Annotated in this window: 50 protein-coding genes, 1 tRNA gene and 1 pseudogene (2 of these 52 cut by a window edge); 34 read left to right on the top strand and 18 right to left on the bottom strand. The window is 57.8% G+C overall.

What is annotated here, in order from left to right; all coding sequences use genetic code 11:
• The 5 genes from R3E82_17050 to R3E82_17070 form a co-directional block, all read right to left on the bottom strand.
• Positions 1-219, bottom strand: the beginning of a protein-coding gene (locus R3E82_17050) for an Rne/Rng family ribonuclease (protein ID MEZ5552593.1). Its footprint begins 1287 nt before the window's first position; 219 of the gene's 1506 nt are visible here — the first part of the coding sequence; the start codon lies at positions 217-219; its stop codon lies off the left edge, out of view.
• Complete coding sequence (locus tag R3E82_17055) at positions 212-802, bottom strand: nucleoside triphosphate pyrophosphatase (GenBank protein ID MEZ5552594.1); 591 nt, start codon at positions 800-802, stop codon at positions 212-214. Before R3E82_17055 ends, R3E82_17050 begins: the two co-directional genes overlap by 8 nt.
• 8 nt (positions 803-810) lie before the next feature.
• Positions 811-1305, bottom strand: a complete 495-nt coding sequence (gene mreD, locus R3E82_17060) for a rod shape-determining protein MreD (protein ID MEZ5552595.1) — start codon at positions 1303-1305, stop codon at positions 811-813.
• Positions 1302-2150 (bottom strand): rod shape-determining protein MreC, encoded by an 849-nt coding sequence (gene mreC, locus R3E82_17065; GenBank protein MEZ5552596.1) that lies wholly within the window; start codon positions 2148-2150, stop codon positions 1302-1304. Before mreC ends, mreD begins: the two co-directional genes overlap by 4 nt.
• Before the next feature lie 135 nt (positions 2151-2285).
• A complete protein-coding gene (locus R3E82_17070; GenBank protein ID MEZ5552597.1) occupies positions 2286-3326 on the bottom strand; it encodes a rod shape-determining protein in 1041 nt (346 codons plus the stop codon).
• Between the two features lie 278 nt (positions 3327-3604).
• Here R3E82_17070 and gatC point away from each other — a divergent pair, with 278 nt between their 5' ends.
• Genes gatC through gatB form a run of 3 tightly spaced genes read left to right on the top strand, consistent with a single transcriptional unit; the run spans position 3605 to position 6812 of the window.
• The gene (gene gatC / locus R3E82_17075; protein MEZ5552598.1) at positions 3605-3886 is read left to right on the top strand and encodes an Asp-tRNA(Asn)/Glu-tRNA(Gln) amidotransferase subunit GatC; all 282 of its coding nucleotides are present in this window, start codon (positions 3605-3607) and stop codon (positions 3884-3886) included.
• A 5-nt stretch (positions 3887-3891) separates the two neighbouring features.
• A complete protein-coding gene (gene gatA, locus R3E82_17080; GenBank protein ID MEZ5552599.1) occupies positions 3892-5364 on the top strand; it encodes an Asp-tRNA(Asn)/Glu-tRNA(Gln) amidotransferase subunit GatA in 1473 nt (490 codons plus the stop codon).
• Complete coding sequence (gene gatB / locus R3E82_17085; GenBank protein MEZ5552600.1) at positions 5361-6812, top strand: Asp-tRNA(Asn)/Glu-tRNA(Gln) amidotransferase subunit GatB; 1452 nt, start codon at positions 5361-5363, stop codon at positions 6810-6812. The genes gatA and gatB overlap by 4 nt, the downstream gene beginning before the upstream one ends.
• An 82-nt stretch (positions 6813-6894) precedes the next feature.
• On the opposite strand, the gene R3E82_17090 is transcribed toward gatB, so the two are convergent.
• Complete coding sequence (locus R3E82_17090) at positions 6895-7314, bottom strand: CBS domain-containing protein (GenBank protein MEZ5552601.1); 420 nt, start codon at positions 7312-7314, stop codon at positions 6895-6897.
• 189 nt (positions 7315-7503) lie between these two features.
• Between R3E82_17090 and R3E82_17095 the strand changes: the two genes are divergently transcribed.
• The 3 genes from R3E82_17095 (at position 7504) to R3E82_17105 (ending at position 9742) form a co-directional block, all read left to right on the top strand.
• Positions 7504-7920 carry an OB-fold domain-containing protein gene (locus tag R3E82_17095; protein ID MEZ5552602.1) on the top strand — a complete coding sequence of 139 codons (417 nt, stop codon included), beginning with the start codon at positions 7504-7506 and terminating at the stop codon, positions 7918-7920.
• Positions 7921-7930: 10 nt separating this feature from the next.
• Positions 7931-9073: a thiolase family protein gene (locus R3E82_17100; protein ID MEZ5552603.1), complete on the top strand. Its 1143-nt coding sequence runs from the start codon at positions 7931-7933 to the stop codon at positions 9071-9073.
• A gap of 180 nt (positions 9074-9253) precedes the next feature.
• Positions 9254-9742 (top strand): YfcE family phosphodiesterase, encoded by a 489-nt coding sequence (locus R3E82_17105; GenBank protein MEZ5552604.1) that lies wholly within the window; start codon positions 9254-9256, stop codon positions 9740-9742.
• A gap of 75 nt (positions 9743-9817) precedes the next feature.
• Here the strand turns inward: R3E82_17105 and R3E82_17110 are convergent, their stop codons facing one another.
• The 3 genes and pseudogenes from R3E82_17110 to R3E82_17120 form a co-directional block, all read right to left on the bottom strand.
• Positions 9818-10561 (bottom strand): DUF1499 domain-containing protein, encoded by a 744-nt coding sequence (locus tag R3E82_17110; protein MEZ5552605.1) that lies wholly within the window; start codon positions 10559-10561, stop codon positions 9818-9820.
• Positions 10562-10590: 29 nt separating this feature from the next.
• Positions 10591-11373: a glucose 1-dehydrogenase gene (locus tag R3E82_17115; protein ID MEZ5552606.1), complete on the bottom strand. Its 783-nt coding sequence runs from the start codon at positions 11371-11373 to the stop codon at positions 10591-10593.
• 421 nt (positions 11374-11794) lie between these two features.
• A pseudogene (locus R3E82_17120) lies at positions 11795-11995 on the bottom strand (DUF6316 family protein).
• Between the two features lie 254 nt (positions 11996-12249).
• Here R3E82_17120 and R3E82_17125 point away from each other — a divergent pair.
• Both R3E82_17125 and R3E82_17130 read left to right on the top strand, forming a co-directional pair.
• The gene (locus tag R3E82_17125) at positions 12250-13596 is read left to right on the top strand and encodes a glycine--tRNA ligase (GenBank protein MEZ5552607.1); all 1347 of its coding nucleotides are present in this window, start codon (positions 12250-12252) and stop codon (positions 13594-13596) included.
• Entirely contained in the window at positions 13596-14120 is a 525-nt protein-coding gene (locus R3E82_17130) for an ACT domain-containing protein (GenBank protein ID MEZ5552608.1), read from the top strand. Before R3E82_17125 ends, R3E82_17130 begins: the two co-directional genes overlap by 1 nt.
• 36 nt (positions 14121-14156) lie before the next feature.
• Here the strand turns inward: R3E82_17130 and R3E82_17135 are convergent, their stop codons facing one another.
• Together R3E82_17135 and R3E82_17140 are read right to left on the bottom strand one after the other, a co-directional pair.
• The gene (locus tag R3E82_17135) at positions 14157-15326 is read right to left on the bottom strand and encodes an NAD-dependent epimerase/dehydratase family protein (GenBank protein MEZ5552609.1); all 1170 of its coding nucleotides are present in this window, start codon (positions 15324-15326) and stop codon (positions 14157-14159) included.
• 302 nt (positions 15327-15628) lie between these two features.
• Entirely contained in the window at positions 15629-16306 is a 678-nt protein-coding gene (locus R3E82_17140; protein ID MEZ5552610.1) for an OmpA family protein, read from the bottom strand.
• A gap of 299 nt (positions 16307-16605) precedes the next feature.
• Here R3E82_17140 and R3E82_17145 point away from each other — a divergent pair, with 299 nt between their 5' ends.
• From R3E82_17145 to R3E82_17215, 15 genes are all read left to right on the top strand, one after another.
• Positions 16606-17667, top strand: coding sequence for a Gfo/Idh/MocA family oxidoreductase (locus R3E82_17145; protein MEZ5552611.1), 1062 nt, complete (start codon positions 16606-16608; stop codon positions 17665-17667).
• 8 nt (positions 17668-17675) lie between these two features.
• A complete protein-coding gene (locus tag R3E82_17150; GenBank protein MEZ5552612.1) occupies positions 17676-18230 on the top strand; it encodes an acyltransferase in 555 nt (184 codons plus the stop codon).
• A complete protein-coding gene (locus tag R3E82_17155) occupies positions 18227-19339 on the top strand; it encodes a DegT/DnrJ/EryC1/StrS family aminotransferase (GenBank protein ID MEZ5552613.1) in 1113 nt (370 codons plus the stop codon). The genes R3E82_17150 and R3E82_17155 overlap by 4 nt, the downstream gene beginning before the upstream one ends.
• Positions 19336-20454 (top strand): UDP-N-acetylglucosamine 2-epimerase (non-hydrolyzing), encoded by a 1119-nt coding sequence (wecB, locus tag R3E82_17160; GenBank protein MEZ5552614.1) that lies wholly within the window; start codon positions 19336-19338, stop codon positions 20452-20454. Before R3E82_17155 ends, wecB begins: the two co-directional genes overlap by 4 nt.
• A complete protein-coding gene (locus R3E82_17165) occupies positions 20417-21202 on the top strand; it encodes an ABC transporter permease (protein ID MEZ5552615.1) in 786 nt (261 codons plus the stop codon). The genes wecB and R3E82_17165 overlap by 38 nt, the downstream gene beginning before the upstream one ends.
• Complete coding sequence (locus R3E82_17170) at positions 21189-22961, top strand: ABC transporter ATP-binding protein (protein ID MEZ5552616.1); 1773 nt, start codon at positions 21189-21191, stop codon at positions 22959-22961. Before R3E82_17165 ends, R3E82_17170 begins: the two co-directional genes overlap by 14 nt.
• Positions 22943-24787 (top strand): methyltransferase domain-containing protein, encoded by a 1845-nt coding sequence (locus tag R3E82_17175; protein ID MEZ5552617.1) that lies wholly within the window; start codon positions 22943-22945, stop codon positions 24785-24787. The genes R3E82_17170 and R3E82_17175 overlap by 19 nt, the downstream gene beginning before the upstream one ends.
• Complete coding sequence (locus R3E82_17180) at positions 24787-26154, top strand: glycosyltransferase (protein ID MEZ5552618.1); 1368 nt, start codon at positions 24787-24789, stop codon at positions 26152-26154. The genes R3E82_17175 and R3E82_17180 overlap by 1 nt, the downstream gene beginning before the upstream one ends.
• 52 nt (positions 26155-26206) lie before the next feature.
• Complete coding sequence (locus tag R3E82_17185) at positions 26207-29410, top strand: D-glucuronyl C5-epimerase family protein (GenBank protein ID MEZ5552619.1); 3204 nt, start codon at positions 26207-26209, stop codon at positions 29408-29410.
• Complete coding sequence (locus tag R3E82_17190) at positions 29407-30615, top strand: transglutaminase domain-containing protein (GenBank protein ID MEZ5552620.1); 1209 nt, start codon at positions 29407-29409, stop codon at positions 30613-30615. Before R3E82_17185 ends, R3E82_17190 begins: the two co-directional genes overlap by 4 nt.
• A gap of 167 nt (positions 30616-30782) precedes the next feature.
• Positions 30783-31970 (top strand): transglutaminase domain-containing protein, encoded by a 1188-nt coding sequence (locus tag R3E82_17195; GenBank protein ID MEZ5552621.1) that lies wholly within the window; start codon positions 30783-30785, stop codon positions 31968-31970.
• 90 nt (positions 31971-32060) lie between these two features.
• Positions 32061-33977: an asparagine synthase (glutamine-hydrolyzing) gene (gene asnB, locus R3E82_17200; GenBank protein ID MEZ5552622.1), complete on the top strand. Its 1917-nt coding sequence runs from the start codon at positions 32061-32063 to the stop codon at positions 33975-33977.
• The gene (locus R3E82_17205) at positions 33970-35199 is read left to right on the top strand and encodes a glycosyltransferase (GenBank protein ID MEZ5552623.1); all 1230 of its coding nucleotides are present in this window, start codon (positions 33970-33972) and stop codon (positions 35197-35199) included. The genes asnB (R3E82_17200) and R3E82_17205 overlap by 8 nt, the downstream gene beginning before the upstream one ends.
• Positions 35196-36452, top strand: coding sequence for a glycosyltransferase family 4 protein (locus R3E82_17210; protein ID MEZ5552624.1), 1257 nt, complete (start codon positions 35196-35198; stop codon positions 36450-36452). Before R3E82_17205 ends, R3E82_17210 begins: the two co-directional genes overlap by 4 nt.
• A gap of 26 nt (positions 36453-36478) precedes the next feature.
• Positions 36479-37333 carry an NAD-dependent epimerase/dehydratase family protein gene (locus R3E82_17215; protein MEZ5552625.1) on the top strand — a complete coding sequence of 285 codons (855 nt, stop codon included), beginning with the start codon at positions 36479-36481 and terminating at the stop codon, positions 37331-37333.
• 114 nt (positions 37334-37447) lie between these two features.
• On the opposite strand, the gene R3E82_17220 is transcribed toward R3E82_17215, so the two are convergent.
• From R3E82_17220 to asnB (R3E82_17235), 4 genes are all read right to left on the bottom strand, one after another.
• Positions 37448-38644 carry an O-antigen ligase family protein gene (locus R3E82_17220; GenBank protein MEZ5552626.1) on the bottom strand — a complete coding sequence of 399 codons (1197 nt, stop codon included), beginning with the start codon at positions 38642-38644 and terminating at the stop codon, positions 37448-37450.
• 34 nt (positions 38645-38678) lie between these two features.
• Positions 38679-40712 (bottom strand): nucleoside-diphosphate sugar epimerase/dehydratase, encoded by a 2034-nt coding sequence (locus R3E82_17225; GenBank protein ID MEZ5552627.1) that lies wholly within the window; start codon positions 40710-40712, stop codon positions 38679-38681.
• Between the two features lie 159 nt (positions 40713-40871).
• Entirely contained in the window at positions 40872-42014 is a 1143-nt protein-coding gene (locus R3E82_17230; protein ID MEZ5552628.1) for a glycosyltransferase, read from the bottom strand.
• On the bottom strand, positions 42011-43945 hold the full coding sequence (gene asnB, locus R3E82_17235; protein ID MEZ5552629.1) for an asparagine synthase (glutamine-hydrolyzing): 1935 nt from the start codon (positions 43943-43945) through the stop codon (positions 42011-42013). Before asnB (R3E82_17235) ends, R3E82_17230 begins: the two co-directional genes overlap by 4 nt.
• 289 nt (positions 43946-44234) lie before the next feature.
• Here asnB (R3E82_17235) and R3E82_17240 point away from each other — a divergent pair, with 289 nt between their 5' ends.
• Complete coding sequence (locus R3E82_17240; GenBank protein ID MEZ5552630.1) at positions 44235-45362, top strand: glycosyltransferase family 4 protein; 1128 nt, start codon at positions 44235-44237, stop codon at positions 45360-45362.
• Between the two features lie 22 nt (positions 45363-45384).
• Here R3E82_17240 and R3E82_17245 read toward each other — a convergent pair whose 3' ends face one another.
• Positions 45385-46374 carry a hypothetical protein gene (locus R3E82_17245; GenBank protein ID MEZ5552631.1) on the bottom strand — a complete coding sequence of 330 codons (990 nt, stop codon included), beginning with the start codon at positions 46372-46374 and terminating at the stop codon, positions 45385-45387.
• 200 nt (positions 46375-46574) lie between these two features.
• On the opposite strand from R3E82_17245, the gene R3E82_17250 reads away from it, so the two are divergent.
• The 3 genes from R3E82_17250 to R3E82_17260 are packed head-to-tail and all read left to right on the top strand — an operon-like array spanning position 46575 to position 50068.
• The gene (locus tag R3E82_17250) at positions 46575-48026 is read left to right on the top strand and encodes a lipid II flippase MurJ (protein MEZ5552632.1); all 1452 of its coding nucleotides are present in this window, start codon (positions 46575-46577) and stop codon (positions 48024-48026) included.
• Positions 48019-49032, top strand: a complete 1014-nt coding sequence (locus R3E82_17255; protein ID MEZ5552633.1) for a class I SAM-dependent methyltransferase — start codon at positions 48019-48021, stop codon at positions 49030-49032. The genes R3E82_17250 and R3E82_17255 overlap by 8 nt, the downstream gene beginning before the upstream one ends.
• Before the next feature lie 40 nt (positions 49033-49072).
• Positions 49073-50068 (top strand): D-glucuronyl C5-epimerase family protein, encoded by a 996-nt coding sequence (locus R3E82_17260; GenBank protein MEZ5552634.1) that lies wholly within the window; start codon positions 49073-49075, stop codon positions 50066-50068.
• Between the two features lie 96 nt (positions 50069-50164).
• Here R3E82_17260 and R3E82_17265 read toward each other — a convergent pair.
• Positions 50165-50241 (bottom strand) — tRNA-Ile (locus tag R3E82_17265).
• 150 nt (positions 50242-50391) lie between these two features.
• On the opposite strand from R3E82_17265, the gene R3E82_17270 reads away from it, so the two are divergent.
• From R3E82_17270 to R3E82_17295, 6 genes are read left to right on the top strand one after another with little or no spacing between them, the layout of a single operon-like run.
• Positions 50392-51525 (top strand): N-acetyltransferase, encoded by a 1134-nt coding sequence (locus tag R3E82_17270; GenBank protein MEZ5552635.1) that lies wholly within the window; start codon positions 50392-50394, stop codon positions 51523-51525.
• Complete coding sequence (locus R3E82_17275; protein MEZ5552636.1) at positions 51522-52301, top strand: nucleotidyltransferase family protein; 780 nt, start codon at positions 51522-51524, stop codon at positions 52299-52301. The genes R3E82_17270 and R3E82_17275 overlap by 4 nt, the downstream gene beginning before the upstream one ends.
• Entirely contained in the window at positions 52295-53158 is an 864-nt protein-coding gene (locus R3E82_17280; GenBank protein MEZ5552637.1) for a diacylglycerol kinase family protein, read from the top strand. Before R3E82_17275 ends, R3E82_17280 begins: the two co-directional genes overlap by 7 nt.
• A gap of 36 nt (positions 53159-53194) precedes the next feature.
• A complete protein-coding gene (locus R3E82_17285; protein MEZ5552638.1) occupies positions 53195-54787 on the top strand; it encodes a GMC family oxidoreductase in 1593 nt (530 codons plus the stop codon).
• A 52-nt stretch (positions 54788-54839) separates the two neighbouring features.
• Entirely contained in the window at positions 54840-55610 is a 771-nt protein-coding gene (locus R3E82_17290; GenBank protein ID MEZ5552639.1) for an NTP transferase domain-containing protein, read from the top strand.
• A 30-nt stretch (positions 55611-55640) separates the two neighbouring features.
• Positions 55641-56078: an HIT family protein gene (locus tag R3E82_17295; protein MEZ5552640.1), complete on the top strand. Its 438-nt coding sequence runs from the start codon at positions 55641-55643 to the stop codon at positions 56076-56078.
• Between the two features lie 66 nt (positions 56079-56144).
• On the opposite strand, the gene R3E82_17300 is transcribed toward R3E82_17295, so the two are convergent.
• The gene (locus R3E82_17300; protein ID MEZ5552641.1) at positions 56145-56627 is read right to left on the bottom strand and encodes an LptA/OstA family protein; all 483 of its coding nucleotides are present in this window, start codon (positions 56625-56627) and stop codon (positions 56145-56147) included.
• Between the two features lie 108 nt (positions 56628-56735).
• On the opposite strand from R3E82_17300, the gene lptF reads away from it, so the two are divergent.
• Positions 56736-57671, top strand: partial view of an LPS export ABC transporter permease LptF gene (lptF, locus tag R3E82_17305; GenBank protein ID MEZ5552642.1) — the 5' portion only. Its footprint extends 111 nt past the window's final position; only the first 936 of its 1047 coding nucleotides appear in the window; the start codon lies at positions 56736-56738; its stop codon lies off the right edge, out of view.

Here is a 57671-nt window from a genome sequence, read left to right on the forward strand (position 1 = left end):
GATGTCGCGAACGTGCAGGAATCCCGGCCGTTCCAGCCCGATGTCCACGAATGCAGCCTGCATTCCCGGAATGATCCGCGCGACTTTGCCCAGGTAGACGTTCCCCGTGCGGCTGTAGCCGTCAGCTCTGGCCAGATGAATCTCCTGCACCTGACCTCCCGCAACCAGAGCCACGCGGGTCTCAAACTCACTGACCGCTATGAGAATTTCTTCAGCCATCTGTACGACAGCGCCAGGTGTCCACGCCCATCTGCGCCAGCAGCCGCTCTGTCTCCGTAAGCGGCAATCCTACAACTGCGCTGTAACTGCCCTCGATACTTGCCGCAAATATACCCCCAATCCCCTGAATACCATAACCGCCTGCCTTGTCGACGGGCTCACCGCTCTCCCAGTAGCGTTGTGCTTCCTCTGCGGAAATATCCCGGAAACGTACTCGAGTCGACACCAGATCCACCAGCAGACGGTCACCGTTGCACACGGCTACCGCTGTATGCACCCGGTGCTCACGTCCAGCCAGCGTCAGCAGCATTTCGATGGCTTCTTCGCGACCTGCCGGTTTACCGAGTATCCGGTTGTCCGTTACCACGATGGTGTCGGCGGCAAGCGTGATGCGTCCCACCCGGGATCCTGCGGCTGCTTTGCTGCGTGCCATACGACACACATAGTCTTCCGGCAACTCACCGGAATGGATGCTTTCATCCACCGCAGAAGCCACCGCCTCGAAGGGAATGCGGATCTGCGCCAGCAGCTGTGCCCTCCTGGGTGATGCCGAGGCCAGAATGATGGGAGTCTGAAGGTCCATATTCAGGCTCATTCCACTCGAACCCGGGTACGCAGTCTCTGCAGCAGCAGATACACGAAGGGCCAGACCAGCATGCTCGACAGCGCCGGGAGGATCACCTGCCAGTCGAAACCGCGATCGAAGGCGGCATCCTGTACCGCCATGCGGATCCCTTCGGTTGCCAGCACCAGCAACAGCAGCACGCCCGCCTGCTGAAACACCGAGTACATCCTCAGCCGCTCATAGAAACGCCAGCCGATATAGGTGATCGCCGCCAGCAGGAAGCCATTGAGGCCGAGGGGATCTGCATAGAGTGCATCGACCAGCAACCCCAGCAGCCAGACTGAGATAAGCCCGATCCGGTGCGGCAGTTCCATGACCCAGAAGAACACCACCATGGCCAGCCACGCAGGACGCAGCCAGCCCAGCCACTGGGGCCAGCTCTCCGGCAGATGCAGCAGTCCAAGCAGCATTGCCACCACCACTGTCAGCAGGATGAGCCAGCCTCCCCGGGTCAGATTCATTCGCCGGGGCTCTCTTCAGGGGGCGGCTGAGACTCCGGGTCTCCGGCACTGTGCACGTCGTCGCTGAGCATGGCTTCCGCCTGCAGGGCTTCCTGTTCCGGATCGAAAACCACCAGTACGTGACGGGAACGATCGAGTTGCGCCAGTGGACGCACGGTGACCCGGGCATAGGGATGCGTCTGATCGACGATTGTCGACGTGACATACCCGACCGGATACCCCCTGGGGAAACGCCCTCCCAGGCCCGAGCTCTCAAGCAGGTCTCCCTCCCGAATATCGGCAGTCACCGGTACATTTTCGAGCTCAAGGACATCCAGCCGGCCGGTGCCGCCGGCAATACTGCGTACGCCATTGCGATTGACCTGCACCGGCACCGCGTGGCTTGTATCAACTATGAGCAGCACCCGGCTGGTGTAGCGATCCACCTCGACGATCTGGCCGAAGAGTCCATGCGCATCGATCACCGCATGACCCACCGCGACACCTGCCGCACTGCCTTTGTCGATGATGACCTGGAAGGTATTCGGAGAGGGTACAACACCGACCAGTTCGGCAACCAGAACCTGTGCGGGCAGTCGGGCACGGCTTCCGAGCAGACCGCGCAGGCGCTCGTTCTCCGTTTTCAGTGACTGGTACTGCTGGGCAACTTCGGTGAGTTCGAGCACCCGCTGGCGGAGCGCGGCGTTCTGTGCCTGCAGGTTGTCGCGGGAGCTGAATACTTCTCCAACTTCCGAGGCGGCGAGATAGGGTGATTCGGCGATGATCTGGAGCGGACTCACCAGGGTGCCGACGACACTGCGAAAGGGTTCGAGGAGGCGGGTTGAGACATCGACAGTCACGAGCACCAGTGAGACCAGGGCCAGTCCCGTCAGTAAATAGCCTGCGCCGGATTCGCGGACAAACAGAGCTTTGATCGAAGCAACCCCTCGCTGATTTCGTGCGCCACGACCGTGTCGCGACCTTTAAAAACTGCCGGCAGACTACTCAGTGGATAACAGGTCCGCATTGCCGGCCTTGTCCATCATCTCCAGCGCTTTGCCGCCACCGCGGGCCACACAGGTCAGTGGATCTTCCGCAATGATGACCGGCAGGCCCGTTTCCTCCGCCAGCAGCACATCGAGGTCCCGCAGCAGCGCACCACCCCCCGTCAGTACCAGACCGGTTTCCGCGATATCCGAGGCCAGTTCCGGCGGACACTGCTCGAGAGCACTCTTTACCGCCTGCACGATCATCGACAGCGGTTCCTGCAGTGCCTCCAGGATCTCATTGCTGTTCAACGTGAAACTGCGCGGTACGCCCTCCGCAAGATTGCGCCCCCGCACATCGATCTCCCGGACTTCCTTCTGGGGATAGGCAGCACCGATCTCCTGTTTGATTCGCTCTGCGGTGGCCTCGCCGATCAGACTGCCCTGAGTCCGCCGTACATAGGCCACGATCGCCTCATCGAAGCGATCACCGCCGACCCGCACGGTGTCCGAGTAGACCACGCCGTTCAAGGAGATGATGGCGATCTCCGTGGTACCACCGCCGATATCCACGACCATGGTGCCCACTGCCTCCTGCACCGGCAGACCGGCTCCGATGGCGGCCGCCATGGGCTCCTCAATCAGTCGCACATCACGGGCGCCTGCGGACAGCGCACTTTCACGGATCGCTCGACGCTCTACCTCTGTGGACTTGCAGGGCACACAGACCAGAACTCTCGGGCTCGGCCGGATGAAGGAGTTCTCGTGTACCTTGTTGATGAAATACTTCAGCATTTTTTCCGTGACGAGAAAATCTGCAATCACCCCATCTTTGAGCGGACGGATGGCGGTGATGTTGCCCGGTGTGCGACCGAGCATCCGTTTGGCGTCCAGACCCACGGCCGCGACGGTTTTCACATTACCCTGAATTCTGATGGCAACCACTGAAGGTTCGTTCAGCACGATACCCTGGTCGCGCACATAGATGAGCGTGTTGGCTGTACCGAGGTCGATGGAAAGATCGCGGGAAAACAGCCCACGGATATTCTTAAACATGTGTGCGTACGGCTCTGGTGATCAAGGATTGGCTCTCTATCCGAAGAACTAGGCCTGTCCGAAGAATTAGGCCTGTCCGAAGAACTAGGCTTATCCGAAGAATTAGGCATCCGCGGAACGGGCTCAATGGGAAGTATAGGCGCTTCCCGACCCGGCCGTACTCTATCATGAAACCCGGCGAAACGAAGCGGCATCCCGTGCTGCGATCGGCGCGCAGGTACCTGATTCGGCGCGGATTCTTTATTTCACCACCTTGATTGGATTAGGCTTGCGCGCCTATGGCTGACATCGACCTTTCCCACCTCGCAAACCTTGCGCAACTGGAGCTCTCCGGCGTTGAGCAGGCGGCTGCGCGCGAAGATCTGGCACGCATCATCGCCATGGTCGATCACATGCAGTCCATCCCCACGGATCACGTGGAGCCGCTTTCCCATCCTCTGGACGCCAGCGCCCGTCTGCGGACCGATCGCGTGACCGAAACCGTGGATCGCGAACTCCTCCAGAAGGGTGCCCCCGCGACGGCGGATGGCCTGTATCTGGTGCCCCGGGTCGTTGAATAGGGCAGATGGAGTCTTTTCCCTCGATATCCGCCCTGCGCGCAGGCCTCGAGTCCGGTGCATTCAGCAGCGTCGAACTGACCCGTACGCTGATCGACCGTATCCGGCGCCACAACCCTGTTCTGAACGCGTTCATCACCCTGGATGAAGCTGGTGCGCTGGAGCAGGCGGCCGACGCCGACACCCGGCGCAGAGAGGGCACTGCCGCCGCGCTCTGCGGTATTCCCATCGCGCACAAAGACATTTTCTGCACCCAGGGCCTGCCCACAACCTGCGCATCAAAAATGCTCGCTGACTTCATCGCGCCCTACGACGCCACCGTGGTCAGCCGGCTTCGAGCGGCGGGCACCATCCTGTTGGGAAAGACCAACATGGATGAATACGCCATGGGGTCCTCAAACGAGAACAGCCACTTCGGACCCGTCGCAAATCCCTGGAATCCGGCCCATGTCCCCGGCGGATCTTCCGGTGGCTCAGCCAGCGCAGTCGCCGCCGGCCTGGTGCCGATCGCCACGGGTACCGATACCGGCGGGTCCATTCGCCAGCCTGCCGCCTTCTGCGGTCTCACCGGACTGAAACCCACCTATGGCCGGGTATCGCGTCACGGCATGGTGGCTTTCGCCTCGAGTCTCGATCAGGGCGGTTTGCTCGCCCACAGCGCCCAGGACATTGCTCAGCTGTTGCCGCACATGTGCGGGTTCGATCCCCTCGACTCGACCAGCAGCGAACGGGACGAGGCCTGGCTGCACGACGGCCGTGGCCTGGCGCTGGATGGCGCGGGCATCTCGGGCAGAAAACTGCGGATCGGGTTACCCAGGGAATATCTGCAGGCGCTTGGAGTCCCGGCAGAGAGTTTTCGTGCCGCTATCGGGGAGTTCGAAAAGGCAGGCTTCCGGGTTAACGACATCTCCCTGCCACACACCCCTGCCGCCATTCCCGCCTACTACGTCATCTCGGGCGCCGAGGCATCCACCAATCTCTCCCGCTACGACGGTGTGAGATTCGGGCATCGCTGTGAGAATCCGACTTCGCTGGAGGATCTCTATCGCCGCTCCCGCAGCGAAGGCTTCGGCGCGGAAGTGAAGCGCCGGATTCTTACCGGAACCTATGCACTCAGCGTCGGTTACTTCGACGCCTACTACCTGAAAGCACAGCGGATCCGTCGTCTGATCCAGCAGGACTTTCTGAGCGCATTCGAATCGGTGGATCTGATACTTGCACCCACCACACCCGACATCGCCTTCAGGAAGGGCGAGCTTTCAGGTGACCCGGTGGCCATGTATCAGCAGGATATCTTCACCATTCCCGCCAGCCTGGCTGGACTGCCCGCCATGTCCCTGCCCTGCGGATCACACCAGGGCATGCCACTGGGCATGCAGCTGATCGGCCCGCATTTCGCCGAGCAGACGATGCTCGAAGCAGCCGCCCTGTACCAGCGAGCGACCGACTGGCACTTGCGGCATCCCGAGGGGTGGTCATGAGCTGGGAAGCAGTGATCGGCCTCGAAGTGCATGTGCAGCTGGCCTGCATCAGTAAGATTTTTTCGGGGGCGGCAACCCGCTTCGGTGCTGCGCCCAATACCCAGGCCTGCCCCGTAGACCTGGGTATGCCGGGCGTCCTGCCTGTGCTCAATGAAGAAGCGGTCAGAATGGCCGTGCGTTTCGGTCTGGCCATCGGCGCCCGGATCAACGCCCGCTCGGTCTTCGACCGCAAGAATTACTTCTACCCTGACCTTCCGAAGGGCTATCAGATCAGCCAGTTCGAGCAGCCCATCGTCGGTGCCGGATCACTCACTGTGCAGCTGGATGGTCAACCACCCCGCACCGTCCGGGTAACCCGCGCACACCTGGAAGAGGACGCCGGTAAATCCCTGCACGAGGCTTACCCGGGCATGACGGGCATCGATCTGAACCGGGCAGGTACCCCCCTGCTCGAGATCGTCTCCGAGCCGGATCTGCGCTCGGCGGCTGAGGCATCCGCCTATTTCCGGCAACTGCATGGCCTGGTCCGCCATCTGCAGATCTGCGATGGCAACCTCTCTGAGGGCAGCATGCGCTGCGACGCCAACGTATCGATCCGGCGTTCCGGCGATACCGCCCTCGGAGAAAGAACTGAGATCAAGAACGTGAACTCCTTCCGCTTCCTGGAACTGGCGATCAACCATGAGATCGAACGCCAGATCGAAGTCCTCGAGAAAGGCGGCAGCATCTACCGGGAAACCCGGCTCTATGACTCGGATCGCAACGAAACCCGACCGATGCGCAGCAAGGAACTCTCGAACGACTATCGATATTTTCCGGATCCCGATCTGTTACCGCTGGTCCTCGATGCGGCCTTCATCGACAGCGTCCGCCGTGAGCTTCCGGAACTGCCCGTCCAGATGCGGGACCGGTTCGAGACCGAATACGGCCTGTCTGCCTACGATGCGCTCTGGCTGACATCAGATCCGGCAATGGCTGCCTATTTCGAAGCGGTCGCGGTGCGTTCCCGGGATGCGAAACTCGCAGCCAACTGGGTGATGGGGGAACTCTCAGCCGCACTCAATCGCACCGAGACGGAGATCGACGACTGTCCACTGGCCACCACCACCCTCGGCGATCTGATCGCCAGGATCAAAGACGGCACAATCTCCGGCAAAATCGCCAAACAGCTCTTCGATACCCTCTGGTCTGAGGGGCCTGTGGCGGCAGAGGACGGCCGGGTCGATGCAACCATAAGCACGCTCGGCCTGACTCAGGTTTCAGACACCGCAGAGCTGCAGTCCATCATCGACAGGATCATCGAGGACAACGCGGCTCAGGTGGCACAGTTCCGTGCAGGCAAGGACAAAGTGCTTGGGTTCTTTGTCGGGCAGGTCATGAAGGCGACCCAGGGCAAGGCCAATCCATCCGTGGTCAATGAACTGCTGCTCGCGGCACTGCGGGACTGATTTTTCTTTAGCCGCCGCGGGCTTTTTTTAAAGACGCCGCGGGCGCTCCACAGAATGCCCGCGGCGTTACTCCGGCGCTGCCTCAGCGTTTCTTCCGTCGCTCCGGTTTGGTCAGGAAGTCCTCGGCGGCCCGCAGAACATCACGGCGCGAAATCTGACCGACCAGCCGCCCGTTCTGCACGACCGGATAGCGTCGGCGGTGCTCCTTGAGAAAACGCTCAGTCAACGCATAAATGTCCATCTGCGGATCCACCGTATCCACTTCCGGCTGCATGTAGTCCGCCACGATGCCGACGGATTCGTTGTAGTAGCTGTCCTGGACGATGACTTCCATGAGATCGACCTCTGAGAGCACACCGACCAGATTACCCGCGTCATCCACCACAGGACCGCCGGAGATCTTTTTTTCAAGCAGTACGCCCATCGCGGTGACCACGCTGTCATTCTTGTGGAATGTCACCAGTCGAGTGGCCATGTAATCGCTGACTTTGACCGACTTCATGGTGTCTGCCCCATGTTCCATCCTCCCATTGTTAACCCCGGTTAAGATGCGCGATTTCCCGCGCTCCGTCTAGCGACCCGATTCCCCTGCCGGAGCAGGCCTGCCCGGGTGCCGCAGCTTGGCGTTGTCCCGCCGATGCCCGAGATAGTATGCTCCAGCCGCAGTATTCACGTAGTTTTAGGGGGATTCTTGAGCGCAAAACCATTACCAGTCGTCGATTACCTGAAAATACCGGACAGCGGCGAGCCCTATCTCGAGGGTTATAAGTGCGGCGCCTGCGGGGCAACCTTTCTCGGCGAGCGGAAAGTCTGTTCGAAATGCGGTGGCCGGGACCAGATGTCCACCGTCAAGCTGCCCAACAAGGGCAAACTGTATGCCTACTCCATCGTCCATCGCTCCTTTCCCGGCATCGAAGTGCCCTATGTGAGCGCGATCGTGGATCTGGCAGACGGTACTGCCGTCAAAGGCAATCTGATCAATGTGGAGCCGGATCCGTCAAAGATCGCCTTCGACATGCCCGTCGATGTGGTCTACGCCGACGCTCTCGGCCGCAAGGACAAGGAAGGCAACGCCTATCTGTCCTACTTCTTCCAACCCAGTTCCTAGGAGACGAGAAATGAGTGACGCATACGTCGTCGGTGTAGACATGATCAAGTTCGGTCGCTTCCCGGACCGGACAGTCCCAGAGATCGGCGCAGAGTCCGCCCTGCTGGCGCTGGACGACTGCGGACTGACGATCCAGGACATGGAAGCCCTCTATTGCGGCAACCTGGGGCAGGCCAGCGGCATGGTGGGACAGCGCATCCTCCACGAGATCGGCCAGACCGGCATTCCCGTGATCAACGTGTCCAACGCCTGTGCCACCGGAGCCACCGCCTTCCGCGAAGGCTGGGCCGCGGTCAAAGCCGGGTTATACGATCTGGTGCTCTGTGTCGGGGTGGAACAGATGGGCAAGGGCCTGCTCGGCGGTGCCGGTGGCGCCAAGGGCATTTCCAAGGAAGGCCTGCTCGGCTCCGGTACCATGCCCGCAGTGTTTGCCGAAGCCGGCAGTGAACACACACGGAAATATGGCACCACCTTCGAACAGTTCGCCAAGGTGTCGGTGAAGAATCACCATCATTCCACCTTGAATCCCAAGGCCATGTACCAGATCGAAACCCCCCTGGATGTGGTAATGAACGCCGAGATGATCTCGTATCCGAACACCAAGCTCATGTGTTCGGTGAACGTTGACGGCTCTGCCGCCGCAGTGATCTGCTCAGAAAAGAAGGCCAAGGAGCTCGGCCTGATGAAGCGTGCAGTCAAGGTTCGCGCCTCGATCCTGACCTCAGATCCCTGGCAGGAGCGTGATCTGGTGATGCCGGATGTGAACAGCTGCACCCGCAAGGCGGCCAAGGCGGCCTACGAGATGGCGGGTCTCGGACCGGACGATATCGATCTGGTGGAACTCCACGACTGCTTTGCCACCGCAGAGATTCTTCACTATGAGAACCTCGGGCTCTGTGGCGATGGCGAGGCCGGCAGGATGATCGATGACGGCGAAGTGGCACTCGGCGGCCGTATCCCGGTGAACGTCTCCGGCGGGCTGCTCTCTAAAGGGCATCCCCTTGGCGCCACCGGCATCGCCAACATCTATGAAGTGGCCACCCATCTGCGCGGTGAAGCCGGCAAGCGCCAGGTAAAAGGTGCGAAGATAGGTATGACCCATGTGATCGGTCTCGGCAGCGCCTGCGGCATCCACATCCTCGAAAAGGTCTGATCCACCGGACTTCTTCCCGCGGGACGGATCCCGCGGGAACGGCCCGCGGAAGCGCGTTGCGGAGTCCGTCCCTGTCTGAGGCAGATGGCCGGGCCATGCAGACCGCCCGGCCATCCAGGCCCGGGGCGTGGACTCCGGACAACCCGACTACACGAGTTCCAAAAGTCCCCTCCCTGCGTCATGAAAATCGGCATCGTCAGCGACACCCACAATAATCTCCGCAACGTGCAGCGGATTGTTGAACTGTTCAACGCATCGGGGGTAGAGCGTGTGATTCACACCGGAGATATCACCCAGGCAAAGACCCTGGATATTTTCGCCCATCTCGACGTACCGCTCTACGGGGTATACGGCAACAACGACGAAGGCGAACGGGAGGCACTCGAACTGGCCGTAGCGCGCTACGGATTCATCTTTCACGAGCCGCCGTTTGTGCTGGACTGGCATGAACGCAGCATCATGGTCGTCCACGATCCCCTCGAGTTTTCAGGACATCTGAGTTCCGCAAACGATCTGGCCCTGCACGGGCACACCCACCTGTATCGTTATGAGCGCAAAGCGGGTCAGGTGATTTTCAATCCCGGAGAATGTGCAGGGCACATGCTGGGGTTCAATGCCATCGGTGTGCTGGACTTAGCGGATCTCTCCGCAGAACTGATCCGCTTCTGAAGTCCTCCCGTGCGGCGGGCGGAATCCTCTCAGGCGTCTTCCGGAAGCTTCCACGGAAATCCAGCTCGCCCGGGATCAACCCGTGCGGAGACGTCCCAGCAGCGCTTCGATCCGCGCCGCATTCGCACCGAGATCGCTCAATCCGACCCGGGATACGCTGCGCGCATCCACCTTCACCCCGCCAGCGCTGTCGTCGCGGACCCGGACTACCACATCATCCTTGAAACCGAACCAGAAGGTTGTCGCGGTCGCCTCAATGATCCCCGCATCCGCATCGACAGCGACGATCTCCAGCCCCATGGCAGTGAGGGCATCCACCACCCGACCGACCGCGGTGGCACGATCGGTTTCCAGACGCAGCGTTTTCACAGCCGGATACGCCTGCTGTTGTACAGAGGCAAGTTTCTCCCGGTCGTAGTCCAGCGGATTGGTCCCTTCGCCCCGCAGCGCGACGATGGCATCGAACTGAGGCGGGTCGTTAACGTCAGTGGAAATGTTGTGGATCTGAGGCAGCGAGAAGCCTCTGCTGGCCTGCAGAAACATGAGTCCGACGACCAGTGCACAGACCAGGACGCTGGTGAGAAGGATCGGCCCGTCGCCGGTGAAACCCCGCTTTCTCGACACGAACAGCGCCACCAGTCCGACCAGCAGCCCTACCGCAGCCAGCAGGGTACCGGCAGGGATGAGCATGAGCAGCCCCGTCTGGAAGCCCCAGATACCCAGTCTCGTGCCGATGGGACCGAGCAGCAGCAGCACAACCGCCACCACCGTGCCGATGAGAATGGCTCGCGCCCACCAGGATCTTGCCGCTTCAGCCATTATCCTCTCCTGCGAATGGTGACCTGCATTCAGCGTCCGATGGTGGAACCACCGTCCACCACGAAGTTCTGACCCGTGGTGAAGGAGCCTGCCCGGGAAGCCAGATAGACGGCAATCCCCGCAAGTTCGTCCGGTTCCCCGATGCGCCGCAACGGATCCGCCGCCGTCGCACGTTTCAGAATGTCCGGATTCTCCCAGAGCGCCCGGGCAAAGTCGGTGCGGATAAGTCCCGGCGAGATGGCGTTCACCCGCACATTATTCGGTCCGTGCTCTACGGCAAGATTGCGCACGAGCTGAAGATCAGCAGCCTTGGATATGGCGTACGCTCCCAGATCCGCACTGCCTTTGAGCCCGCCCACGGAAGACACGATCATGATCGAGCCGTCTTTTCGTTCGATCATTTCCGGCAACACCAGCTGACACAGCCAGTGATTGGACTTGATGTTGATGTCGAGTACTTTTTCCAGCGCGGAGTCCGGGATGTCCATCATCGAGCCATAAAACGGGTTTACCGCCGCATTGCAGACCAGGATGTCGATCTTCCCGAGCTGCCTGTGGGTCTCTGCCACCAGTCTCTCGAGCTGCTCTTTGTGTCCGACGTGGGCTGGAATGGCCACGGCACCGCCGGGCTCACCCGAGCACTCCGCATTGATCGCAGCCGCCACCGCCTCGCAGACGTCGGCTTTGCGGCTGGATATCACCACCTGGGCACCCTGACGCGCCATCTCTTCCGCAATCGACTTGCCGATGCCCTTACTCGAGCCTGTGATCAGTGCCGTTCGGCCCGTCAGATCAAATAGGTCGCTCGCCATCTCAGAAATGTCTCCCACTGTTGGAATTCAGGCTGCCGCACATCGAGCTGCCACACATCGGTAGAGTACGCTGGATGCAACCGACAATGCTACTTGGGAGCCTCTGCATAGGTAGCAACGCCTCAGCGTGTCGTAGCGGGGTTCTGGCGGCAGTCGCGAGGGTCGCGCAAGTCAGGTGGTTGCAGGCAGGGAGGCTGATGTGTCGCAGCAGCGACGATCAGCCTCAGAAACGATCAGCGCCGACGCTGCAACGCGAGATTTCCCATTACCCGGGTGGTTTCTTCCTTGGGTACCAGTGCAAGCGGGGTGCGGGACACTTCGGGTCGCGTGGTCCCGGATTCGAGGGTCGACACCGCTGTGCGTTTCGCATGCTCTTCCCGGAGCGTCTGAAACAGAGCGAGGTCATGCTTTTCCTTACGAAGCGCGCGACTTCTTTCAGAGCTTCCTCCCGGGATACGAAGGGACCGATCTCCCCTTCCCGGGTTCCGTAAAACCACTGGCCATTGAGCGCAAACACCCGCTCCGCCGAGCGGAAGTAGCTGCGTGTTCTGTCTGGTGAGTCGGTCCTGCGCATCTGTTCCTCTGCTTGTGCCAGCCGTCCTGTAATTACCGGCAGAACCATTCGACCATATCTGATGTGCCGAGGGCTCCCGGCAGATGTACGAGGCTGTGAGTCGCGTGTGAGAGATGTAATTCTGCGAATACATCCACACTTCTGCCAGGTGATGGCACGACTTATGGAGACTTATGGACAAGACTTATGGATACGGTACCGCGGCGGGTTCCCTGGCCTCAAAAGGCGTCTTTTAGAGCGAGTTTGGGTATAGTTTGCGCTCTCGCGTAAGACGTAGGTTTTCTATCGTGCCGGCATCCTCCATGGAAGAACTGGTCTCGCTGTGCAAGCGGCGCGGCTTCATCTTTCAATCCAGCGATATCTACGGCGGACTGCAGGGTATCTACGACTATGGTCCACTCGGGGTTGAACTGAAAAACAACCTTAAGGCCGCCTGGTGGCGTGCGATGGTCTACGAACGGGACGATGTCGAGGGGCTTGATGCCGCCATCCTCACCAACCCGCTCACCTTGCGCTACTCGGGCCACGAGGAGACCTTCAGCGATCCGCTGGTCGATTGCCGCAATTGCAAAGCGCGGCATCGGGCCGATCACCTCGAAGGGAAAGTCTGTCCGAACTGTGGATCCACCGATCTGACAGAAGAGCGCCCCTTCAACCTCATGTTCAAGACAGCCCTGGGCCCGGTATCCGACGGCTCCAGCTTCGGCTATCTGCGCCCGGAAACCGCCCAGGCGATCTTTACCAACTTTCGCAACGTGGTGGATTCCACATCCCGGCGGCTGCCTTTCGGCATCGCCCAGATCGGGAAAGCCTTCCGCAACGAGATCACGCCGCGCAACTTCATCTTCCGGGTCCGGGAGTTTGAGCAGATGGAGCTCGAGTTTTTCGTGAAGCCCGGCACCGATGAGGAGTGGCATCAGAAGTGGGTCGAAGAACGCCTGGACTGGTGGGAGGCTCAGGGCGTGGAGCGCAATCGACTGCAACTGCTGAATGTGCCCAAGGACGCACTTGCGCACTACTCAAAGGCCACCTTTGATGTCATGTACCAGTTTCCCCACGGCCTCGAAGAACTCGAAGGTATTGCCAACCGTACCGACTATGACCTGGGATCCCATACACGCGCTCAGGCGGACTTCAATATTCAGGCCAGGGTGGCCCCGAACCGGGATTCGAATACCAAGCTCGCCATCCAGGATCTGGAAACCAATCAGTGGATGGTGCCCTATGTGATCGAGCCCTCGGCGGGTGTGGATCGGGGGGTGCTGGCGGTGCTCAACGAGGCCTATCGGGTGGAAACACTCGAGGATGGGAAGACGCGGACCGTGCTGGCCTTCAAACCCCATCTCGCACCGATCAAAGCTGCCGTGATGCCGCTGAAGCGGAATCACGAAGGCATCGTGGCGAAAGCGAAGTCGATCAAGCAGGATCTCCAGGCCCTCGGTCTGGGGCGGGTGCTCTATGAAGACACAGGGAACATCGGCAAGGGTTACCGGCGCCACGACGAAGTCGGCACCCCCATCTGTATCACCGTCGATTTCCAGACTGTCGATGAGGACGATACGGTGACGGTACGTGATCGCGATACCATGGCTCAGCAGCGGATCGCGGTGGCCGAACTGGCCGACTACGTCAGACAGGTCATCCGCTGATGGCCAGGGCCGTGATCGCCACCATTGGCCAGGACCGACCCGGACTGGTCAACGAACTCTCCGAGATTGTGCTGGGTGTAAACGCAAATATCGAAGACAGCCGCATGTCGGTGCTCGGCGGCGAATTCGCGGTGCTGATGTCAGTCAGTGGCGAAAATGCGGCTCTCGACGCCCTCGAATCGACCCTGAGCAGCCTCGCTGCCCGCACCGGACTCGCTCATCTGTTCCGCCGCACTTCGGATCGGGCGCAACGACAGGCCACAAGGCTCGCAGTCCGGGTGGAAACCCTGGACCATCCAGGCATCGTCCATGGCATCGCAAACTTCTTCAGCAGCCGCGGGGTCAACATCCGGGAACTCGAGACCCAGACAGAACCAGCTCCGCACACCGGCACGCCGGTGTTCAGCCTTAACATGGAGATCGAGATTCCGGAAGGGGAGGATGTTGCGGGGCTGCAGACCGCATTCGCCACGTTCTGTGAGTCCCAGGCGCTGGATGGGGAATTGTCCCCGGCGTCCGGTTAGAAGCCTGCCACCGTCACGCGACCCTCGCGCGACGGGTCAGGCGTTGCTGCGCCAGCGTGCCGCGCTGGGAATTTTCTCTCGGTCGCAGCGATCAGCGTAACGGCGCGCAATCTCGGTGACCTCCTGCAGCAGACCAGTCTGCAGCGTCACCGGTTCCAGGCCCAACCCGAGAAAGCGACTGTTTTCCACGTGCAGATCGTTTTCGGCCGCTTCATTGCGCGGGTTATCCAGATAACTGATTTCGACTCCGGTCAGCTCAGCAATCATCGCGGCCAGGTCACGAACACGGTGCGTCTCAGTCATCTGATTGAGAATGTTGACGCGCTCACCACGCTGAGGTGGATTGTCGATGGCAAGCCCAACACAGCGGCAGGTGTCCTGAATGTGGATGAAGGCCCGTGTCTGGCCACCCGTGCCGTGTACGGTAAGGGGATAGCCGATCGCGGCCTGCATGAGAAAGCGGTTCAGAACCGTGCCGTAATCGCCGTCATAGTCGAAGCGGTTGATGAGCCGCTCATCCTGGCGCGTCTGCTCGGTCTGTGTGCCCCAGACGATGCCCTGATGCAGATCGGTGATCCGCAAGCTGTCGTTCTTGTTGTAGTAGAAAAACAGCAGCGCATCCTGGGTCTTGGTCATGTGATAGATCGACCCGGGATTGGCCGGGTAGAGAATTTCCTGATCGATCAGGCCCTGGGGGGTTTCGACCTTCACCCGCAGATACCCTTCGGGAATCTTCATCCCCGCGGTGCCGTAGCCATACACACCCATGGTTCCCAGGTGCACCAGGTGGATGTCCAGGCCACTTTCCACGATCGCACAGAGCACGTCGTTGGTCGCATTGATGTTGTTGTTGACCGTGTAGCGCTTGTGCCGGGAGGACTTCATCGAGTAGGGTGCGGCCCGTTGTTCGGCGAAGTGCACTATGGTGTCGGGTTGCTCTTCCCGGATCAGGCGCAGGAGCTGGTCGTAGTCTTCGCCGAGGGTGAGATGCACGGTTCGAATCGATCGCCCGGTCAGCTCCTTCCAGGCCGCCACCCGGACCGACAGCGGTCGGATGGGGGTCAACGACTCGACTTCGAGTTCCACATCGATCTTGCGCCGCGACAGGTTGTCGACGACGACGATCTCGTGGCCGGCGTGGGAGAGATGCAGGCTGGTCGGCCAGCCGCAGAAGCCGTCACCACCCAGTACGAGAACCTTTGCCATGGTCTGATCCGATCAGTAACGTATTGTTTTTTATAATAATTATTCGTCTGCGCGAGCCGAACCGCGCCCCCTTGCGCCAGGTGGCCGGCACCGGCAGGCCGCCACTGTACGCAAATGAGCAAAAGAGGGCCAGCCACTCGGACCGGCTGCGGGGTATGTGTCGGAAAGGAGCGGCGGGTGGCGCCCGCCGTTCCGCGATTCTGTACCGAGGGGGGCAAGGGATCCGCGGGTCGATGCTGCGAATCGATGTCGCGGATCACGGGCGAGGATCAATGCCCCGGATCACGGGCGCGGCACGGCGTTCAGCCCTGGGTGAGTGGCTTCAGCACGATCTCAACCCGGCGATTGAGCTGGCGCCCTTCTGCGGTGGTGTTGTCCGCGATCGGATAATGAGGGCCGAAGCCCTGGGTAAACAGTCGGTTGCCGGTAACTCCCTGAGACTGCAGATAGGCGCTGACACTCTGCGCACGACGGTTCGACAAGCCCATGTTGAGTTCGACCGTGCCGGTGCTGTCGGTATGGCCGTTCACATCCACCAGGGTTTTGTCGTATTCCTTGACCACCAGCGCCACGGAATTCAGCACAGGGTAGAAATTGCTCTTCACTTCCGCCTGGTTCACGTCGAAGGTCACGTTACCGGGCATGTTGAGGATGATGTCGTCGCCGAGACGAGTCACGCTGACACCGGTATTCTGCAGCTGCTCGCGCAGTTTGCGTTCCTGGGCGTCCATGTAACCGCCCACCGCGGCACCCGTCAGCCCACCGACCCCCGCGCCGATGAGCGCGCGCTTGCGGCGGTCATCCGCGTCTTTACCGGTCAGGGCGCCGATTACGGCTCCAGCGGTGGCCCCGATCGCGGCGCCTTTACCGGTATTGGAGGCCTGCCTTTCGCCGGTATAGGGGTTGGTGGTGCAGGCGCTGGCCACCAGCAGCAGGGCGGCCAGTGAACTCATCCGTACCATCGGGTAAACGTCACGCATCGTCTCGACTCCTGATCCCTGGAACCCAGGGATCATACTACGGACGGCGCCGCGGATTTGAGTGCGGGTCACAAATCCGGGATAGGTGTCCTTCCAGCCGGATCTTCAGTCGGCTCAGGATGTCTCGACTGGCTGAGCACCTATCTGTAAACTCCGTTACGCTTTTGTGACCGACTCGATTCCCCAACCGGCGGCGCTCGACCTGGATTCGCATCGGGAGTGAGGCGACTTGCTGTCCCGGCATGTTTTCGGCTGGGCATCATCATTCCAACAAACCAGCAATAAGCAGAACCTGAGCCATGCGAAGTTTTCCAGAACCCATCACCGACAGGCGAATCAGATTTGGCGTCGTCGGTTGCGGCAGGATCTCGGGCAATCACTTCAAGGCAATCGCCCACCACAATGAGCGCGCCGCACTGGTGGCGGTCTGCGATGTCGATCCCCGAGCTTTGGATAAAGCAGCAACAGAGACCGGAGCTCGTCCGTTCCAGACTATGCGCTCGATGCTGAAGGATTCTGAAATCGACGTAGTCGTGCTGGCAACCCCAAGCGGCCTGCACCCGGATCAGGTGGTTGAAGTGGCCAGTTCAGGGCGTCATGCGATGACCGAAAAACCCATGGCTACCCGATGGTATGACGGTCTGCGGATGGTGAAAGCCTGCGACGAGAACAACGTCCGTCTGTTCGTAGTGAAGCAGAATCGCCGTAACGCCACCCTACAACTGCTGAAGAAGGCCATTGATCAGGGTAGATTCGGAAGAATCTACATGGTCAACATCAATGTTTTCTGGACCCGCCCCCAGGAGTACTACGACAGCGCGGGATGGCGAGGCACCTGGGAATTCGATGGCGGTGCATTGATGAATCAAGCCAGTCACTATGTCGATCTGCTCGACTGGCTGATCGGTCCGATCGAAAGCCTCCAGGCCTACACTGCGACGCTCGCCAGAAACATCGAGGTTGAGGACTCCGGTGTGATCAGCGTGAAGTGGCGCTCAGGTGCGCTCGGGTCAATGAATGTCACCATGTTGACATACCCCAAGAACCTCGAAGGAAGTATCACCATACTCGGCGAGACGGGTACCGCGCGCATCGGTGGTGTTGCCGTGAACGAAATACAGCACTGGGAATTCGCTGATTCCCGACCTGAAGACGAACTTATTCGTGAAGCGAATTACGAAACGACATCCGTGTATGGCTTCGGCCATCCTCTCTACTATGAAAACGTGATACAGGTGCTTCGTGGCGAGGCAACGCCTCACACAGACGGTCGGGAGGGATTGAAGTCCCTTGAGGTTCTGATAGCCACTTATCTTTCAGCACGAGATGGTCGCCGAATCGCACTTCCATTGGACTACTGAGCAGAGATATGTCGATACACCCGACAGCCATTGTTGATGATGGTGCAAAAGTTGGTGAAACAACTCGCATCTGGCACTGGGTGCACGTGTGCAGCGGCGCTACGATCGGGGAGGAATGCTCTCTCGGACAAAACGTCTACGTGGGTAACGACGTTGTCATCGGCAACAACGTGAGAATTCAGAACAACGTATCAGTATTCGATGCCGTACGTCTCGAAGACGACGTATTCTGTGGCCCCAGCATGGTCTTCACCAATGTCTACAACCCCCGCGCGGCCATTTCCCGCAAGGATGAGTACCGCGAGACTTTCGTGCGACGCGGGGCGACACTCGGTGCCAACTGCACGATTGTATGCGGACACACGATTGGCGAATTTGCCTTCATTGGCGCAGGCGCCGTTGTCAATCAGGATGTCCCACCTTTCGCTCTCATGGTCGGAGTTCCGGCAAAAAGAAAGGGATGGATGTGCTCGTGCGGCGTTCAGCTGCGAGGTGACGGCGCAGTTCTCTGCGAGTGTGGCGCCAGTTACCAGATCAATGGCGAGGATTGTACGCAGCTATGACCGAGAGTATTCAGTTCGTCGATCTGAAGGCGCAGTACGCTCACCTCAAATCATCGATCGACACTCGAATGGCGAACGTACTGTCACACGGGCAGTACATCATGGGTCCTGAAGTGCGCGAACTCGAGGAGGCGCTTGCAACGCGAACCGGCGCTGCACACTGCACTACCGTAGCCTCCGGCACTGAAGCACTGCTGATTGCGCTGATGGCAATCGGCGTACAACCCGGCGACGAAGTAATCACAACACCTTTCACCTTCGTCGCCACTGCCGAAGTCATCGCACTGCTGGGCGCGGTGCCTGTATTCGTGGATGTCGAGACCGACACCTGCAACCTAGACACGTCCGGTCTCGAAGCTGCAATCTCTCCACGAACGCGGGCCATCATTCCCGTTTCACTCTATGGCCAGCCCGCGGACATGGATGAAATCAATGCCATTGCAGCGCGCCATGGAAATATCACTGTCATTGAGGATGCAGCACAGAGCTTCGGCGCATCCTACAAAGGCCGGGAGAGCTGCAATGTCAGCGCGATCGGCTGCACGAGCTTTTTCCCGAGCAAACCGCTCGGTTGCTACGGCGACGGCGGCGCAATTTTCACCAGCAACGATGATTTCGCCAAGGCTATGCGGGAAATCCGCATCCACGGCCAGGAGAAGCGCTACTACCACACACGTATCGGCGTTGGCGGGCGAATGGATACCCTGCAGTGCGCCATCGTACTCGCCAAGCTTGAGCAATTCGATTGGGAGATCGAGCAGCGGTTCCAAGCAGGAAAGCGATATGCGGACCTCTTTTCCGGATACAACGACATTCAGTTGCTTGCTGTAAGAAATGATCGTACCTGCGTATGGGGTCAATACACTATTCAGATAGACGAGCGCGAATCCATTCTCAAGTTCCTCTCAGAGGCCCGGATTCCTACCGCCGTGCACTACCCGGTACCATTGCACCAGCAACCGGCCTACTCCAGCGTGTGCCGAGTTTCATCGGATCTGAAGGGGGCTGAACGGGTAGCGAGTCGCGTGCTGAGTCTTCCCATGCATCCCTATCTTGAGCCTGAGACCCAGGAGAGAATCGCCAACGCGGTGATTTCATCGGTCGCATGAAAATCGCCACCGTAGTCGGTGCCCGGCCACAGTTCATCAAGGCGGCGGCAATTTCACGCATCATCGGTATGCAGAATGCCAGTGGTGTCGATGAGGTGCTCATACATACCGGACAGCATCACGACGAAAATATGTCCGGTGTGTTCTTCAACGAACTGGGAATTCCAGCACCACGCTATAATCTCGCGATCGCCGGGGGAAACCACGGCGCGATGACCGGTCGAATGCTGTCGGCCATCGAGGAAGTACTACTTGAGGAGAAGCCGGACTGGCTACTGATTTACGGCGATACTAATTCAACGCTGGCCGGCGCACTCGCCGCCGCCAAGCTGCACATTCCTGTAGCGCATGTGGAAGCAGGACTGCGATCCTTCAACATGCGTATGCCCGAGGAAGTAAACAGGATTGTCGCCGATCGACTGTCGACCCTATTGTTCTGTCCCACTGCCACGGCTGTGAACAATCTGACTGCAGAAGGCATTACCCAGGGCGTTCACAATGTTGGTGATGTCATGTATGACGTCTCGCTCTATTACGCCGAGCGCGCACAAGCCATGAGCCGCATACTGGAGCGCCTGAAACTTACGCATCGTCAGTACATCCTGGCCACCTGCCACCGTGCGGAGAATACTGACGATCCGAATCGTCTTCGAGAAATTCTCGAAGCGCTTGCGCAGCTCGCAGGCCATGCCCCCGTTGTCTTGCCCCTGCACCCGCGTAGCCGCAAGCAGATCGCTGCCATAGGGTACCAGCAACTGCTCGATAGCTTGATCATTACGGAGCCGCTGGCCTTCCTTGACATGATCTCTCTGGAACGCAGTGCTAAGGCCATACTCACCGATTCCGGGGGCGTGCAGAAGGAGGCGTTCTTTTATAGGGTTCCCTGTTTCACGATGCGCGATGAAACAGAGTGGGTGGAAACCGTTGAAAGCGGCTGGAATCAGATTGTGGGTGCAGATCGGAACAGGATAGTAGAAGCCGTACTCGCATGCGGCCCGCCGGTTCGGGCCGATGCGAGTCCATACGGAGATGGACACGCGAGCGAGGCAATTCTGAGGGAACTACACGGGAGACATCTTGCCGGGACTGGTAACCGTACTTTACCGCCAGCGTAGCCTTCTGCTGGCGACAAGCCGGGAAGCCCTGCTTGCCAGATTTCGGGGCAGTATTCTGGGTGTGGCGTGGCTGCTGATATATCCGCTGGCATTTCTCGCGATGTATGCGACCGTATTCATCGTGATACTCGGTGTACGAATTCCGGAGCTGGGTACATACCAGTACGTTCAACTCATATTCTGTGGTCTTGTACCTTTTCTCGCCTTTGCCGAAAGTTTTGGTGTAGGCACTGTCAGTATCGTCGCAAATCGGGGATTATTGAAAAACACGCTCTTTCCAATCGAATTGGTAGTGGCTCGCGACGTGCTCGTCGGACACGCGACCATGGGATTAGGTATGGTGCTCGTATGGGTAACAGTAGCAGTCAATGGTCATCTTTACTGGACGCACCTTGCTGTTCCGCTCGTTTACCTGCTGCAAATTCTCATGACGCTCGGAATCGTCTGGATAACAGCCTCACTGACCGTTTTTTTCAGGGATTTTCAACAGGCCACTCCGATTATCATTCTGTTTCTCATGCTGGTGTCACCAATCGCCTACACGAATGCGATGGTGCCGGAAAATCTGCGCCCGCTGTTGGATTTCAATCCATTGGCATGGATTATGAAGATCTACCGCGAGTGTCTGATGGACGGAACGCTGCCGGTCGCAGAGATCGCGATACTCGCAGCCTTCAGCTTTGCAGTACTCAAACTCGGCCACGTTTTGATTTCCCGCCTGAAACCATTGTTCCATGACTACCTCTGAACCGGCCATTTTCATTGAAGGGCTGACAAAGCGTTTCAAGCGTTTCTCAAGCCCCGGATGGCAGGCACTCGATGCCCTGGGAATACCAGTCCCGGCATCTCGATACGATACTTTTCAGGCGCTCGACGACGTGAGTGTTCGGATCCGCAGCGGTGAGCGGGTCGCTCTGATCGGCCGAAATGGCGCTGGTAAAAGCACGCTTCTGCGCATCATCAGCGGCCAGATGCGCTCCGACTGCGGTACCGTCAAGGTAAATGGGGAGGTCCAGGCGCTCATGGAGCTGGGTACCGGGTTTCATCCAGACTTTACCGGTGTTCAGAATATTCACTCGGCACTGGCACTGCAGGGAAAATCCACTACCGAAACTGCGATCGCTCTCGAGGACATTCGGGAATTCACGGAGCTTGACGATTTCCTGCAACGCCCAGTAAAGGAATACTCGTCCGGAATGTACGCCCGTCTGGCTTTCGCAGTAGCGACATGTATTTCTCCGGAAATACTGATAGTCGATGAGGTGCTTGGGGCCGGTGATGCCTATTTCATGGGCAAATGCATCCAGCGCATGAAGACGCTGACTGGTCAGGGAGCGACGATCCTATTCGTGTCACATGATATGAGTTCAGTTCAGATGCTGTGTGACCGCGCAATCTGGCTCGAAGCTGGACATGTACGCGACGACGGAAATCTGCTCCGGGTTACAAAGGCTTATCTCTCGAGTGTCAGAGAAGATGAAGAGCAGCGTTTGCGGATCCGCACGATGTCACTGACGAGGCAACAGGCAAAGTCGGTGTTGAGTACTTGCAGCACATACTCACTCCTCCGGCTCATAGGCGATGGCAGCATCGCCCCCCGGACGGCGCTCATAGTCGGCGACATCAGTTACGGCGATCTCAATGGTGAACTCGGCAGGATTTCGAGCGACAGTCCCGACTCTAACGGCAGTGCACTGATCGTTGACCCCGAATTCATGAACTGGAAGATCGAACCCTCATCCAGATCCAGACCGGGATGGGCATTCTCAGACTTCGGCGGAAAATACGCTCATGCTCCGTTGCAGATCGTGTGGCCAGATCGCGCCGTCAACCAACGCTGGATCGAGTTCGAGATCATTCAGAGGGCCGAAATACCTGTGAACATCGACTGCTTCGATGCAGAGAAAAACACCTACCGGACGATCGGACGAATTTTACCAACGAATACGGGATCAGAAGGCAGTACGGCACGTTTTCAATTGACCGACTCACCCGCACAGAAAAGTGCAGATGAACTGCTGCTCGAGACCGTTCAGGCGATACCACCGGAGGACCGGTATGGCAAAGGCCAGGTCCGAATATCCGGTTTCGCATTCTTTGATGAATCAGGCAAGGCAAGACACACCCTGATCAGTGGCCTGCCGGCATTCGCGATATTCAGATACTTCGCTTCAGAGGCAGTTACAGAGGCTGTGCCTGTCATTGCGGTCTACAGACCGGACGGAACCTGTGCAATGCAGGTCATTTCCACACTCTGCGGCTATCATTCAGGGACCCTGACCGGCGAAGGTGGCATCCGTGTGGACTTTAATCCTCTCAATCTTGGTCCAGGCGACTATCTGGTTTCAGTAGCGATGTTCAAGGAACTCAACCCCACATCCGCGGCCGAACCTCCTGCACACGATCTGCATGATCGCTTCTATGCATTGAAAATACTTCCTCCGCCAGGAATCGGAGTGGAGATCGGCATCGTCAATCAACAGGCCGAATGGCACACACTGACGTGAAGCAAGGCTCAGATCTCTTTTCGTCCAAAGCTGTCTGGGATCAGCAGATGCTGCTCAGCCAGCGCAATCTGGTCGACGCTATTGTCGATTTCTGGCCTTCTGGAGACGTGGGATCGGGACTCGACGTAGGTTGTGGTGATGGTAAGTTGACGCGTCTCATCACCGAACGCACAGGCTGTGCATTTACCGGCCTGGACAGTAGCGCGGAAGCATTGAGCCGCCTGCAGATGAGCGCAGTCCTGGCAGATGCGGCCAATATCCCCATGGCAGATGACTCGTTCGATCTCGTGCTCTCCACCGATACTCTCGAACACATCCCTGAGCCGGCGTACCAGAGCGTCTGGAATGAACTCTTTCGAGTTGCTAAGCGATTTGTTCTGGTTGCTGTGCCGTTTCGCGAAGAACTCCTCGACGCGACGGCTCGATGTGCGCAGTGCAATCATCTATATCATGCTAACTGGCATCTCCGTCGCTACGATCTCCCCGACTTCGTGGCGCGTGCCGCGACCGGTTGGTCTCTGGAATCACTCATCATCACCGGTGAGCCATGGTCTGCGATGCTTCGAGAAGAGGTGTTGTTTAGAAGATATTTTCTGGATGAATGGTCCGGTTGGACCGAAAGTACCTGCCCATCCTGCGGATCCGCAGGGCAGAATCCCCAGGCTGTTGAACCGTTGAGTACTCTAACAGCCGCGGCGCTCGGAAAACAAGTGTATGCACATCTATCTGAAATCCGGCAATGGCGCAGTCATAGCGAAATACTTGCCATCTACAGCCGAGCAGAGACGGTCCTTTCTTTCGGTGGTCCCGTTCCGGAGTTGACTACTCGTCGCGCAACGATGCTACCCGCACATCGCCCTGACAACCTCGGGGATCTACACGCCTATCCGCAGGTCGCGCGATGGATACGCAGCGCAGAGACTGAGATCGGACAATTTCCGGTTTACGAATCTGCCGACACGCTGCGACTGCGCCGCAGCCCAGGAATGAAAGGTTGCGTTGAAGGAGTCGTCGAGGATGGTCTGGGCATTCTCTACAATGGTGTGCTTTTAGCCGAAGGAGAAGAGCAAAAGGAGATCACTCTCAAGCGAATTCCGATCCCTGGGTACTACGGGGTGCTCCTTCGTTCCACTCAGCTGGGATTGCTCGAATATGCGGAACTCGGGTGTGGTCCAGAGATTATCTGGGCGAGCACATCAAGCGCAGGGCAATGTTACTTTCAAGCCTATCCTGGCCTCAGAGTTCAGGTCAGTGACGAGATCTGGTTCGATCCGTCTTTTCTCAAAGCCACTTCGATATCGCAGTTCGAGAGTGGCCAATTGGTAAGAGATTTGCAGAATCTGGAGGAGATGCGCGACCAAGAGATCGATGCACTAGTCGTACGAATGCAGAACCTTACTGCCGAGAGGACCGCTCTGAACAAGACAGCAGCCCAGTACGAAAGTGCTCTCGTGCACATCCAGAACCTGGAGGCGGAGTGTCTAGCTCTCCGTAAAGCTGTTTCAGACCATGACCGAGCGCTTGTGCGCATCCAGAATCTTGAAGCAGAAAACCTTGGACTCAAGAAACGATCCATCGAACTCGATGTCCGACTGGCCGAAATCGAGAACCTCGAGGCTGCAGTAAATGACCTGAAAATCCAGCTATCACAAACTGCGGACGCTCAGGTCGGATTAGAGAATCTGAACAGAAAGCTGATGACTCAGGTAGACCAGCTGAATGCTAAGGCTGCTATGCTGCAGTCCCGATTGGAAGTTCGACTTTGCGCCAGCGCGCGCAGGGTCCTTCGATCTTTCAGGAAGAAAGGTTCGGAGAACACTCGCTGATGTCGACAGTACTCATGCTATGCCACGACCAGCACCTCGACAGGCGTGTTGTCGCTCAAGCGGTGTCTCTGATTCAGCGCGGGCACAAAGTTAAATTGCTCGCGTTGTCCTTCGATACAGAAACGACCCACGAAATCACTCCTGAAGGTATTGAACTGACCCGGATCGGACTATCTTTTGTCGTGCCTGAAAATCCGACATATACGGAGTATATGACTCGTCAGCAGCGGCTGAATGGACTTCTGAACTCCGCTTCAAATCGCTGGTCCACCAGAACCCTACTTCTCCAGAGGGGTTTCGCTATCAGCAGCCGGATCAACTGGCACAGCTATCGAGCGAAGCTGCTGATGAGGTATCGGAATAGACGACTACACGATCCGCTACCGTTTCGACATGCGTTCGTCAGCCATGCACCTGCAGAAGCCCCCGATATCGTGCAGGTACATGACCTTCCGGCTTTGCAGGCTGGTGTCGAACTTTCCGGAAGATGGCAGGTACCCCTGATCTATGACGCACACGAGTTGTATCCGGAGCAGCGTTCATTTTCACGCGCTCAGCGAGCGATCTGCTCAGAAGCAGAGAAGTTGCTGATTGGAAAAGCTGACCTGGTGTTTGCAGTCAATGAATCCATCGCTGATGAAATGGCCACCAGGTATTCCATTGACAAGCCTGTTGTGCTCACCAATGCAATCGATCCTCATCCAACCTTCAATCCCAATGAGCGGCACGACCTTCTAAGACAGAAGCTGCAACTCCCGACCACGCGGAAACTGCTGCTTCTGCAAGGCGGATTCTCACCTCACAGAAACCTCAATGAGCTCGTCGCCGCAATGCGGCGCGTGCGCACAGCAGATATCAATCTCGTCATGATGGGCTTCGGTGAATACGGTGAGTTATTGAAAGCGACTGCAGCGAAGCTGGATCTGTTGAACAAAAACGTACACTTCCTCCCGGCAGTTCCTCAATCAGAACTCCTCCAGCACAGTGCTTCCGCGGATCTGGGAATCATTCCCTACCCTCATGTCGATCTGAACTCTTACTACTGCACTCCGAACAAGCTCTTTGAGTTCATTCAGGCCGGTCTGCCAATTCTTGCCAACGACTCTCCGGAACTTCGAAGATTCGTCGTCGAAAACGATTTCGGCATGGTTCACGGCATGCCTAACCCACCGGCGATCGCCAACGCGATTGATATCGCATTCGAGCGTCTGAGTACCGCAACATGGAAGGACAATCTAATGTCGAGCCGATCGAACTTTTCATGGAAAATTCAGGATTCTGTCTACATAGCAAGAATTGACGAGCTTCTAACAACGAACCAGCTTTCGCGAGGATCTTCCAAGGCCCACCACACAAAGGAGGTTTAGTCGTGAAGGGCGACAACTCTCGGGCCTGTTCTTGGTCAGCGCGTCGTTCCGCGTGCAAGATCAACAACGAATCGATCCGAACCATAACCCGCTTCTAGTGCAGATGGCTGTCGACTACAAGCAGATGGGCAGGCTGGCTTTCGCAGCCATTACTATCTCCGCGCTAACGCTTGTCGGATTGATATACGGGAAGTCGGGCATCTGGAAGGTAGAACCTCTGGAGCAGACAGACGTGCAGAATGCCGTCCATATCCTGGGTAAATCCGGCATACCGATTCTCCAGATCCCCAAGGTCGGGAAAACTCATCATCCTGCTTGGATCGCTCTGTACGCTCTGGCTTATGCCGGTGTAGAAGCTTATACAGGCGAATTGGAAGGCAGAAGCAACGATGATCATTTCTATGCCTGCATATCCTGGCTCGAAGAAAATCTCAAAAGAGCAAAAGGTGGGCTCTGGACCTGGACCTACGATTTCGACAGTACCTACAACGACATTACGATCAAAGCACCTTGGTCCAGTGCGTTTGCACAGGCAACAGGAATCCAGGCTTTCCTGATCGCATACAGGAAAAGCGGTGAAGATCGATATCTTAATCTGGCCAGGAAAGCTGCACTCGCGCTAACGACACCGTTGTCTGAAGGCGGTTTACTTTTCCAATCTGACAATGACATCTGGTTTGAAGAGATTCCGCACCCTGTCAGCAATCCTGGTCATATTCTAAATGGTCACATGCGCGCACTCATCGCACTCAACGCCTTGAGCGAGGCGATTCCGGAGTCTGATTTCGGGACCTGGGCGCAACGCGGAGCAGACACACTCGCTCGCTGGCTGCCTCGATTCGATACGGGCTACTGGTTCAGATACGACCTCAATCCCCGCAAGTCTGAACTCCTATTCCGCCTTGTGAATCCGTATGGCTTTCCCAGCCACTCGCTGGCGATCGATCGGATAGAGTTGAAGGACCCGGGAACGGGAGAGATCACCATCGTTGATGTCGGCGCTACAGACGATGCAATTGGCTCTGCGAGGATTGCCGGAACGGACTGGGGACAGGTGGAGCGGATCGAGGATCGGACGATCAGGAGACTGCTTGGTGCCCGACTCGCATCACCAGTCGTGGGCGCCCCGCACAGTTATTTCTATGTCAATCTACCCGGGACCTGGCGGGACAATCTAAGTAGCGACGCCTACGAACTGAGCATCGAGTATCTGGATGACGCGGCTGCCAACATCTCCATTCAGCAACGTTCGATTGCACCTGGCCCCGAGTTCAGGGACGTGCGAGATGGCGACCTGCTCCTCAGCGGCTCAGGCACGTGGCGTCGCTGGATCGTACCGATCAGGCCCGTCGACCTAGGCTACTGGGTAGGCAGTGCCTACGCCGAGAAGCATGCAATTTACCTCAGCGAGATCGCAACCTGGGATCCGCGTTTCGCCGCATGGTCCACGATTGCGCGTGGGTACGAACTATCCGCAGCATTTCCGGAATCCATCGGCACACAGGTGTCCGGGGCCGTCGAGGCACTCCCGTCGCAAACCCCGGTCAAAGCGGTTTTCGACCTGGATGACGACGGTGTTATTCGCCAGCACGCCAGCACTTCGGCTGCCGATGGAATCTACCATCCATACATGATTGCAGACCAGGCATTGACGGGAGGGCTGGCGGTTCCAGAAAACGCCGATATCCGCTTTGCACGCACACAACTGAGACGTGAACCGGCGATCGCGTGGCTACTCAATCCCGAAAACCAGTACCGGGTAGGCGACGCCGCGCTCTACACTTTCCCAATCAGCAACGCATACAACGACGTGTTCACCGAAGCTGGCTGGGCGTCGTCCTTCTTCCAGACCTATGCGCTGAAGGCTCTGATCGCAGCGGGTAAGGATGGGCTTCATTCATCTGCCAACCTGGCGCAGACGATAGAGGCCGTCGCGTGGGGCTTCGCGATATCGGTGCAGGACGGTGGAGTGAAAACCACAGATCGGCGCAGCCTGGACTGGTTCGAAGAGGTTCCAAACGCGACCCATGTGCTCAATGCGCACCTCGTTACACTGCCCGAATTGATGGCGGCGGGAGATCATCTGCGATCCGACGCGATAAAAGCTCTGGCACGCAACGGACTGGCATCCCTACGCGAACACCTCCATCTTTTCGACACCGGCTACTGGCTAAGATACGACCTCAACCCTCGCAAGCGCCTGTTGTTGCAGATTGACTGGCTGTCCGGATCGCTCTCGCCGATGATCGATGAGGTTAGGTTGTACAATCCCAGGACCGCACAGTATGTGCGTCTGGATGTGGGGTCCACTGCGGATACCGATGCGCAAACCGCAATCTCGGGCACCGAGTGGCTCGCCGCCGAGACTATCGAAGACACAACTGTGCGTGGTTTCGCTCGCGGATACGACATACGCAGCGAGGCACCATCCGGTGCTGCGCTACACAATGTGTTCCTCATGATCGCCCTTCCTGATACCGGTGGTGGCGATATGTTCGACATGCCCACTCTCCAGCTTATCGTGCGTTATCTGGATCGCGCGCCAGGCGAGTTCGCCCTGAAGATCCAATCAATCCATGAGGGGAGTCACCTCGTATTCACACCGTTGCGCGGAGGTGTGGTGAAAACCCTGGGTGACCAGCTATGGAAGGAAGCGAGGGTCGATATCCGGCCGCAAGACCTGGGCTGGTACAAGGGTCCGGACTACCAAGTGTACGAAGTATCGCAACTGGAACGACTATCAGCCCTGGTGGATGACGAAAGCTGGTTCTATCGACAGTACGCGTTACGACACCGCCATTTCCTGGATCTCGCGCAAGCCGGGCTACCAGTGATACAAGAGCCAGTCATCGCGTTGCGAACACCGCCATTGAATCTATCCCTGAGCGATTCGTCTCCGACCTATCCAGGTTTCGACTACCGCAATGCGCTGGACGGGGACCCGAACGACGACTATGTCGCTGGGATCGAAGGCGAGGCGAACTCGATGGTTGAACTTGCACTGGAGACTGCCGCGCGACCCCGGGAATTGAGCCTGACGTGGGAGAGCGCAAATAATCTGGCCCGAAAAGTGGACGTTTACGCAATCGAAGATGAATCGGACGAGCCTCTTCGAATCGGTGGCACCGGGACGGCAAATCCGACCATCGAAACGCTTGAGCTGGATCCCCCCCGGGATGTGATTCGACTGCGGATCGTCTTCTCGGATTTCCGCGGACAGAACAGGTTGTTGCTTCGACTCATGGAGATTCGGTGACACCCTACGACTTTCGGCGGAACCCTCGCTTCCAGCAGACGCGACGGCGATTCGCTTTTGGTCTGGGTGTCGCTCTCGCAGCAGTGGGTCTGGGTGCTTGCGGTCGTACCCCGACGCGCGGCGCCTGGTCTTCCTACAGGCATCTTCCACCGATCGATGAGCCAGTTGTGCTGTCGGGTGACGCGGGAGACCGACCGATCATTGCCGCTGTCGACCCGACCAATCCATTGCATATCTTCCGGGTCCCGGTGACCCGACGAATCGAGTTTCTCGCCGAACAGCTTGCCCACGGAACAGCTTCAATATTCGAATTCTTTGAGCGGAGCATGACCTATATCGATGGGTTCAAGGTCGGCTTCGCGTCGGACGCAACGCCGGATGCAACGGTTCTCGAACGAGTCGGCGCCTGCGGCACCTTCAGCGGAACTCTACTTGCGCTATGTCGCTGTCACGGGATCGAAGGCCGCTACATTAACTTTCACAACTATCCGGAGAACAACGGCCATACCGTCTGCGAACTGCTCATCGCAGGTCAATGGATGCTGTTCGACCCCACTACCCACATCTACTACTCTGCAAAGTCGATACCCGGTGCGCAACCTCTCGCCTATGAGGGAGTCCGCGATCGCTATTTAGCGGGCGCACCGGTCTACCGGAACGGAGGAAACACACGTTCCGGGCGGGATCTTTATAGCGGAGCGGACATCTTCCTCAAAGCCGATCCCCAAGGCGTCATCGGACCTTCTCGGGCGCTGCGATTCCCGCTCAAGCTGCACCTCACCGAGCGACCCGTGGTGACGCGGCCGGAATTCGGTACGACATTCCAGGGGGCTGTATACATCGGCGCGGCCGGTACCAACCACGAGCATCGCTGGGACCTGCAAGGATTGGTGCCGGGCAACCGCTATCGCTTCGGTTTCAAACCCAAGTGGCTTGGCGGCGATCTTTCAATCGGCGACTCGACGTTCCGTATCATCACGACTATCGAGGGAGGGAGCTTCATGCGCCAACCGCCGTCCACGCTGGACTTTTCCACGGGAACTGCGGAGTCATGGTCGACGGAATTCGAAGCAACTTGTACATCCATTGGGCAGAGGGAAGGTTCCAAGAGTCAAGATTCGAACTTGTTCTTTTTTGCTTTTATTACTCGATTCCGAAATGGTTTCGTACGTCAAATACGATATCTACAGGTTCGAGCTCTATAGCCACGGGACAAGCATGGGAGTCTGTAGTCCACTAGTACGAAGTCGGATGGAGGAGTTTAGTTCGTGTCGATAGACTCCGGCTTTGCCGCCACCATCCAGTATACACTGAGCATGATTACTGCTATCAACGGTGAAACTTACTTTCGAAGTGTATGGCAGGAGGCCTAATGAGCGATTCTTCTGAAATCGCAAGAAGATGCATGCCCGGGCTTACGCGACGCAGGTTGTTATCTGGCGTAGGATTCAGCGCCTTCATCATGAGCATTCCTGGGTGCGAAAGAGGATCAGATGGCAGATGGCCAAAACCAAATGGCCAAACGCTGATCTCAAACCCTACGTTGTTGCCTTCTCCTGCTGGCGACGAAGTGGTTTTTAGCGCGGAAGATTCCGAAAATCCACTGCATATTTTCAGAATCCCAATTACCCGTCGAATGCAGCACTTAGCCGACCAACTGGCTCAGGGCACCGATTCAGCCACACACTTTGTCGACAGATGCATGGCTTACATCGACGGATTCAGCGTTGGCATTGCTTCGCTATCCACCCCAGATGCAACAGCTCTCGAACGAGTAGGTGCCTGCGGTACGTTTACCAACACGCTCCTCGCGCTGAGCCGCTGTAGAGGAATTCGGGGCCGATACGTAGGACTATACAATTTTCCGCCTGGAGACGGACACACTCTATGCGAACTACACATCGACAATCGATGGATGCTGTTTGATCCCACAACTCATGTCTACTTCATCGACGGGGATAGAGAAAAAGCACGCCCGCTCTCATATCATGAAGTGCATCGGTATTTTTTGTTCAACTCACCTATAAAGCGTATCGGAGGGAATCACAGAAGCGGAATCGATCTGTACAGTAGTGGGGAGATCTATCAGACTGCTGACCCACAAGGAATTATCGGACCGGGTCTGCCAATGATCTTCCCGCTTTCTCTAGATACAAGAGCAATGCCTGTACTGAGAAAAGAAGGTTTCGGGCCTAAGTTTCAAGGATCGAATTTCATCGGAGCTGCATCAACGAATCAGCAACAGTTGTGGACACTATCAGGATTGGATATTGGCGGAAGCTACGAGTTTTCGATTAGACCCAATTGGATTGGCGGTGATCTTGCCCCGGACGATCGGGAATTTCGACTTGACTATTCATTGGAGGGTGGTCTGGCTATCAATACGCCTGCATCCCTCCTCGACTTTTCGAAGTTGCCGCTAGAAAATTGGACATTGAGGTTTAGCGCTTCCCAAACTGAAGTGCGATTGCTACTAACTCATCCATATAGAGGGCCAGAATTTCGATACTTCCACGCATTGGAGTATCGCCTCAGACCTCTAGATCATCTCCCCTCATGAGTTCGAGCTTAGTTAAGACGATGCCTCCCTCGACCGCGAGGAATGGCTCCAGTAAACGACTACGATCTAAGCTCGCAATGGAACGTCAAAATGTGCGGATTACTTGGAATTGCTAGCTCAGTCAAAGACGCGCGAAGTCTCGCATCGTTAACTGAACGAGGACTGAAGCAGATCATTCACCGCGGTCCCGACGATTTCGGTCTGTTCGTTGATGAGCAGAATCGTGTTGTCTTCGGCCACCGCCGCCTGGCAATAATCGATCCTGAGCATGGCCAGCAGCCGATGCACTCGGAGGACGGCAACCTTACCATTGTATTCAACGGGGCGATCTACAACTATCTCGAGCTGAGGAGAGAACTGATCGCGCTAGGCCATCCTATTCATTCCTATTCCGATACCGAGGTGATCATCTACGCCTATCGACAATGGGGTGAAAACTGCGTGAAGCGATTCCTTGGCATGTTTGCATTCGCAATATGGGATCGCACCAGGCGCAGGATCTTTTGCTCGCGAGATCGGATAGGCATCAAGCCATTTTATTACTCATTCGACGGGCGGAACTTCGTCTTCGCCTCAGAAATCAAGGCGATCCTCGCGACGGGTCTGGTTCGCGCTGAGTCAAACACGGAGGGGCTTCAGGACTACCTGACGTTCCAGTTCTGTCTAGGTGAAAAGACGCTTTTCAAACGGATCCGCAAACTCGAGCCTGGGCACTCATTGACAGTGCACCTGGGTGGGGATCGCTTGTCTCTAACTGTGAAGCAGTACTGGGACCTCCAGTACGATATTGACGATGAGCATGATGAAGCCTGGTTCGCGGACCACCTTGCCGGCTTGATAGAAGACTCTGTCAGGATTCATCTCCGTTCGGATGTCCCACTTGGCGCGCACCTTTCGGGAGGCCTGGATTCCAGCGTGGTGGTGAGCCTGGCAGCCGGGCTGCTCAAGGGCGAGCGTGTCAAGACTTTCACTGGAGCCTTCCCGGAAGGTCCGCAGTACGACGAGACCAGTTACGCACAGATCGTGGCCGCATTCGCAGGCACTGATTACCATGAGACTTACATCAATGGCGCTGAGCTCCCGGACGTATTGCCCAAGCTCATGTATTTCATGGATGAGCCACTAGCCGGACCGGGAGTTATTCCACAGTACTACGTATCAAAACTGGCCTCCGAGCATGTCAAAGTTGTCCTCGGTGGCCAGGGAGGCGATGAACTGTTCATCGGATACGCCCGATACCTCGTCGCCTACCTCGAAAAGTGCCTCTATGGGGCCATATTCGAAACAGCACAGGACCACCGCTATGCAGTCACACTCGAATCCATCGTACCGAACCTGCCAATATTGCAGACCTACACTCCCATGCTGCAGGGCTTGTGGCACGACGGTCTTTTTGCCAGCAGTGACAAGCGCTACTTCAAACTGATCGATCGCAGCGAAGGCATGAGTCATCTGTTCACACCCGAAGTGACTCAAAGCCACTACAAACCCTATGAATCCTTCGCTTCCATTTTCAATCGCGAAGGCCTCCACTCACTCATCAACCAGATGACCTACTTCGATATGAAAGGTTCTCTTCCGGCTCTTTTGCATGTAGAAGACCGAACAAGTATGGCCGCTTCAATCGAATCGCGTGTACCACTTCTGGATCATCGGATCGTCGAATTCATGGCACGTATCCCTCCCAATGTGAAATTCGCTGGCGGGCGGATGAAACATCTGTTCAAAGAGTCCGTGCGAAATTCCGTGCCCCCGGAGATCTTCGCTCGTAAGGACAAGATGGGTTTCCCAACCCCCTTGACACAATGGACTAAGGGAGTCGCCAAAGATTTCGTCCTGGACACCCTCCTTTCCAACCGCGTCCGTGAGCGAGGAATTTATAATCTCCCCGCTCTGGAGGGGGCGATAGGCAGCGAGCGTGAATTCGGCAGGGTAGTCTGGGGCCTGTTGTGTCTCGAACTCTGGCACCGAACGTTCATTGATGGCGATTCGCACTTCAGTGTCTGAGCCCGACGGTTTCGGTCGTGGTGTGCTGCTCCTCACTACCGACCGCCAGATAGATAGACGGATACTCCTCGGTGCGGACAGTCTGAGGCGTCTAGGCTGGCACGCCACAATCGTCGCAATGCCACTCGACACACCCTACGAAGAGGATCCACAGATACAGCGGATAGGGCCTGCCGGTACAGCCGTAACCCGAGAAAGCCTGGTAGTTCACTGCTATCGGCTGCTGCGACGCCTGCTCGGAACCAATAGAGGCCCCATTCGATCGTTGAAGAGTCTCACCTGGCGCTTTCTGGTCAATCCTGAGCGCTTTTATGAGCGGCTGTTCTGGCCGTCGATCGCAGACAGGAAATGTGACGTTATCGTGGCCAACGATCTGCCGATGCTGCCGGTTGCGGCAAAACTTGCCGAGCAGTCCGGCGCCCGTCTCGTATACGACAGCCACGAACTCTACAGCGAGCAGGAGTTTTCAGAGCGGGAAAAAGAGCGCTGGAGCCGGATCGAGGCGAAGTACATCCATCGCTGCTCTGCGGTGATCACGGTGAATGAGTCGATCGCTTCAGAGCTGACCCGCAGATACGACGTCGCTCCGGTACATGTGATCCTTAATGCCGAGCGCAGCAGCAATCCACCAACCCGATCAGCCTACTTTCATGATCGCTATGGTCTGCCGGAGACGACCGGCGTGCTGTTGTTTCAGGGGGGAATGACGAGCGGACGCAATATCGAGACACTGGTTCGCAGCATGTCGATGGTGAACTCCGACATCGCATTGGTGCTCATGGGTGATGGTGAACTGTCAAGCAGTCTTGAATCACTCGTGAAGCGACTGCAACTTCAGGACCGTGTTTATCTCCACCCCGCAGTGCCGCAGTCCGATCTCCTCGCTAGAACCGCAGCAGCGAGCGCAGGCGTCATTCCCTACCTGGCTACCTGCCTTAACAACTACTACTGCACGCCGAACAAACTGTTCGAGTTCATTGCCGCTGGCGTACCTATTCTGGCAAGTGAATTGCCTGAACTGTCGAAATTCGTCAATGGATGGGAAATCGGGCTTGTGGGGGACACCAGCACTCCGGAACATACAGCCCACCTGATCGATCAGTTTTTCGCAGATGACAAACGCCTGGAAACATTCCGGCACAACGTCGAGAGCGCAAGACTCGAGATCAACTGGGAAACGGAAGAGAAAAAGCTCATCAACATCTTCGATTCACTGCCATGAAAGTACTGGTGATCTATCAGTACTATCAGGACCGGACTGCCCCGGGACACTCCCTCGTCTATGAGCTGACCCAGCATCTGGCGGAGTGTGGGCACGAGGTGACGGTCGTATCCGGAGAAACCGGCTACATGGATCCTCAGCAACCAACCATCCCCTGGCATCGCCGGCTGGTGAGGCGGGAGGTTGATGGCAATGTAACAGTCATCCGGACCTATACGTACTCCGAACTGCATCGAAGCTATCTGGGTCGTCTGTTGAGCTTCATTTCGTTCTCTCTGACCAGTCCCTTTGGCCTCCTGCTGGCGGGTCGACACGATGTGGCCCTGGCATCGTCCCCTCCGATCTTTCCGGTGTTCATCGCCTGGCTGTTCTGCAGAATCCGGCGCATTCCCTTCGTACTCGAGGTCCGCGACCTGTGGCCCGACTCCGCTGTGCAGATGGGGATTCTGAAAAACCGGCACCTCATCGCGATCATGCGGTGGATGGAACGGAAACTGTACGACGGATCAAAGAAGATTATCGCACTGACCCAGGGCATCCACGACGATATCTGCAGGCGCGGCTGGTCGCGAGACAAGGTAGAACTCGTCACCTGCGGGGTGGATTCATCCCGGCTCTACCCGGACGAAAATGCGCGATCCGCAACACGCGAGCGCTTCAACTGGAACGACCGAACTGTCGTTCTTTACTTCGGCGCCCTTGGTGAAGCCAACAACATTCCAGTCATTCTTAGAGCTGCGAAGCGTCTCGAAACATCCTCCGAATTCCTGTTTGTACTCGTCGGTAATGGAATGAAACGGGATGAGACCGCCAGATGGATGGCGAAAATGCAGATCAAAAACATACAGTTGCTTCCTCCAGTACCGAAGGAACACGCGCGCGCCTACATCAACGCCGCGGACATCTGCCTGGCAACTCTGCGCGACATCCCCCTCTTCGATGGCGCTATTCCTACAAAAATGATCGACTACATGGCCTGTAGCCGTCCTGTACTCTGCGGCATTCGCGGTGAGGCACAGCAGATAATCGAATCTTCCGGCGCAGGGTTATCGTTCGTACCCGACTCGGATGAGCAACTTGCCGAGCAACTTCTGGAACTGGCAGCCAATCCCGGGTTGAGGCAGGAAATGGGCGCTAAAGGTCTCGAATTTGTTCAGCAGCGCTTCTCTGCAGGCGAGATGCGTGAACATGCCGAAAATACCCTCCAGCAGGCGGCGGATCCGGAATATGTGAAAGTCGCCAACGGCTGCTGAGAATGTCTGCACAATCGGGAATACGCGTGGCCGTCCTTGGCGTCTCAAGCCAGCTTGGTGTACCACTCGTTCTTGCACTGTCCAAAGCCGGTCACCAGGTATCCGGGATCTCTCGCGCCACCACAGCACGCGCACCATGCGATATCCATGTCTATGACCCTGATACTCACAAATTCAAACCTCCCCTGGCCGGAGTCACAGCAATCATATCTCTGGCACCCCTGCCTAACATCCCTGATGTCCTGGATATTGCAACCGCTCTCCATGCCACAAGGATCATCGCATTTGGCTCGACCGGTGTTTTCAGCAAGGAGACTTCGACTTCTGATATCGAGCGCAGGTTCGTCAGGGACCAACTCAACGCGGAACGTCTGCTGGCGAGGAACTCACAGGAACGGCAAATAAACTGGACTCTTTTCAGACCGACTATGATCTATGGAGCAGATGCCGATCAGAATGTGACATTCATTAGCAACGTAATACGGAAGTGCGGTTTTTTTCCGATACCCATAGGTGCCAACGGTTTGAGACAACCGGTGCATGTCAATGACCTCGCAACTGCTTGTGTTGCCGCCATCGATAGGCCCGCTACATTCAACCGCGCCTACAACCTCGGCGGCGGCGAGACCATCAGATATTCAGAAATGGTCCGAAGGATCAGCCGGGCGGCCGGACGTCGCAGTATTATTCTTCCTGTTCCCCGCTTTTTATACCGCTGGATAGTTGGCCTGCTGAAGTTTTTACCCGGACTCGACTACATAAGAGTGGAAATGATCGATCGAATGTTCGTGGATCTGATTGCAGATAACACACAAGCGCACGACGACTTCGGATTCCAACCACATCCATTTCAACCCGAGAGGGTAGTGAGGCTGGAGTAAACGGTTCCGCTACACATCAGCCACCCAGCGACCGTTTTACGAAATATGTACTGTGAACGTTTCGGGAATCCTGACTATCCGATTCTGTACCGTCGATTGATGCAAAATCTCTAGTCAAATCATTTCCGAAAGGTTTTCTCTCCGCTCTCCAGAAAAATTCCACGATATTCCGACGCCCAGCGCAACGGGCAACCAGAACAGGAACCAGGTTTCACCCACCTTATCGATGAGCTCATGCCCATCGAGCAGGTATGAAGACAGTGCAGTTGCCATTAGCGCGACCAGCAACTTGGCATCGGGGATTTCGAAGCGCCGGTAGGCGTATACCAGGACCATCAATATCAGGGCCAGAAACAGGGCAAGCGCAACCAGTCCACCTTGAAAGGCTACGGCGAGATACATGTTGTGCGGGTGTTGGAAAACTTCGCCATTCAGCTCAACGGAGTCTGGTGTGGCAAGCCCGGCGCCGAACAGCAGTCCACTTTCCAACAGTCTGTTCCAGACTGCACTCCAGATCTCAAGACGAAAACTGTCTCCGCGGGGCAGCACCAGTTCTACAGTGTCTTCGTTAATGGCGAGGCCGGCGATCAGCGCAATGGCTACGCACAGCATTCCAAGAATCGCAATCGGAAAACTTCTTTTATCCCGGATAAACGTCGCGAACAGATACACAACTATACCGATGCTGCACGATACCCAGACATTGCGTGATCCAGTGAGAGAAATAGCAACGAATACTGGAGCCATGGCAATCAACGCCACCGATCTCCAGAGGGTTGACCTGTCGGAAAGGAGCGTCTGCAGCAGGAACAGCACGACAATCGAAAGTATCAGTCCAGCCACTACGGGGTGATCAAGCTGACCAAACCCTCTGAGTCGGTATGTTTCCGGCGGATCAAGATAAAATCCAGCCACTGCAATCAATGCCACCAATCCACCCACTATGCCCAGCGCTCGACTCATCCAGCGCTGAACCTGGCCACGCAGCTGGCATTCAGCAAGGGCCACTACAAAAGAAAATATGAGAACACCTCTGGTAAGCGTTGATACCAGTTCCCGTCCTGAAAACGGATCGGACCAGAAGGTGCTGATGCACAAATAGCTGACCAGAACCAGGACAAGCCAGATCAGACGCGATTCGAAGACGTCACCCCACATCCGCGCACTGACTAACATCGAGAGGGCGAGAATATAGGTCGGGTAACTCGCCGCGCTTTGCGAACTCAGCGTCAGAACCGCAACGAAACTGGTAACCACGAGAATCGCATTGAGTTGAATTCTGTCGAAGCGCAGCGCCCGCAGTCTTTGCATGATGTTACCGTGGTCCTGCCAGTTCCAGGTTGGCTCAGTCGCTCAATCGGCGGGATGCCGGCATAGCTACCAGGTTACCCACATTGTCTTTCGGGAGACTGCCAATCTCGAACATCCAGTCAACCAAGGGTTCGGATACCGCGAATCCATCAACCGTCTCGGTGAAAATCTTATGGATTTCCTGCAGATCGTTCGATTCGATGGCTGCTTGTAATGCATGAATCACCCCCACCATTTCCGACCACGGAATCATGTTTTCCAGCGCTCGCTGTATCTTCGGATGTCCGGTGGGATGAATATCACTCCCGATATGAAGTTCTTCGAAAAGCTTCTCGCCCGGGCGCAACCCGACGAAACTGATAGCCACATCCCCATCGGGGTTCTCAGCATCACGAACCGTGAGTCCGGAAAGTCGGATCATCTTCTGCGCGAGCTCCAGAATTTTAACCGGCTGCCCCATGTCGAGCACGAAGACTTCACCCCCGGTTCCCAGCGAACTCGCCTGGATCACCAGCTGGGCCGCCTCAGGAATGGTCATGAAATATCGAGTCACTTCCGGGTGTGTAACGGTTACCGGTCCCCGTAGTTCGATCTGCTTTCTAAAGATGGGAATCACTGAGCCCGAAGAATCCAGTACATTTCCAAACCGCACCATCGTGAATCGTGTCGATCGTTTAATCGACTGTGGGTTCGAGGAATCGCGTGATCCGGGAACTGATATGAGTTCCGGCTGCTCTTCGAAAGCAAGGGCCTGGAGAATAAGTTCTGCCAGTCTCTTACTCGCACCCATGATGTTTGTGGGGCGAACGGCCTTGTCGGTGGATATAAGCACGAAATTACTGACTTTCGCGCGCAATGCTGCCTGCGCGGCAAAGAGAGTGCCAAACACGTTGTTCCGAATGCCCGCCACGATGTTCCTCTCCACAATAGGAACATGTTTATAAGCCGCAACATGATATATGGTATCGATTTCGAAGGAACTCATCACGTTAGTCAGATGGGGTGAGTCCAATACGGATCCGAGTACGCCGATCAGTTCAACATCGAGCTGTCGTTTCTCGATATTTGTACGCAATTCCTGTTCTATTGAGTAGAGATTGAATTCGGAGTGTTCGAAGAGCACGAGGCGAACTGGCTTCTGTTCAACTATCTGCCGACACAGTTCGGAACCAATCGATCCACCCGCGCCGGTCACGAGCACGGATTGAGACCGGATGCAGCGTTGCATCAGCTTCGGGTCGGGGGAGACGATTTCCCGACCGAGAATATCTTCGACCTGAACGTCTCGAAGCTCCGCCACCTTCCTCCGGCCCGTCATTATTTCGTGCACGGAAGGCACGGTCCGGACATGCACAGCTGTTGGCTCCAGCGACTCGAGGATCTCCCGCCGTCTGCCCGGGCGCAGCGAGGGCATCGCCAGAAACACTTCGCGGATATCAGTCTCCTGTATCAGAGCCTCGAGTTCGTCGGGTCCGTACACTTTCAGCCCGCTGATGGTCCGATGACGCAGCGCCGCGTTGTCGTCTATGAAGGCCACGGGAACCATATCCCGATCATCCAGAATGCTCGTGTAGAGCTGGTAACCCGCATCACCCGCACCATAGATCGCGATCGGACGTCTATGTTCCAGCTGCTCTCGTTGAGGTATCAGGCTGGCGAAGAAGCGATCCGGTTTGTCTGGAACCAGGACCGCTCTTCCGATGAACCTCGCCCCGCCAACCAGCACGAACAGCAGAATCCAGTAATTGAAAACCACACTACGCGGCACCAGAAGTTCAGTCTGGGCAAGATAGATAACCAGTGCGAGCAGGAGGGCCGCGGTACTGACCGCTTTCAGCAGCGTCGAGATCGTGGTCCGCCCCATGTAGCGGAGGACCTCCTGATAGAGCCCACTGGCGGCGAAAACTGGAATAGCGGTGACCAGCGCCGCCATGAACAACCACGCGTATTCGTAACTGTTGATCAGCTGACTGGTGCCCAGCCGGAAGAAAAAGGCCAGCCACAGCGCGATCGGCACCAGCAACAGGTCTGTTACGATGGCAATTGTCAGCTTCGCAGGTTTGCCCAATGTGACAAGTATCTGTCTCAATGGGTCGCGGGAATTTTGCAACGCCTACCTCAGTACCCGGTCTTCTGTTGCACATTATAGGTGCCCGGGCCAGGCCGGGCACTGTCTGATATCCGATCTTTCACCCGGTTGTGAGGCTCCGTGCGAACACGGAATCGATCACCTGCGCGCATGCGCGAGCGCAGCCGCATAGAGATCGCGATATCCGCCAAGCGCCGCCTCAACGGAAAAGTACTCCAGCACCCGCCGCCTTCCGGACTCTCCATATTGCCTGCGAAGACTTCTGGATCCAGCCAGCATGGCTACCGCTCCTGAAATTTCCCGGGGTGATCCGACAGAAACAAGCAATCCACTCTCTGCGTCGATGACTGCATCCGGGTTGCCCCCAACGCGGGTGGCGATCAGGGGTAACCCTGCCGCCATTGCCTCCAGTACTGCGTTAGAAAAGCCTTCTTCGGTAGAGCACTGCACCCCGATATCCGCGCTCTGCAGAAGCGCCGGAACGTTGTCACACTCACCCAGCCACCTGACGTGGTCCGCAATGGCGAGTTTTTCCGCAAGACCTCTCAACTCATCTCCAATACCGGCGTCGCGACCTGCAAACCAGACCTGCCAGTTGTCTCCGAGAGCACTCAATGACTGCGCCAGACCTTCGAGCACGTCACGATGTCCTTTGTAACGGAAAAGATTTGCGACACAGATCAGCACCAGACAATCATCATCTGCACCATGAACAGCACGGATTGCGCGACGCATGGCGGGTTCTCCGGGCGCAAACGCCGCAACACCATTGTAGATCAGTGCCAACGACGTCTCTTTTGCACCTTCGGCCCTGAGATCATTCAGAACCGCGGTGGAGTTCCCGACAATCCTGTACATGAACGGGTGCAACCCCCGCTCGACTGTCCGGATCAACGGCGATTTCTCCTGATATCGATTCAGACTGCGGCGGCTCATGATCCGGATGGCTCTGCTGGCGACCAGTGAGCAACAGGCACCGACCACGTAAGCTGCGGGCAGGAAATAGTGAATGATGTCGTAGTGTTGTCGAATCAGATGACGCACCAGGGTCGCTGAAACTCCTAACAACCCGACCAGTCCTTCGTAATTGGAAGCGGATTCGTAAACTCTGATCCGCCGGGCTTCAAAATCCGCCGTCAGCGCACCGTTTTTCTGAAGAACGAAGATGTCGATCTCATAACCGGAATCGCGTAAACGGGGCATCATCTGCAGAAGATGGCGCTCCGTGCCTCCAACATCGAGGCAGGCGGTGATCACCAGAATTCTGGGTTTGTCACTCAATGGGCATACCTTTCCAGCCAGGCCTGAAGCATCAGCACATCCCAGAGCTGGTATCCCGCATTCTGTCCGCGCAGGTGTGAATTCCACCTGGCTCTCACCGGCTCCGGATTCAGCAGCCCCTGCTCCCGCAGTCTGCGCTCATCCAGCAGTGACTCCGCCCAATCCCGCAGCGGACCACGGAGCCAGTCATCGATCGGTACGCCGAATCCCATTTTCGGACGATCGAACAAGTCCCGTGGAACGTAGCGCTGCAGAATTTCACGGAGAATCCATTTCCCGTTGCCTTCGCGCATTTTCAGTTCCAGCGGAAGACGCCAAGCAAATTCCACAACCCGATGATCCAGCAACGGGACCCTCGCTTCGAGTGACGCCGCCATGCTGGCTCTGTCGACCTTGGTGAGAATGTCATCCGGCAGATAGGTAATCGTGTCGAAAAACTGCATCCTTTCCATGAAGTCAGGGATCTTTTCTCGATACCCCTCATCCCACAGCGGTCCACGCGGCTCTACTCCTGAGATCACAACCTGGTCCGGCTCGTGCCAGTGGCTGACAATCTGGCGATAGATCGCGTCCGGGTCCGGAAATCGCAAACCACCCCCCAGCTTGCGCATCTTATTGCCGAATTGCGGTGGCCTGGCCGAGCTGGGGATCAGCCTGGCAAGTTGATCCCAACTCTGCTCGGACAGAAGATTGATCCCGGCACCGAAGGCGGTACGCAGCGGGGTCGGTAGCCAGCTCGTCCGACGCCAGAGCCTCGCACCCAGAAGATAGCGGTTGTACCCTGCAAACAGTTCATCTCCACCATCTCCAGAGAGCGCTACAGTGACAGATCGTCTGGTCATCGCACAGACCAGGTAAGTGGGTATCTGGGAAGAATCCGAAAAGGGTTCGTCGAACATCTCCGGCAGGCGCGGTATGACATCGCGTGCCTGATCCGGCGTTACATACAGCTCAGTGTGGTCAGAGCCGATATGCTCCGCGATTCGTCGCGCGTAGGGAGCTTCATCGAACCCGCCTTCGCGGAATCCAATAGAGAAAGTTCGAACTGGCCTTTCAGACTGATCCTGCATCAGCGCGGCAACCAGCGATGAATCAATCCCACCGGAGAGCAGGGCCCCAAGGGGCACATCAGCGACCATGCACCGCTTGACGGCATCCCGAAGCAACTGTTCGAGTGCAGTCGCCGCATCTTCAGGACTCAACTGCGGACGATTCGCGAGCCCTTCAACAGCCACTTTCTCGAAGTCCCAGAATTTCTGACTTCTCGGGTCATCTCCAGCGCGAAAGACAAGGATCGAGCCGGGCTCCAGCTTGAATACATCTTCATATATGGAGTGCGGTGCGGGTATGTAGTTGTGGCGCAGATAGGCTGCGACTGCATTCCTATCAATCTGCGGTTGCCAGCCTGGAAACTCTCTGAATGCTTTGAGCTCTGAAGCAAACAGAATCGAGCCCTTGTGCCGCGCCCAGTACAGGGGTTTGATCCCCAGCCGATCCCGTACCAGCGTCAGCTCCGCCGTCTGGCGATCCCACAGAGCAAATGCAAACATCCCGATTAATCTGGGCAATGTTGCTTCCAGCCCCCAGCAGGCAATCGCCTCCAGCAGGACCTCCGTATCAGAGTGACCTCGAAATCGAACGCCCTGACCGGCAAGCTCGTCACGCATTTCCGCGTGACTGTAAATTTCTCCGTTGTAGACGATTACGTACCGCCCTGAGGCAGAGAACATCGGCTGATGGCCTGCCGGACTGAGGTCGACAATCGCGAGGCGGCGATGACCTAGTGCGATCTGATGGCGTTCGTCTGACCAGAATCCCGAGTCGTCCGGGCCACGGTGTGTCAGTGTCCCGGTCATTATCTCAATGACCCGATCCAGGCCCACTACACGGGCGGCACCGGCTTGGTCGATGAAACCCGTTATTCCGCACATGGGAGGACCAGCGCTTTCAATAGGAGGCTCGGGAACAATCTATGGTCTGACATCGTGGCTGTTCGTGACATCCTGCCAGCCGGAGGGTGGATTGAAACCGGCTGCTCGACAGTGTAGCCGAACTGCAAGGCCATGCGGATGACGGCGTCACGCTCACAACATCAAACTGCCAATGACGCGGTTGCAAGTCAGTGATCGCAAATTCATGATCGCGAAATGCCCGCATCGAAAAAGCTCTCGAATCGAACGGACACCAGATCTGACCGGGCACCCGAGAAAAATGCATCCATTGGCTGACTCTGGCAAAAAACTGCTGTTCATCGTCAACGACGCGGACTTCTTCATTTCCCACCGCCTGCCCATCGCGCTGCAGGCGCTGAAATCAGGCTTTGAAGTTCACCTCGCCTGCCCTCCGGCCGGCTCCCTCGACGGGGTGATCGCCGCAGGGATCACGCATCATTCCTGTTCACTTTCCCGCAGTGGCTTGAATCCCGTATCAGAGTTCCGCTCCTATCTGCAGCTCCGAAGAATCGTGCGCCAGCTCAATCCGGACATAGTCCATCTGGTGACGATCAAGCCCGTCATCTACGGAAGCATCATCGCCAGGATGGCAGGCGTTCCCTGCACTGTCGCCGCCATTTCCGGACTCGGCTATAGCTTCATCGATAGAAGCACCCCCAGTCCTCTGAACACTCTGATTGTCTGGCTTTACAGAATCGCGCTTCACAGCCCCGGAATCCGGGTGGTTTTTCAGAACCAGGACGATCTGGATCTGTTCGATCATCTCAACATCATCGATCGCCGCCAGGCAACTCTGATTCCCGGATCCGGAGTCGACATCCGTCGTTTCAGTCCAGCTCCCACCTCAGACAATTCGTCCTCGGTTATCCTTGCAGCCCGCCTGCTGGTTGATAAGGGCATCAGGGAATTTGTCGAGGCTGGCGCCATCGTTCGCCGAACACACCCGCAGACACGCTTTGTTCTGGTCGGCGGAATCGATCCCGGGAATCCCGCCGCCATTCCCGAGCATCAGATCACCCGCTGGGTGGATGCTGGTGTGGTTGAATGGTGGGGACACCGATCGGACATGCCGGAAGTGCTGTCTGCGGCACGTATTGTCGTCCTGCCTTCCTATCGGGAGGGAATGCCCAAGATTCTGGCTGAAGCTGCCGCGATGGGCATTGCGATCGTGACAACCGATGTACCCGGTTGCCGCGATTCGATCATTCCTGAAGAAACCGGCTTGCTTGTGCCACCCAGAGACTCGGAGTCTCTCGCGGCCGCCATCTCTGCACTTCTCGAGGATCCTATCCGCGCCCGGCAAATGGGCGTTGCCGGGCGACGCCTGGCCGAAGCCGAATTTTCAGTTGAGCGGATCGTGGATCTGAACCTTGCGCTTTACAGGATCGAGTCCTGACGCCGGCAGAGCGCACCGCTGCCTACTCTGCCTTTTCGACAAACCCGGCACGGTAGGTCCAGCAGCACACACAAACAGGAAGGGTGGAGAGCAATACCCAGAGCACTGTCAGATGCGGGTAGAGCAACACCAGCAGGGCATTCGGTAACAGCCAGAGCAGCCCGTGAATCAGAAAAATCACGGTTGTCCAGCGATGACCTAGCATTCCAGCCAGTCGCTGATACAGATGACTGCGATGCGCATCGATAAATCGCTGGCGGGTCAATATCCGGACAACCAGTGTCCAGGTTGCGTCACACCAGAAGCCCGCCAGCAGGATGAAGCTGCATGCGATGGGCAGACTGTCGGCCTGATGCAGCATGATCGCCAGACTCGCCGTCATCACGCCGAGAAATCCGCTGGAGACATCGCCCATGAAGATCTTTGAAGGCGACCAGTTGTATGCCAGAAAGCCCAGGCTGCTACCGATGAGCACATACACCAGAACTGCCGGCCATGCAGAGTGCACTCCGCCGAGCACTATCAGGCCTGTTGAGTACAGAAGCACCTGACCGGCAGCGATACCATCAATTCCGTCCATGAAATTGAACAGATTCACATTCCAGAGCACGAGGAACGCCGCCAGGAACAGCCAGGGAACCCCCCAGTCTGCTACCAGCACTGACAGAATCAGGAAGACTGCACACGCCTGAGCAGCCAGACGAAACCAGACACCGAGATCACGGAAGTCATCCCAGAGCCCTACTGCGGCCAGTACCGCTCCACCCGCCGCTAACGTCCCGGCGGCAGCATGGCCATCCAGCGCCATGATCAGCAGCGCCGCGAGTGTCGGAATGACGATTCCAAGGCCGCCGGCTGTCGGAGTGGGCACCCGGTGAGAACTTCGGGCATTGGGCTCAACCAGCCAACCCTGCCCCCTCGCCGCACGCAGAACCATTCCCACGATGATCAGGCTCGCCGCCAGGCTGCCTAACAGAAAAATTAGGGGTGACGCAAAGTCCATCTCATTCATTGCGAGAGCGCTCTGTTCACTCTGATAGAACTCTGGACCGTCCTCCGGCCGATGGGGAGGAACCAGAATTTACGACGGGCTGCGGGCATTACGCCATACGGTCCCGACCCGATGTCTCCCCGATCCCAGAGGTTAGATGTTAGAATCCACCTGACTACCACCACTGCGGTTCCTACCTGATGTTTTCAGCTACGCGGCTGGTGACCCTACTGAACCTGCTGATTCAGAGCGCAGGTTTCGTAAAACTTCTTCTGATCGCGCATCTGTTTGGGACCAGCGCGGTACTCGACGGTTACTACCTGTCTCTTGTTGTTCCCACGTTAGTCATCGGCCTGCTCGGTGGCATGCTGCAGACGGGGTTCACGCCTGTCTACACTGCCCTGATTGCCGATTCGAAGCAGAACGCGGATCGCCTCTTCTCCGATGTTTTCTGGCTGACCACGATAGTCCTGGCGCCAGTATGCCTGTTTCTCGCACTGACAGCCTACCCGGTCGCGGCGCTGCTCACGCTCACTGAAGATACCGCTGTGCTGGAGGCGACTGCGACTTCAATGAGGGTCATCGCGATCGTAATGCTGGCGAACACGCTGGCCGATTTCCTGGCTCTTGCACTCAATGCCCACAAGCGATTTTTCCTCTCTGCAGCGAGCCCACTGGTGAATGTCGTCGTATCGACACTCGCATTGGTGGTGGGTCCGCTGGGAGATCAGAGAACCCTCACCTACGGACTGCTCGCGGGTGTCAGCGCTCAACTTCTGATACTGATCCTGGGTCTGCATCACGGTGGCACACGTCTGAGTCTGAACTGGCCTCGCCTCACGCCCGAATTACGTCGAGTACTGTCCCTCGTCTCCATGATTGCTCTAGGCGTCCTTGCTACGAATTTTAATGGTGCCATCGATCAGATCATGGCAAGTCTGCTGGGCGAAGGTGCAGTCAGCACCATCGGCTACGCCAATCGCTTCCACGGACTCGTTGTACAGATCCTCATCATTGGAGTGGGTACTGTGCTTCTCCCACATGTTGCCAGCATGGTGGCAGCGGGAGATTCGGACTCCATACGCTCCGTGTTCGGCGGCATCTTTCTGATCCTCGCATTCATCTGCAGCGCAGCCGCCCTGCTTGTCACCGTGATGGCGCCGCCCGTGCTTCAGTGGTTGCTGACAAACAACCAGCTGGACTTACAGGGGATCCAATCCATCAGCCGGGTGTGGATGTGGTACACCTTCGGGCTTTTTCCCATGGCCTGGGGCATCTATCTGGCCCGCTACTTTCAGGCCGCGAGGCTCCCCCTGATTCTGACGAGACTTGCTCTGGTTTCCTGCATCGCCAACGTCGCGCTGAATCTGCTGCTCATTGGACCATTCGGGCTTGAAGGTCTGGCCATGAGCACCAGTCTGGTGTACCTGATTACCGGCATTGCGTTGAGCCGACACTTCTCCAGAGCATTGAATTTCTCTTTCGATACAGACCGCCGAAGGATTCTTATGGTAATTCTGTTGACCGCATTTTTCATCGTAGTTGCGCTGGGTGAATTCGCGGAGATCCCGCTTTCGATAGAAATCGCGACCTGCTTTTTTATGATGCTCTTCGCTGCCCACATTCTCAGTTTGATACCCACTGCTCGAGCGCTGTATTCCAGACATGGCTGAAATTCGCACCCTTACACAGGTTCCCTGCCCTCTCTGCAACTGCGCAGAGCACAAGATTCTGTTCCAGACAAAGGACTATCGCCAGCGCGTCAGCGATGACGCGTTCACGGTCAGCCGGTGTCTGGAATGCGGCGCAGGCTACCTTTCTCTCCGTCCAACCGAGGAGGATCTGCCTCGCTATTACGACGAACACTTCTACTGGTCATTTGAAAACGACGAGTCGGCCAGAGACAGCCGTGAGTCGCTCCTTCGCAACAGGCAGTCCCAGATTCGTGCCAAGGCCAGGTGGCTATCGCATCTGTCACCCGGGCGACTGCTGGACATCGGCACGATGAAAGGAGAATTCATCTACCACATGGCGTCGCTCGGCTGGGACTGCGAAGGCGTCGAATTCTCCCGTACCCCACCAAATCTGTTCAATATGCCCATCCACTATGGTGACTTTCTGGAAATGCAGGGCCTTCCAGACTCAGGTTACGATTGCATTACCCTCTGGGCTGTTCTCGAGCACATCTACCGGCCCGCGGAATACATCGAAAAAATATCCCGACTGCTCAAACCTGGCGGTCAGCTGGTGCTTCTGGTCACCAACTTCAATACTCTCCAGGCGCGATTTTTCGAAATGGACGACTACCCGCGTCATCTGAATCTCTTCACGAAAAAATCCGTTCGGACACTTCTACAGCGTCACGGGCTGTCCATCGACCGCGTATCCACCGACCAGAGTGTGTTCGGCGGACACCTTCAGGGAGGATTCGTTTATCTGTGCAAGCGCCTGTGCGGCTACAGTCGCGGCGAAGCGTTGAGCGAATGGAAGAGCGACGCGACTCTCATACCATTTTTTCATCAGTGGCGGGGGCGTGGCAGTCGCGCTATGCGTGCCGTTGCGTTTGCGGACCGGATACTGTTGAGCCCGATCGAAAAACTGCTCGACAGTCTGGGATTCGGATTTACTCTGACCATCGTCGCGAAAAAGGCAACTACGGCAACCACGAGTGCGAAGTAGTGCCAATTGAGTTTCTCTGGAGCAGGGCTGTCAGAAACCTATGAACTCGCGGCGCCTGCTCCGCTTCTTCGCAATTCTGCTGCTGGGCGCCTATTTCGGTTCATCCCTCATGAAGGCTTTTGGAAAAATTGACAGTTTTCCGGTTCACAGGGGTTACTCAGAGCGCAGCGAAGGTTTCATTCATTTCTCCGTCGGTAGTCTGGACCAGATCGACAGAGATCTGCTGGATGAAAACGACGTTCTGCTCTACGACTACGGTGACACACTCGGGAGACAGTACAACCCGTTGTTTATCGCTGATTTCGTCCTGTCTCTTGTTCCATTCGCTGGGAGTCCGGATGCCCAGCTCCTAATGTCTGCAAACCTGGGCTATCTCCGCCGTAGCGCAGTGCTGACTGCACAGAACAATCTGCTGTTTCCCTATAACTTCGACTTCGATAATGCAGGTGAAAGCGCGCCCTGGTACTCGGCGATGGCACAGGCCCGGGTTGCTCAGGCCATGATGTGGGGATACCGACTGACCGGCGAGGCCGAGTACCTCCAGATCGCCAGGAGCGCGTTGCTCGGAATCCGTGAAGGGCTGCCTTCACATGTACTCGCCAGACAGTTGACTCAGGGGATCTGGTTGAAAGAGTTTCCACGATACCGCTACCACGTCCTCGATGGATCTCTTGTTGCGATCGTGGGTGTTCATGAAGTTCTCATCGGTCTACCGGAAGGGGATCCGGGTGCTGCGCAGATACGCAATCTCTTCAGCACCGCCATGACGGGTTTCAAGGAGAACTATCACTGCTTCACTTCGCCAGTCGGCGGCGTCTTTTTCGCCGACAACTTCCGGTTCGCCAATCAATCATATTACGACATCATCATGACCCACCTTGCCTATCTGGCAGAGCTGGATCCTGAGTTGTTGGCGATATTCGATCAGTACTCGCTCGAAGGCATGTCCACACTTCGGAAGCTGATCGTCTATTACTGGAATCGGGTCGCCAGAACCTTGAATCGCTGGGGACTTCTAGACCCTTGTGTGCGGTAAGCCTGGCGACCCCACGCAACGTCCAGCGCAGCCTTCCAGTGTCGATCACAAACCAGACGCGAGGAGAGCAAGCCCACAGAAAGGGCTCGAAGGGATTGGTGGGCCCACCAGGACTCGAACCTGGGACCAATGGATTATGAGTCCACGGCTCTAACCAACTGAGCTATAGGCCCTTGGAGGCGGGGATTCTACCGTCAATACCATCGATTGTGGAAAGTCGATCTCAGCAGGACCCTGATCTGGCCACCAGGGCAGTATCCGCAAGGTTCAAACTGCTAGAATCGCCCCCCATTCGATAGCACCCGGACTCCCCGGATCAGGACATGGCGGATCGCTACCAGATAACACCTGTAGAAGGCCGACAGGGACTGAAGGATTTCATCCGTGCGTCCTATCCTGCCTACGCGGGTGATCGGAACTGGGTCGCACCGCTCGAACTGGAACGACTGGAGGCGTTTTCACCCCGGCATCCCTACTTCCAGCATGCCCGCTGGCAGCCCTTCGTCGCTTATGAAGATGGCAGAGCGGTAGGTCGAATCTCCGCTCAGATCGATCAGCTCTACCTCGAGCGGCACGACCCCCAGACCGGCTTCTTCGGTCTGGTGGAAGGCGTCGACGATCCGCAACTCTTCGCCGCATTGACCCGTGCCGCCGAGACCTGGCTGTCGAGCCGGGGCATGACCCGCATCCTCGGCCCCTTCAATCTGGGGATCAATCAGGAGGTCGGTCTGCTGGTCGAAGGCTTCGATACCCCGCCCTACTTCATGATGGGTCACGGCCGCCCTTACTACGAAACCCACCTTAAAGCCTGTGGTTATGAGGGCTGCCAGGACATGCTCGCCTACCTGGCACCGCCAGACTTCGAACTGCCCCGGTTATTCGCCCGGCAACTGCGCAATGCGAAGAAAGATCTGCATATCCGACCCCTCGACAGATCTCGAAAACGCGAAGAACTGGCCGCCATCCGGGATGTCTTCAACGATGCCTGGTCGGAGAACTGGGGCTTCGTGCCTTTCACCGAAGCCGAGTTCGATGCCGTCGGCAGTGAGCTGATGTACGTGGTACCTGGGGATCTTGCGATGGTGGCAGAACATGAAGGCCGGGCTGTCGGCTTCATCATCATGGTGCCCAACATCAACGAGATCATTGCCGGCATGAACGGCCGGCTGCTGCCCTTCGGCTGGCTGAAACTGCTCTGGAAGCTGAAAGCGCGCTTTCCCGCAACCGCCCGGGTCCCGCTCATGGGGGTGCGCCGGGACATCCAGCACACACCCCTGGGGCCGAGCGCGGCCATCGCCCTCATCGACGCCGTCCGCCAGAACGGCTACCGGCGTGGTGTCCGCATGGTGGAAACCTCCTGGATCCTCGAAGACAACGCGGGCATGCGCAAGATCATGGAGCACATCGGCGGCACCCTCTCCAAGCGCTACCGCATGTTCGAAAAGGCGCTGTCGTGAACCTGCCGGCGATTGTCCTCGCCGGGGAGCGTCCCGGCGGGAACCCACTCGCCAGAGCATTCGGTCTGCCTGCGGGCGTGCTCGTGGATGTGGCCGGCAAACCCTGTGTCACCCGGGTGATCGAAACTCTGGTGGCGAGTCGCTCCATCAGCGGCGGGGTGATCTGTGGCCCCGTCGAGTCAATCGTCAGCGCAAGCCCGGTATTCGCAGAACTGCTGGGGCGAGGCCCTTTCCGCTGGATACCACCCGCCCGGGGTCCGGCGGACAGTGCCCTCGCTGCGCTGGAGCAGCTGGCGGAGCGACCGGTGCTGCTGACCGCCGCCGATCACGCGCTGCTCACTCCGGAAATCGTCGACACCTTTACCGCCCTGGCAGCCGTGCGGGATGCGGATTTCGTCGTCGGCCTGGTGCCCTGGCCGCTGGTGCAGGCCGCCTATCCGGAATCCAGACGCACGGTACTGAAGTTCGCCGGCGGCGCCTACTGCGGCAGCAATCTCTACCTTGTCCGCACTGCGGCGGGTGCCGGGCTGATCGATCTCTGGCGGGATTTCCAGGCGCTCCGTAAACAGCCCTGGAAGATGGCCCGGGCCATCGGACCCGGCACACTGCTCTCCTACCTGCTCGGTCGTCTGCACATTGAAACCGCCCTGCTGCGCATCGGCGATCTCGCCGGCTGCCGGATCGAGCACGTCGAGATACTGAATCCGAGGGCGGCCGTGGACGTCGATTCGGTGGCCGATCATGCACTCGCCGAGCGCATTCTCTCTGCATGCTGAAGACCATACTCATCGGCAACCCGGCAAGTGGCGCCGGCCGTCTCATCGGCGCCCTCGAACTGCCCGGGCACTGGGTGCGGGACCCGTCCAGAATCGATGCGGACGCTTGCCTGGACGCCGACCTCATCGCCTTGTTCGGTGGCGACGGCACGGTGCAGAAGACCGTATCCAGCCTGCTGGCGACCATCCCCTGCCCGCAGCTCCCGCCGGTCGCCGTGCTGCCTTTCGGTACTACCAACATGACCGCTGCAAACCTCAACTGCAGCCGCTCCCGGGCGGCCGCGGTCCGCAGTCTGCGCTGGATGATCGAACACGAACAGCTGACCCTGCAGAGCCGGCCCCTGCTGCGTATCGTTCATGGCGAGGTCACGGAACACGGATTTTTCTTTGGCCTGGGCGCGATCGCGACGGCAGTACAGGCCTGGAATCAGGACCGTCGCGCGGCACCCCTGCGCAACCGGCTCCGTTCCGCGGCGGCCGTGCTGCAGGGTCTGCGCACCGCGAACGCCTCTCACCCCATCGCCATGAACGGATCCGAACTCGACCTCTACGCACTGTTGACCACAACCCTGGACCGGCTCCTGCTCGGCTGCCGGCCCTACTGGGGCGAGGCGCTGGCCGGCCCCCTGCGCATGACCTGGATCGACGCAGGCACACCAAATCTGCTCGCCCGGGCGCCCGCACTGCTGCGCGGCTCCCCTCGCATGGCACAGCGCGCCGGCTTTCACAGCAGCAGTCCTGCGCGTGTGCAGCTTGGCCTGAATGGCCCGTTCATTCTCGACGGCGAGATCAAAGATCCGCAAAGTAATGAACTCACAGTCACCGCAACACAACCCCTGAAGTGGGTGACACTGTGAATCGTGCACTTCACTCTGGCCTGAGGACGCACTGACATGCTGCTCGACCTCAAGAACATCGCCCAGGACGCGCACCTGACCGCCGACGTCTGTATCGTTGGCGCAGGTGCGGCCGGCCTCACCCTGACCCGGGCCCTGTCCAGATCAGGACTCAAGGTCTGCCTGCTCGAAAGCGGCGGTCTGGATCACGAGACGGCGATCACCGATCTGGGAGTCGGGGCCAACACGGGCATGCCCTACTACGACCTGGTCGATGCCCGTCTGCGCTTTTTTGGTGGTACCACCAACATCTGGGGCGGCCGCTGCGTCACCCTGGACGAGGACGACTTCGCTGCCCGTTCCTGGGTTCCGCACAGCGGCTGGCCGATCTCCCGGACGGATCTGGCAGCTGGCTACCAGCGCGCCGCTGCAGCCCTCGAACTCGGCCCGCTGATCGATATGGAGACAGCCTGGCAGCGCATGGGTGACCGGCCACCCGAGTTCGAGGATCTGGCCTCCAGCTTCTGGTACTTCGACCAGACCGCCGAGCGCTTCAGCTCAAGCCGCTGCCGGGACCTCTTCGACAACCCCCAGGTGCAGATCATCACCCACGCAACCGTCACCCGTCTGGCAGCGGCCGACAACGCGGGCGGTATCAATCGTATCGATTTCTGCGGGCTCGATGGCAAACGGGCGACCCTGACCGCCCGCGCCTACGTGCTCGCCGCGGGCGGCATCGAGAACCCCCGGCTGCTGCTGGCGAGCCGGGACATCGAAGCCAGCGGCATCGGCAATGGCCGGGACCAGGTGGGCCGCTGTTTCATGGAGCATCCCCACGGTCGCCTGGGCCGGATCGAATCCGCTCAGGCGTTCGATATCTGGCGCTGGTTCACCAAGCGCTACCCGGCCGGATCGGTGCCTCTGGCCCCCGTGCTGCGTCCATCCCCTGCACACCAGGCCCGGGCGGGCATTCTCAACACCGCCATCACCTTCAAACTGCAGCGCGACCCCGCCATGGGTGTGGCCGTAAACAAGCGCGCCTACCAGACCCTGAAGCACCAGCTGTCTCCCACCCGCACCAACCGCACGCTCTGGCACCTCTACAACCGCATGCGGCGTTTCTATCAGCGCCATCGTGAGCCGCTGATCCGCCGCCGCGCGAGGAGCGAAGAACGGCATCTGTACGCGATGATCCGCGGCGAACAGGCACCCAATCCGGACTCCCGGGTTCAGCTCAGCCGGGATGTGGACGCCCTCGGTCAGCCCCGCGCGGTCCTCAACTGGCAGTTCACCGATCTCGACAAGCACACCCTGAAAACACTGGCCACCACCCTGGACAAGGCCCTGCGAAGCCAGAATCTCGGGTCCTTCAGCGTCGAACCCTGGGTACTGGAGCCGGATCGGCAATGGCCGGTAGACCCGACCATCGGCAATCATCCAATAGCCGGCTATCACCACATCGGCACCACCCGCATGAGCGGGGATCCGCGCAGCGGCGTGGTCGATGCGGACTGTCGCGTGTTCGGCTATGCGAACCTGTACATCGCCGGCAGCAGCGTCTTCAGCACCGCCGGCTGGGCAAATCCGACCATGACCATTCTGGCCCTGAGCTTCCGGCTGGCGGATCATCTGCAGGCCGAGCTGTGTTAGTGTGGCGGCCGACCGAAATCTCCCGGAATCCCAGGGGAGCGAGAAAGCTGTTTTGAAAATCATCATTCTGAGCGCAGGGCAGGGCCGTCGCCTCCTTCCCCATACCGAATCCACACCGAAATGCGCTCTGCCGATCGGTGACAGCACCGCGCTGGGCTGGCAGCTCAAAGCCCTCGAAGAAGCCGGCGCCCAGGAAGTCGTGGTGGCCACCGGGTTTGCGGCCGGTAAAGTGCAGACGATCGTCGATACCCATAACCAGCACGGCGGCATGCCGGTGCGCACTTCCTACAACCCGTTCTACGCAAGCTGCGACAACCTGGGTACCTGCTGGATCGTGCGCCACGAAATGACCAGCCCGTTCGCCATCATCAACGGCGACACCATGTTCGAACCGGAAGTCTTCCGTCGTCTCATGCAGAAGGAAGACACCCATCCGATCACCCTGGTGACCAATACCAAAGCCAGCTACGACAGCGACGACATGAAGGTGATCACCGCGGGTGAGGAGCTCAAACGTGTCGGCAAGAAACTCCAGATGGAGCACGTGACCCACGAATCCATCGGCATGATGAAATTCAATGACGCGGGTGCCGCCCGTTTCGTGCAGAAGATCGAAACCCTCATGCGGGAAGAGTCCACCCTGTCGCGCTGGTATCTGTCGGCAATCGATGAACTGGCAGCGGACAAGCTCGTCGGCATCGTGGACATCACCGGGCTCGGCTGGTGTGAGCTCGATGATCCGGCCGATCTTGCTCACGCCAATCGGGTGGTTCCGGCCTGGTGGTCGCGCATCGCTCAGATCAGAGCCACCACCAAGCGTTAATCGACGTCCTCAGTGGATAGAGGCACCGCTATGAACAGCACCATTACCCGCTTCGGTCATCCCGACAGTCTGGTCAAAGAGTACGAGCACTGGGTGGTGCTGCTGCGTCCCGTTCAGGCGACGCTTGGCGCCCTGATCCTGGCCTGCAAGGGAGAAGCAAAGGCGTTTGCTGACATCGGGCCTGCCGCCTTTGCTGAACTCGGTACAGCCGTGGCCGATATTGAGCGCAGTCTGGGCAACCTGTTCGGCTACCAGAAACTGAACTACCTGATGCTGATGATGGTGGACCCACACGTGCACTTCCACGTGCTGCCCCGCTACGAAGATGCAAAGCGCTATGCCGGCGCCGAGTTCACGGATCCCGGCTGGCCCGGTCCGCCGAATATCGGTCACGTCAATGAGATCAGCAGCACCCAGACATCTGAACTTCTCATGAAACTGCGACAGACGTTCAGCGCCAGCGAATAGAACCCTGACCCTTTCCTCCGCACCCTGACCAGGGAGGCGCTGATCAGAACGTGCTGGAGGCACGCTCTACTGGCGAACCTCCCGCTGCAGGATCATCTCCACGCCACTGCTGCCGCTCGACTTCAATCGCTTGGTACCGACATCGAAAACGATCTCGGCACTGCTCATCTCAAGATTCTCACCCAGCAGGTGGGCCTGTCTGCGCAGCGTGAGTGTGTCTGTCAGACGCTCGTATTCGACCGTCATGCCTTCACCGACAACGGTCTCCCCTTCGTCCCGGATAGTGACGACCGCAGGCTTACCCCGGGCGACGATCTGGTCCGGATCGTCCATGGGCCCGTACATATCAGCCTCGTCCGCCTGCAGACTCCATTCCGGGGCATGCAGTTCGAAGTTGCCCCTGAAATGGAGCACCTCGGTATCATCGGGTGTCTCCCAGGCCTGATCCGCCCGGATCACGATTACCTCACGGGCGACGGATCCCTCCGGTACCTGGGCACCCGCCCCTTCAATCCAGGCGAGCAAGGCTGCCACGATGGTTATACTCACGGTGAGTCTGTACGCGTGCAGGCGAGAGCGCATTTACCACACCCGAAAATTTCACAAGCAGGCGATGATAACAGTCCGCACCCACTCAAGACGCACCGGTTTCCCCGCGTGATCTTCGACCGTTACCTGCTCCGGGAAGTCGCCACGCCGTTTCTGGGCATCAGCGCCGCGCTGATCGTACTGTTTGTCACCTACAGCCTGACCCGCTACTTGAGCGACGCAACAGACGGTGTGCTGCTGGCGGATGCGGTTTTTCTGCTGACTCTGCTCAAAGGTCTTATCGCACTGGAAACCCTGCTCCCCGTTGCCCTCTACATCGCGCTCATGGTGGCCCTGGGACGGCTCTATTCCGACTGGGAGGTGACAGCCTTCAAGGCCAGCGGAATCAGTGAAGGACGCATAATAGTTCCCGTCCTGTTCCTCGCCGGGGTGATCAGCGTCGGTATCGCCGCGATCTCACTGTGGGTGCGTCCCTGGGCTTACGACCAGCTCTACGAAATCCAGGCCGATGCCGAAGCCTTCAACGACCTCGATCTGCTCCAGGCGGGTCGATTCCATTTCGACGATGAACGCGACCGGGTCATCTTCATGAATGCCCGGGGTGAGGAGGGTCTGCGGGGGCTGTTCGTGCGTTCCCAGCAGGGTCAGGACCTCCAGGTCATCTCGGCGGATCGGGGCACGTTCACAGCCTTCGCCACACCGGATCGCCACCGGCTCGATCTGCGTGACGCCCAGGTATTCCGCCAGGCAGGTGATGGTGAGGACCTGCTGGGCTACTTCAAGGAATTCACCCTCTGGCTACCCACCGCGATCCGGGATCCCGTCGGCCCGAAGCCTAAACGTATGAGCAACCCGGAGCTCCGATCCTCGGACACCCCGGATGCCAGAGCGGAGCTGCAGTGGCGCCAGTCGACGGCTGTGTCGGCGCTGCTGCTCGCTCTCCTTGCGGTGCCACTGAGCCGCACCAGCCCGCGCCGCGGCCGCTACGCCAAGGTGATGCTGGCCGTGGTGCTCTACGCCCTGTACTACAACCTCATCGGTGTC

This window comes from Pseudomonadales bacterium (assembly GCA_041395945.1).
Taxonomy (GTDB): Bacteria; Pseudomonadota; Gammaproteobacteria; order Pseudomonadales; family Azotimanducaceae; genus SZUA-309.

What these genes read in the sequence shown, in the direction of transcription:
- R3E82_17055 (MEZ5552594.1), bottom strand. Translation starts at nt 802, where the DNA reads ATGGACCTTCAGACTCCCATCATTCTGGCCTCGGCATCACCCAGGAGG.
- mreD (MEZ5552595.1), bottom strand. Translation starts at nt 1,305, where the DNA reads ATGAATCTGACCCGGGGAGGCTGGCTCATCCTGCTGACAGTGGTGGTG.
- R3E82_17070 (MEZ5552597.1), bottom strand. Translation starts at nt 3,326, where the DNA reads ATGTTTAAGAATATCCGTGGGCTGTTTTCCCGCGATCTTTCCATCGAC.
- gatC (MEZ5552598.1), top strand. Translation starts at nt 3,605, where the DNA reads ATGGCTGACATCGACCTTTCCCACCTCGCAAACCTTGCGCAACTGGAG.
- gatA (MEZ5552599.1), top strand. Translation starts at nt 3,892, where the DNA reads ATGGAGTCTTTTCCCTCGATATCCGCCCTGCGCGCAGGCCTCGAGTCC.
- gatB (MEZ5552600.1), top strand. Translation starts at nt 5,361, where the DNA reads ATGAGCTGGGAAGCAGTGATCGGCCTCGAAGTGCATGTGCAGCTGGCC.
- R3E82_17090 (MEZ5552601.1), bottom strand. Translation starts at nt 7,314, where the DNA reads ATGAAGTCGGTCAAAGTCAGCGATTACATGGCCACTCGACTGGTGACA.
- R3E82_17100 (MEZ5552603.1), top strand. Translation starts at nt 7,931, where the DNA reads ATGAGTGACGCATACGTCGTCGGTGTAGACATGATCAAGTTCGGTCGC.
- R3E82_17105 (MEZ5552604.1), top strand. Translation starts at nt 9,254, where the DNA reads ATGAAAATCGGCATCGTCAGCGACACCCACAATAATCTCCGCAACGTG.
- R3E82_17110 (MEZ5552605.1), bottom strand. Translation starts at nt 10,561, where the DNA reads ATGGCTGAAGCGGCAAGATCCTGGTGGGCGCGAGCCATTCTCATCGGC.
- R3E82_17115 (MEZ5552606.1), bottom strand. Translation starts at nt 11,373, where the DNA reads ATGGCGAGCGACCTATTTGATCTGACGGGCCGAACGGCACTGATCACA.
- R3E82_17125 (MEZ5552607.1), top strand. Translation starts at nt 12,250, where the DNA reads ATGGAAGAACTGGTCTCGCTGTGCAAGCGGCGCGGCTTCATCTTTCAA.
- R3E82_17130 (MEZ5552608.1), top strand. Translation starts at nt 13,596, where the DNA reads ATGGCCAGGGCCGTGATCGCCACCATTGGCCAGGACCGACCCGGACTG.
- R3E82_17135 (MEZ5552609.1), bottom strand. Translation starts at nt 15,326, where the DNA reads ATGGCAAAGGTTCTCGTACTGGGTGGTGACGGCTTCTGCGGCTGGCCG.
- R3E82_17140 (MEZ5552610.1), bottom strand. Translation starts at nt 16,306, where the DNA reads ATGCGTGACGTTTACCCGATGGTACGGATGAGTTCACTGGCCGCCCTG.
- R3E82_17145 (MEZ5552611.1), top strand. Translation starts at nt 16,606, where the DNA reads ATGCGAAGTTTTCCAGAACCCATCACCGACAGGCGAATCAGATTTGGC.
- R3E82_17150 (MEZ5552612.1), top strand. Translation starts at nt 17,676, where the DNA reads ATGTCGATACACCCGACAGCCATTGTTGATGATGGTGCAAAAGTTGGT.
- R3E82_17155 (MEZ5552613.1), top strand. Translation starts at nt 18,227, where the DNA reads ATGACCGAGAGTATTCAGTTCGTCGATCTGAAGGCGCAGTACGCTCAC.
- wecB (MEZ5552614.1), top strand. Translation starts at nt 19,336, where the DNA reads ATGAAAATCGCCACCGTAGTCGGTGCCCGGCCACAGTTCATCAAGGCG.
- R3E82_17170 (MEZ5552616.1), top strand. Translation starts at nt 21,189, where the DNA reads ATGACTACCTCTGAACCGGCCATTTTCATTGAAGGGCTGACAAAGCGT.
- R3E82_17175 (MEZ5552617.1), top strand. Translation starts at nt 22,943, where the DNA reads ATGGCACACACTGACGTGAAGCAAGGCTCAGATCTCTTTTCGTCCAAA.
- R3E82_17180 (MEZ5552618.1), top strand. Translation starts at nt 24,787, where the DNA reads ATGTCGACAGTACTCATGCTATGCCACGACCAGCACCTCGACAGGCGT.
- R3E82_17195 (MEZ5552621.1), top strand. Translation starts at nt 30,783, where the DNA reads ATGAGCGATTCTTCTGAAATCGCAAGAAGATGCATGCCCGGGCTTACG.
- asnB (MEZ5552622.1), top strand. Translation starts at nt 32,061, where the DNA reads ATGTGCGGATTACTTGGAATTGCTAGCTCAGTCAAAGACGCGCGAAGT.
- R3E82_17210 (MEZ5552624.1), top strand. Translation starts at nt 35,196, where the DNA reads ATGAAAGTACTGGTGATCTATCAGTACTATCAGGACCGGACTGCCCCG.
- R3E82_17220 (MEZ5552626.1), bottom strand. Translation starts at nt 38,644, where the DNA reads ATGCAAAGACTGCGGGCGCTGCGCTTCGACAGAATTCAACTCAATGCG.
- asnB (MEZ5552629.1), bottom strand. Translation starts at nt 43,945, where the DNA reads ATGTGCGGAATAACGGGTTTCATCGACCAAGCCGGTGCCGCCCGTGTA.
- R3E82_17245 (MEZ5552631.1), bottom strand. Translation starts at nt 46,374, where the DNA reads ATGAATGAGATGGACTTTGCGTCACCCCTAATTTTTCTGTTAGGCAGC.
- R3E82_17255 (MEZ5552633.1), top strand. Translation starts at nt 48,019, where the DNA reads ATGGCTGAAATTCGCACCCTTACACAGGTTCCCTGCCCTCTCTGCAAC.
- R3E82_17260 (MEZ5552634.1), top strand. Translation starts at nt 49,073, where the DNA reads ATGAACTCGCGGCGCCTGCTCCGCTTCTTCGCAATTCTGCTGCTGGGC.
- R3E82_17270 (MEZ5552635.1), top strand. Translation starts at nt 50,392, where the DNA reads ATGGCGGATCGCTACCAGATAACACCTGTAGAAGGCCGACAGGGACTG.
- R3E82_17280 (MEZ5552637.1), top strand. Translation starts at nt 52,295, where the DNA reads ATGCTGAAGACCATACTCATCGGCAACCCGGCAAGTGGCGCCGGCCGT.
- R3E82_17285 (MEZ5552638.1), top strand. Translation starts at nt 53,195, where the DNA reads ATGCTGCTCGACCTCAAGAACATCGCCCAGGACGCGCACCTGACCGCC.
- R3E82_17295 (MEZ5552640.1), top strand. Translation starts at nt 55,641, where the DNA reads ATGAACAGCACCATTACCCGCTTCGGTCATCCCGACAGTCTGGTCAAA.